Origin of the sequence: Prevotella sp. S7 MS 2 (assembly GCF_000762865.1) — a bacterium.
In the GTDB taxonomy this organism is placed as follows: Bacteria; Bacteroidota; Bacteroidia; order Bacteroidales; family Bacteroidaceae; genus Prevotella.
The window spans coordinates 1-57,671 of the sequence record NZ_JRPT01000019.1 but is presented as its reverse complement, the minus strand read 5'-3'; the positions used below and the strand labels follow the sequence as shown (position 1 = coordinate 57,671).

Here is a 57,671-nt window from a genome sequence, read left to right as displayed (position 1 = left end):
TAGTGAGGTGCGATTGGCTTTGTCGAAAGATGCTTTGAATACGATTTGAGTATTTAATGTTTTGTTGATTCTGATAATTTCTTGCGCAACGGTGTCCAAGAGTTCTTGCGACTCTATCACACATGGTCCCGCAATGAATATGGGTTGTTGTTGATTATTAGACATCTTAGATGATTGTTTTATGCAAAAGTAGTCATTTTGAGACTAATTTGCAAGTGTTTTATTCTTGTTTTAGGCTGATAGCTTCGGCTTCTTCTTTGTTGGAAGTATTCAATATACGTACTTCACGTTGTGGGAATGGAATCTCTATACCGTGAGCATTGAGTGTCTCATAGATGCATTCCATAATGATACCATCATCACCAAAATGGGTAAGTACGTTCACCCAAACCAATATTTTCAGTGTGATACAACTGTCATCGAACTGAGTCAATACTATTTTGACAGGTCGAGCAGGATCGGTAATACCTAATTTCTGAATGGCATTGATGAGAATATTCTTTGCCTCCGCAATGTTTGTGCCATATGCCACACCCACTTCCAAAACGTCAAGTTCGTATCCATGGTTCTTTGTTATGTTCTTATAGTTCTTTGTAAGGAGCTGACTGTTTTGGAAAGCAATGACACTTCCGTCGGTAGCCTCAATCATGGTAGAGGTGTAACTGATGGAACTTACCTTGCCACGGATACCATCGCACTCTATGTAATCGCCTACCTTGATACGTCCGGCCATCAATGATATACCATAATATATATTCTCCAGAATGTCTTTAGAGGCAAAACCGACACCGGTAGAAAGACCACCTGTGATGACAACCAACCATGTGTTGCTAACGTGGAAGATGCTCAAACTGATGAGCAACCATGTTCCCCACACGACAACTTGGATGACATTCTTGGCCATAACCATGCGACTGGCGGCTGTAGAAGGGTCACTCTGTTCGAAATGATGGTACAGAAAGCCTTGCGATGTATGGTTGATATACGCAAAAAGGAAGTATAAGATGATGACCAGTGCCACCGTTGAGATGCTGGCCATGAAGTTTGTGGTATGTATAAAGTCTTGTGTGAGGATGCGTTTAGTAGTATCGCTCAGATTGAAGACGTCTGCAGCCCAATAGATAGCGATCATGACTGAGAGTACACCTAGCGTTGGTAGCAAGACTGAATAGACGAGCCTAAAGAACCATGTCTTTGTAATAGGCTGCTGCATGATACCTTTTCTACGTGAATATTCTCTGAGCCATCCTGACAAACAGGTGATGGTAAGGACGCAAGTGAGCTGCATCATCCACCAAATCAATATTTGTACGCTGAACAATACATAACCTATCCATGAACTGATTACTGATAGTGAGAAGACGAGGAGCGAACAATAGGTGTAGAATACATCGCTTTTGGGAATATTGTTATTGTGTTTTCTGATGACGTACCATTGCCATAAAGTACATAAAAGCTGGATAAGTGGCAAGCTCAAGTTTACTACATCGTTCGGCATCAAAGTAATTCGGAAAGCTATCACGATAAAGCTAATAAGCATAATAGGGGAATAAATCTGGAATCCGCTTTTGATTTGATTGCCGTCGAGTCGTAAGAGTAGGGAGATAAGAATAACACCTAGCAACCACATATATTCTACCATGAGACCGCTAGCCATATAGATAAAGTTTTGGTCGACCGTAAATCGCACGACACCTAGTATGATAGCAAGTGAGATAACACTCGTTGATAGCATCACACAATTGCGCTTTTCGAGGAAAGAAGGCGTGCACAGGCGTTTCGGTATGAGGAATCTAATGACCAATATGTTGAGAGCCAAGGCGATAGCTCCATAGAAAAGGATACTGATAAACAGTCCTATCATGAACTTGGGGGCCCATTGTGAAATTGTCTTCGACTTGACAAAATACTTGGTTTCAACCGTCTCTTTGGTTTCTATCCAATTCTTTTTGAGCCTTGACAATACTTCCAAATAGTTGGTACCCGAATTGCTGAAGATACTGTTTTGTATGTCTGAATACCGTTTGTTGGCGTAGTGGTCCAGATTGCGAAGATGTTCCTCCGTCATTTTGTAATACTTAATGTATTCCGTAAACTGTTCGGAATTGTCTTTTAGGGTATGTCTGATGTTGACAGCAAGCGTCAAACATACATTACGGTCTATTTTAGAACGTTCCGAGAGGTTGACGGTGTACATGCTACTAAGACTTGTTATCAAGCTGTCGTAGCGCGAAATCTCTTGGTTTGTCTTCTTCAAGAACAATCTGAAAGGCATGACGGATTCCTTAAACGTACGGTATTGCTTGGTAGCTTCGTGGCATGCGTAAGTCAAATCGAATACATATTCAGGCTTTTGCGAATAGAGCATCAGTGCATTTTGGTTACTTTTGCCCCATGCCGTCATGATGTTGTCGCGCACTTGCTGTTGTTGTTCCTTCTGCAGGCCGGCTCTTTTTTCAAGCTCGGAGTGGTAGTTGGTCAACTCGGTGCGCAATATAGATAGCGTGTTGGCTAAATCTTTCTCTTTAAGAACAGCATGTCCATTGAGTCCAAAACACATGAAGACAGCGAGTGTCAGTACTATTTTCTTATACATAAGTTCTTGGTCATTTGATGACAAAAGTACGAATAAATTGTGGCAGTGGCTCTTTCGACAACAATTTTTTTGTGTATTTTACTTCAAACTGGGTTACTTGAGAACTTGTTTTTATGGATTTGCTATTTTGTATAGTCAATATCTCACTAAAAAAGTCCTCATCTCTGACTTAAAAGTTGAAAGACTTCATTTGCTGCAAAGGCTTGTCAACAGTACTGCCTAGTCCATTCAGCAATGCTGCAAAGCCTATACAGCATTGTTGCCATGGCTTTGCATTCTGATAGTTGACAAGTTTATAAATAGACGAGTTGGCTAGTTTGTGAGTTTATAGAGGCTTTGTATAGGTTTGAAAGAGAGTATAGAGAGTCTTTCTTTAGCTATGTGGGGTAACAAAGTATTATTGTTTGATAAAATAGTATCATTAACTGTGCTGATAGTCTAGCCTTTGGTGGATAGAGTCTTTGAATGGGTTGAATGCATAGCATCTGCTGTTATGAGGCGTAGAATCGTGTATGTAGGGAACCTGTGTTTGCAGAATAGGGAAGAGGATGATAAAGAAGTTGTTACTTGATAGTCTTTTTGGTGCTATTTAGATGATAAATTCATTTTGCAAAAATTGCAAAACATCGGGCAAGAAAGTGTCAGTTTTTTGAATTTGTTTGTTTTATCTTTGCAAATAGAAAAAAGCGAGTTGTAGAATCAACTTATAACCTAAACAAATCGTAAGTATCTAACTTGGAAAATAGAAATGAAGACCAAACTGTTTTATTTGTTGTTACTTTTGACCATCGTTCTTCCGTCTTGTGCCCAAAAGTGGGAACATTTGGCTGATACACCACAGATGGGCTGGAGCACGTGGAATAAGTTTCAGGGAAATATCAATGAAGATATTATCATGGGTATTGCCGATGTGATGGTGTCTTCCGGACTGAAAGATGCCGGTTATACCTATATTAATATAGACGACTGTTGGCATGGAAAGCGCGATGCTAATGGCTTTATACAGGTTGACTCGGCGAAATTCCCTCATGGAATGAAGTATTTGGCCGACTATGTACATTCAAAAGGCTTGAAACTTGGTATTTATTCGGATGCCGGAACAGAAACTTGTGGTGGTATGCCCGGCAGTTTGGGACATGAATATCAGGATGCTTTGCAATATGCCCGATGGGGTATCGACTATTTGAAGTATGATTGGTGTAATACTACGAATATTGATCCGCGTGGCGCTTATCAGTTGATGAGTGATGCTTTGCGGGCTGCTGGTCGTCCCATTTTGTTGAGTATGTGCGAGTGGGGAAGCAGTCGGCCTTGGAAATGGGCACGAGAAGTGGGGCATTCTTGGCGTACGACACCTGATATTTGGTGCGATTTTGATAGCTTGCGTGTATTTCCTACCTATACTCAATTTGGTGTTATGCAGTGTGTTAACTATAATGATACCTTGAGGGCTTACGCCGGTAAGGGGCATTGGAACGACCCTGATATGTTGGAAGTGGGCAATGGTATGACCGTGAATGAGGATAGGGCACATTTCACTATGTGGTGTATGATGGCTTCTCCACTAATTATCGGTAACGATATCCGGTATATGTCCGCTGACACAAAGGGCATTTTAGAGAATAAGGAATTGATAACTATAGACCAAGATAGCCTGTGTGTGCAGGGATATCACTTCAAAGACGAACAAGGAGTAGCCTTTTGGCTCAAACCATTGGCTAATGGAGATTGGGCTTTCACACTTCTGAATGTTTCTAAAAGAGCTACTAAAGTACAGTTGAATTGGTGCCGGTTGAGCGGTGTGAAAGATGATGTTTCGGGACGAACGACGGATTTTGCTGATAATATATATAAGGTACGAGACCTATGGAAACACAAGATTGTTGGCAAGACGAGCAAAAAGGATCAAGTAAGTATGGTCGTAGATGTTCCTGCAAGAGATGTGATAGCCTTTAGATTGATGAAATGAAAATGACAAGCTACTACAAAATAATAAGTCTTCTTACACTGTGTTTGCTAGGTTTTGTGCCTATGCAGGCACAGATTAGAGGCAACAATATCGTTGTGATGGTACAACCTGACCATCAAGATTGGAACTATCGTGTTGGCGAAAAAGCGGTATTTACTGTACAAGTATTGAAATCTAGTACCTTGATGGATGATGTGAAAGTTGATTTGGAAGAGGGACCTGACATGTATCCGACGGTGAAACGGACTGTAACCTTGAAGAACGGAACAACTCGTGTGAGCGGAACGATGACGCAGCCCGGTTTCTATCGTGTGAAGGCCATGGCTACGATAGCCGGTAAACAATACACTGGACTGTGCACGGCAGCCTTTTCGCCTGAGCAGGTGAAGCCTTATGCGCAATGTCCTGTAGACTTTGATAAGTTCTGGAGCAATGCTTTGGCCGATGTTAGGAAGAACGATTTGAATCCTACAAAAGTGTTGCTGCCTGAGCGGTGTACCAAAGATATGAATGTATACGAGGTGAGCTTTACCAATAATTCTTCTCGAAGTAGAATGTATGGTATCCTATCTGTGCCGGTAGCCGATGGTAAATATCCTGCTCTGTTGCGCGTACCAGGAGCCGGTGTCCGTCCTTATGGTGGTGACACCTATACAGCTCCGGGTAAATGTATTGTGCTGGAAATCGGTGTACATGGTATTCCTGTGACAATGAAACAAGAAGTTTACGACCGTCTTTTGCAAGGAGCTTTGAATAATTATTGGTCTGTAAACTTGGACGAACCGAATCAAAATTACTATAAGCGAGTGGTAACGGGGGCTGTCAGAGCTGTAGATTATATTGCTTCGTTGGCAGCTTGGGATGGTAAGACACTTGGAGTAACGGGGGCAAGTCAAGGTGGTTTCCTGTCGTTGGCGGTGGCTGCGCTGGATAAGCGTGTTACTTTCTTGGCTGCGGTACACGATGCTATGTGCGATTATGAGGCCGAACTGCACGGTGTGGCAGGCGGTTGGCCACATTACTTCTATCATAATAAAGGTGTAGATAAGAAGAAATTGGAGGGTGCAAGATATTATGATGGTGTGAACTTTGCCCGTCGTATTCAGGTTCCGGGATGGTATTCGTTCGGTTACAACGACGAGGTTGTTCCGCCGACATCATCTTATGGTCTTTATAACACCATTCACGCAGAAAAGGAATTGAGCGTATATCAACAGACTGGTCACTTTTGGTACCAAGAGCAATGGGACGAATGGCAGACTTGGTTGATTGCACATTTATTGAAAAAATAACTTGTTAGTATGAAATTTATCCATCTATCACTGTTTTGGGGCATGATGTTTATGAGTACAATAGCCTTAGGGAGCAATACTCCGGCAGAGAAATTAATCCTTCGATTGAAGAAGATTCAGAAGAAAGGGATTATGATTGGACATCAAGACGACCCTGTATATGGACGTACATGGAAGTGGGATACAGGACGTTCTGATGTGAAAGATGTCTGTGGAGACTATCCGGCTGTGATGGGATTCGACTTAGGTAAATTGGAATTAGGGCGAAAAGAAAACTTGGATGGAGTGTCTTTCGACCGGATGAGAGAGGAAATCATAGCCCAACATGCCAGAGGTGGTATTGTAACATTGAGTTGGCATCCCGATAATCCTGTGACCGAAAAGACGGCATGGGATCCTAGTGGCGATGCGGTGAAAGCTTCTTTGCCTCATGGTACACATCGTGCTAAGATGAGGGAGTGGGTTGATAAGGTTGGTAATTTTATCCTATCACTGAAAGATAAGGGAGGAAATTTAGTCCCGGTAATATTCCGTCCGTTCCATGAAATGTCGGGTGGATGGTTTTGGTGGGGCAGTAATAGCTGCACACCGGAGGAATATCAGCAGCTTTATCGAGTGCTTTACAGGCGGTTGGTAAGCATGGGATGTGACAATCTCGTATGGGCTTATTCTCCAAATGTAGGTTACGATGATTTCATGAAATATTATCCCGGTGATCAATATGTGGATTTGCTGGGTATTGATATCTATGAATTTGATAAAGACAACGCCAAGTATCAGCTGTCGGTGAAGCAATGTCTAGATGAATTGGCAGCCCTTGGGAAGCAAGAGAATAAGCTTATTGCATTCACAGAGACAGGTTGTCAAGGGCTACTTTACGCTGATTGGTTTTCCCAAACATTGTGGCCGGCTATCAAAGATTATCCTATTAGCTATGTACTTTTTTGGCGTAATGCGTGGGATAATGCCAAAGAGTGCTATATGACTAGCCCCGGCCATGCCACAGAGAAGGATTTTAAGGCCTTTTATAAGCTGAAGAAGACCTTGTTTGTAAACGATATTAAATAAAAACACATACGTAATGAAGAATTTTAAGGAGAAAGTAGAGCTTTTGAAACAGCATCATCAAGAACTTTTGAAGCGCCCGAATGTGCCGGAAGAGTGGGGGAATGGCATTTATACAAGATATAAATATCCAGTCTTGACAGCTGAACATACTCCTTTGGAGTGGCGATATGATTTCGACGAACAGACCAATCCTTATTTGATGCAACGCATTATGATGAATGCAACCATGAACAGTGGTGCTATTAAATGGAATGGAAAATACGTGTTGATGGTTCGCGTTGAGGGTGCAGACCGTAAGAGCTTCTTCGCTATTGCAGAGAGTCCGAACGGTATAGACAACTTTAAGTTTTGGCCAACTCCTGTTACGATGCCCGATGATTTGGTTCCGGCGACGAACATATACGACATGAGACTCACACAACATGAGGATGGTTGGGTGTATGGAGTGTTTTGTGCTGAACGGCACGACGATACTTGTCCGAACGATTTGAGTGCTGCTACCGCTACAGCAGCGATTGGTCGAACCAAAGATCTCATCCATTGGGAACGCTTGCCTGATTTGAAAACAAAGAGTCAACAGCGTAATGTGGTGCTTCATCCGGAATTTGTTGATGGCAAATATGCTTTTTATACACGTCCGCAAGATGGTTTTATAGATGCCGGTTCAGGCGGTGGTATCGGTTGGGCATTGGTAGATGACATTACTCATGCGGAAATCAAAGAAGAGAAAATCATCAATTTGAGACACTATCACACCATCATGGAGGTGAAGAATGGAGAAGGACCGCATCCTATAAAGACCCCACAAGGATGGTTGCATTTGGCTCATGGCGTGCGTGGATGTGCTAGTGGACTTCGCTATGTGCTCTATATGTACATGACAGCATTGGATGAACCAACACGTGTTATCGCACAACCGGGTGGTTATTTCCTTGTTCCGCAAGGTGAGGAATATATTGGTGATGTGATGAATGTGGTGTTCTCAAATGGTTGGATAGCCGACCCTGATGGCACGGTCTATATCTATTATGCCTCTTCAGATACTCGTATGCATGTGGCAGTGTCTACTATCGACAAGTTGATAGATTATTGTATGCACACGCCAGAGGATGGTTTTACCACTACACATAGCGTAGAGACCATTAAAAAGTTGATAGAAAAGAATCAAAACTTGGGTACATCGAAGTAAAAGTAGTACTTTTGGATGAACTTTAGATAATATTTGATACAATGGCAAAGAGCAAGTTGATAGAGAAGGTTGGTTATGGTTTTGGAGATATGTCTTCCAGTATGTTTTGGAAGATATTCTCCTATTATCTCCCGTTTTTTTATAGTAATATCTTCGGATTGCGTTTGGCAGATGCTGCAACCTTGATGTTGGTCACTCGAATATGGGATGCTGTCTCCGATCCTATGATGGGAATTATCGCCGACCGCACCAATACGCGATGGGGAAAGTACCGTCCTTATCTGTTATGGGTAGCCCCACTGTTCTCTATATCGGGCATCTTGCTGTTCACTACTCCAGATTGGGACTATGCTGCAAAGCTTATTTGGGCTTACGTTACCTATATTTTGATGATGACAGTCTATACTGCAATCAATGTTCCTTATGGCGCTATGTTGGGCGTATTGACTGATGATTCAAACGAGAAAACGGTGTTTTCCAGCTTCAGAATGTTCTTTGCTTATGGCGGTTCTTTTATTGCTTTGTTTGCATGGGAGCCTCTGACACGCCTCTTCGGTGGCTATGATAGCACGCAAGGATGGTTCTGGGCTATGGTTTCGATTGCCGTTGCATGTTTTATTTTGTTCTTGCTTTGCTTTGCAATCACGCGTGAACATTTGAAGACGGTGTCTAATGTGAGTATTGGTTCGGATATAAAATCGTTGCTACACAATAAGCCTTGGTGGCTGTTGATAGGTGCTGCGCTCTGCTTTAACCTGTTTAATACGGTGCGTGGGTCTACGGTTGCCTACTTCTTTAAGGATATTATAGGTGATCAAGCTGTCTTGTTGTTCTTCACTATACAGTTGGCTTTTTATGGAGGATTGTTCCTTGGAGTGGGCGAAGTGTCTAATATGCTGGGGGTATCTATTACTGTTCCTATTGCTAATTGTATCGGGAAGAAGACTACTTTCATCTTGGTAGATATGCTATTGATAGTTTTGAGCATCACCTTTTTCTTTATTCCTTGTAGTCCGACAGGTTATTGGTGGATGCTGATATTCCAAGTATTGATTTCTATTCTTACCGGCGTGATGAGTCCATTAGTATGGAGTATGTATGCCGATGTAAGTGATTATGCTGAGTTGAAGTTCAAAACAGCTTCGACAGGACTTATCTTTAGTAGTAGCTCTATGGCTCAAAAGCTTGGTGGAGCCATCGGTGGTTCGGCTGCATTATGCCTATTGGGTGGCTTTGGATATGTCACAGATCCGGCTATTCTAGCCCAAGGTAGCGTGACACAACCTGAAGTTGCGCTCAACTGTCTGCGTTATTTGATGAGTTTTATCCCTGCCGGCGTGGCATTGGTATCACTCGTTGTGGTTTACTTCTACCCTTTGACGACGGAGAAGATTGAAGATATTAATACACGATTGAAGGCTGTGCGCCGTATAGAAGACTAGAGCTATGAATGGATTTAAGCAAATCATGCAAGAAGTATTGGAGCATAATATTCTCCAATATTGGCTTGATAAGGCTGTCGATCAAGAACGTGGAGGTTTTTATGGCAGAATAGATGGGCACGATGTTTTGCATGCCGATGCCGATAAGGGAGCTGTTTTGCATGCTCGAATCTTATGGGCTTTCAGTGCAGCTTACCGTGTCTTGCAGAAGCCGGAATACTTAAAGGCTGCCATGCATGCTAAGGATTACTTGCTAGAGCACTTCGTAGATAAAGAATACGGAGGCGTATATTGGTGTGTGGATTGCAATGGTGAACCGGTAGATACAAAGAAACAGACTTACGCTATAGGCTTTGCCATCTATGGATTGAGCGAATATGCACGTGCTACCGGCGATCGACAGGCACTTGATATGGCTATTCTGTTGTATCATGACATAGAAAATCATGCTTTCGATAGCAAGAATAATGGTTATATCGAGGCTTTGACGCGTGAATGGGAACCCATTGCCGATATGCGATTGAGTGATAAAGACGAGAATGGAAGTCGTACGATGAACACGCATCTCCACATCATAGAACCTTATACGAATCTCTATCGGGTATGGAAAGATGCCGGATTGGAGCAGCGTATTCGCAATTTGCTGACCATATTTACAGGCAGAATACTCAATCATAAGACTTGGCATCTTGACTTGTTTTTTAATGATGAGTGGGAGAGCGAGCGCAATATTCAAAGCTTTGGTCATGACATTGAGGCTTCATGGTTACTTCATGAGTCTGCACTTGTTTTGGGAGATAAAGCTTTGTTGCGCACTATTGGCCCCTTGGTTCGTCGTATTGCCGATGCAGCCGATGAAGGTTTGCAGGCCGATGGTAGTATGTTGTACGAACGTTGGCTAGATTCCGGCCGTGAAGACAGGCAACGCCAATGGTGGGTTCAGTGCGAAAACATCGTCGGTCATGTGAATCTATACCAACATTTTGGTGATGAAGAGGCGCTAGGTGTGGCTGTGAGATGTTGGGCATACGTTCAAAAGAACCTCATAGACTGGAAGATTGGCGAATGGCATTGGGCGATGCTAGATGATGGAACTTTGAATTTAGAGGATGACAAGATAGGGTTATGGAAGTGTCCATACCACAATAGTCGCATGTGCTTGGAATTAATGGAGCGCATGTAGATAGTAACTCATGGTAAATATTAGATTGCTTATTTCTTGAATCCGGGAGGATGAAGGAACTACTAGAAACAAATTAACAGTAATAGAGTTGGCTAGTGGTCGCCTATATAGCTAGTTGGAGGCGACCTACTGGCAACTCTTGAAAGATTAAATGACAGATTTCTAAAAACAAAACTACACACGACTCTCACCAAAAGTGAGAGTTTTTTGTTTGAAGCCTTTGCCATTACCTTTGTTTTGGCTAATTTTGCAGTCATGAAGAGGGTTATCTTGACATTGTCTTTACTATTGTTAGTTACCATTATGGTAAAGGCTGAAATCGAGCATACGAAAACAAGCGACTTAACCACTATACCTGCACTTCAAGAATTGGGACATCAACTCTTGGAAGGGAAGCAAGGAAGCATTGTAGCTATTCGTCCTGAAACAGGAGAAATCTTGGCATTGGTTAGTAATTCTTTGGATTCCAGTAAGATCAACCGCGCCATCACGGGCATATATTCACCGGGGTCGACTATCAAGACTGCCCAAGCACTGACGCTATTGTCGGAAGAAGAGGTGACTCCTCAAACTACTTATCCTTGCAAGAAAGGCTTTTGGAAGCAGGGGACACACGTAGGTTGCCATCCTCATAGTCCTTCACTCAATCTTGTAGATGCTTTGTCTCATTCTTGTAACACATGGTTTTGCGAATCGTTTATGGATATGGTGGCTGATACGATACGCTATGAGACTTATGGACGAGCCGTGGATGTATGGAATGATTACATGCAAAGCTATGGGTTGGGGCATACATTAGGAGTCGATGTACATGGAGAAGCCGGTGGGTTGATACCTAATGCCGAATTCTTAACGAAACGCTATGGCAAGAAATGGAACGAACGTCAAGTGCTATATTTCGGTATGGGGCAGGGACTTATACTTGTTACACCTCTCCAACTTTGCAATTTGGCGGTGACTATAGCTAATCGAGGCCATTATTTCACGCCTTACCTACATCGCAGTTCGGTGAAGGCTGACCCTGTAAAATATTATACTCCACATGTAACCATGGCTACACAGGCAGCTTATCGGACTGTGATTACGGGTATGAGAATGGCCGTGATGCATGGTACCTGTAAAAGTATGAACACCAAAGCGTATGCCATTTGCGGTAAGACGGGGACGGTAGAGAATGCTGGTGAAGACCATTCGGTATTCATAGGCTTTGCTCCTGCGACTCAGCCTAAGATTGCAATCTGTGTGTTTATAGAGCATGGAGGGATGGGAGCAGACGTCGCTGTGCCCATAGCTTCAGCCATGATCAAGAAGTATATGGGCAAATAATTGTGTTTAGTATTTCTATATTATCTCCCATCTTTGCCCACTTGTCTACTCGTTTACTTGTTAACTTCTAGATGTTCTTGTCTACTTGTCAACCTGTTTACTTGTTAACTAAATTACTGCACCGGTTTCGCAGCATTGCTGTATAGGCTTTTCAGCATTACTGCATGGGCTAGACAGTAATGTTGCCTAGGCTTTGCAGTTTGATGATAAACGTGCAAACAAGTTGGTAAGGAGTCTAGATTTGGGGCTGAAATGGAAGCTATGAAGCGCTCGACGTGTTCATTAAGACTAGGTATCTAACCCCTCTTTTTTGCTATCTCGACATGACTTTTTGTTTGAATTTATGATTTTTTGTGTTAATATAGCGTAATTGTAGGCTAAAACTTAGTACCTTTGGGCTCGCTTTGGAAGCATCATATAATAACGTTATAAATTCTTTATGTATTTTACTTTATTTGTTACCGTTTTGATAACGGCTGTAGTTTTGGTGGTGGCAGCATACGTCATAGCCAAGCTTATCGGTCCGCGTTCGTACAATCCGGTCAAAGGTGAAGCATTTGAGTGTGGTATTCCGACCCGTGGGTCGTCGTGGTTGCCAAACCATATTGGGTACTATCTCTTTGCAATCCTTTTCTTGGTGTTCGACATTGAGACCGTGTTCCTATATCCTTGGGCAGTTGTTGTAAAACAGTTTGGACCGATGGCTCTTGTTAGCATCGGCTTCTTCCTTGTAGTACTAGTGTTTGGCTTGGCTTATGCTTGGCGGAAAGGAGCGTTGGAATGGAAGTAAGAAAAAGAGCATCTATCAAGAGTTTTCCTTACGATGACTTTAAGGACAATGACTCACTAGAGCGTATTGCTGAAGAACTGAACGAAGGTGGAGCCAACGTAGTGTTGGGTTCGCTCGACGCAGCCATCAACTGGGGACGCTCAAACTCACCTTGGTCGTTAACCTTTGGTACCTCTTGCTGTGGTATCGAGTTCATGTCTATCGGTTGTTCTCGTTACGATATGGCTCGTTTCGGATGGGAGGTTACACGTAACTCGCCCCGTCAAGCCGACCTAATCATGTGTGCCGGAACGATTACCAACAAGATGGCTCCGGTGTTCAAGCGTCTTTATGACGAGATGGCAGAACCTAAGTATGTGGTAGCTGTGGGGGGATGTACCATCAGTGGTGGTCCGTTTAAGAAGAGCTATAGTGTGGTTCGCGGTATAGACGAGCTGGTGCCAGTGGATGTATACATCCCCGGTTGCCCTCCACGTCCCGAAGCTATCATCTATGGCATGATGCAGTTGCAGCGTAAGATTAAAGTAGAGAAATTCTTTGGTGGTGCTAACCACAAGATGAACAGCGAAGAGAAAGCTGAGAGTTTGAAGCTTGGTGGACTTCGTGGTTTGAGTAATGAGAATTTCAGTGCCGACAAGTTGGGCAACAATCGTCCTATCATTGTGACGGAAACGCCTGCTCAGGAGAAAATAGAAGAATTAGGCAAGGAACTTGATACATTGGAGCAGAATGCTGTAAAGGCAGAAAATACCCCTGTAACTCCTGCTACTCCCGCAGCTCCTGCAACTGAGTCGCCTTCTACTGAAACTAATAATAAATAAGGTAAGCGAGCAATATGAAATTAGAAAATAAAGAAATTGGCTTCGATAGTTTCCTTGCGGAGATGACGAAACTGAAAGATGAAAAACATTTCGATTACCTCGTTACAATCATAGGTGAAGATTTTGGAGGCGAAGGAGGACTTGGCTGTATCTATATTTTGGAGAATACAGAGAGTCATGAACGCATCAGTGTAAAGCAGTTGGCAAAGCAAGTGGGTGAGGAGTATGTCATTCCTTCGCTCTATCATGTATGGGCCAGCAGCGATTTGTTGGAGCGTGAGGTCTTCGATTTCCTTGGTATCAAGTTCTTGGGACATCCGGATATGCGTCGCCTTTTCTTGCGCAACGATTTCCAAGGGTATCCTCTCCGTAAGGATTTTGATATGAGTCCGGATGCTAACCAGTTCCCTATGACCGACGAGCCTGAATCTGACTGGACTTCAGAATGGAATTTAAATGCCAATGGTGAATTGGTTGAGACCAAGCATCGTCTTTTTGATGAGAACGATTTCGTGATGAACTTTGGTCCTAACCACCCTTCTACGCATGGTGTGCTTCGTTTGCAGACGGTCGTAGATGGTGAGACTATCAAGCATGTTTATCCACATTTGGGATATATCCATCGTGGTATTGAGAAGATGATGGAGGATATGACCTATCCACAAACACTTGCATTAACCGATCGTCTTAACTATCTGTGTGCTATGCATCATCGTCATGCCTTGGTTGGCGTGATAGAAGAAGCTATGGGTATAGAATTGAGCGACCGTATACTGTACATCCGTACCATCATGGACGAGTTGCAGCGTATCGATAACCACTTGTTGTTCCTCGGTACATGTGCACAAGACTTGAGTGCGTTGACAGCATTCCTTTATTGTATGCGCGACCGTGAACAGGTGCTTAATGTGATGGAAGAGACCACTGGTGGACGCCTGATACAGAACTATTATAGAATAGGTGGATTACAAGCCGATATCGATCCGAACTTCGTTGAGAATACGAAGAAGTTGTGTAAGTATCTCCGTCCGATGATTCAAGAGTATCTTGACGTATTCGGGGATAATGTGATTACACATCAACGTTTGGAAGGTGTGGGCGTTATGGATATGCCTAATTGTATTAATTATGGTGTGACGGGTCCTGCCGGTAGAGCTTCGGGCTGGCACAACGATGTGCGTAAGAACCATCCATATGCTTTGTATGACAAGGTGAAGTGGAACGATATCGTTGCTACTAATGGCGACTCTATGGATCGATATATGATTCATATTCAAGAACTCTATCAGAGTTTGGACATCATCGAACAGTTGATAGACAACATACCTGAGGGAGAATACTATATCAAACAAAAGCCGGTAATCAAGGTTCCGGAAGGTCAATGGTTCTTCTCTGTTGAAGGTGGAGCCGGCGAATTCGGTGTTTATCTTGATAGCCGTGGCGATAAAAGTCCGTATAGAGTGAAGATGCGTCCGATGGGATTGAATATTGTAGGCGCTTTCGACAAGATGTTGAAGGGGCAGAAGATAGCCGATCTCGTGGCAACGGGTGCTGCTGTCGACTTCGTTATTCCCGATTTGGACAGATAATACTAATTTCAAAGAATGATAGAATAAAAACAACGAATAATTATGTTTGATTTTAGTATAGTTACAACATGGTTTGACAATCTTCTCCGCCAGACTCTTGGTCTAGGAGATTTCTTGTCTATATTGATAGAATGTGTGATCGTCGGTGTATTGATATTGACAGCATATGCCGTCATTGCCATTATACTTATATTTATGGAACGCAAGGTTTGTGCATACTTCCAATGCCGTATCGGGCCGGTTCGTGTAGGTCCGTGGGGTATATTCCAAGTATTTGCTGACGTTGTGAAGATGTTGATAAAGGAAATTTTCATCATTGATAAGGCTGATAAGCTTCTTTATTGCATAGCTCCGTTCCTCGTTATTATTGCTTCGGTGACGACTTTCTCGTTCCTCCCTTGGAATAATGGTGCAGTCATTCTTGACTTCAATGTCGGCATATTCTTGCTTACCGCCGTTTCTTCAATAGGCGTGTTGGGTATCTTTATAGCCGGTTGGGGTAGTAATAATAAGTACTCTGTAGTCTCTGCTATGCGTGGAGCTGTTCAGATGATTTCCTATGAAATATCGTTAGGACTATGCTTGATAGCAGCAGTTGCACTTACCGGAACGATGCAAATCAGCGGTATTGTGGCAGAACAGACTGGTCCTTGGAACTGGCTTATCATCAAAGGACATATCCCAGCCATCATTGCTTTCTTGGTATTCTTGATTGCCGGCAATGCGGAAGCAAACCGTGGCCCGTTCGACTTGGCTGAGGCTGAGAGCGAGTTGACTGCCGGTTATCATACTGAGTATTCAGGTATGGGATTTGGTTTCTACTATTTGGCAGAATATTTGAATCTGTTTGTTATCTCAGGTGTTGCTGCAACAGTCTTCTTAGGCGGTTGGGCACCCCTGAATATCGGCATTGAAGGTTTCGATAATTTGATGAATTTGATTCCCGGATTCGTGTGGTTCTTCGGTAAGACATTCGTAGTCGTATGGCTATTGATGTGGATTCGTTGGACATTCCCACGTCTGCGTGTCGACCAAATATTGAAGCTTGAATGGAAATATCTCATGCCATTGTCATTGCTCAATCTCGTATTAATGACTTTATGTGTAGCATTTGGCTTGGTAGGTTAAATAAATAAGGTATAGAAATGGCAAATAATGAAAAATCATATTTCTGGGGTATTGCCGATGGATTAAAGACTTTGGTTACCGGTTTGAGGGTAACTTTGAAAGAATACTTTATTCCTAAGACGACAGAGCAGTATCCTGAGAACCGCAAGACGACACTGCACGTGAGCCCACGCCATCGTGGTCGCTTGGTGTTTAAGCGCGATGAGAATCAAGCTTATAAGTGTGTTGCTTGCTTGATGTGTGAGAAAGCTTGTCCGAATGATACTATTAAGATCACTTCTGAAATGGTGACCAATGAGGAAACCGGTAGAAAGAAGCGTCAATTGATAGACTATCAGTACGATCTTGGAGACTGTATGTTCTGCGAGCTTTGCGTCAATGCTTGTAATTTTGATGCTATCGAGTTTACCAATGACTTTGAAAACAGTGTTTTCGACCGTGATAAACTCGTGTTGCATCTAGATAAAGAAGTATATAAGGGTGGCAGTCTGCCTCAATTGATTGATGGTGGTGCTCCATTCGAAATAGGTAAGTTCAATACTAAAACAAAATAGGTAAGTAACGAATATGGCAAATTTAGTTGTATTTTGCATCCTAGCTGTAGTCATCATTTGCTCAGCTGTGATGTGTGTAATGACAAAAAGAATTATGCGAGTTGCTACTTTCCTGTTGTTCGTGTTGTTCGGTGTTGCAGGCATATATTTCCTGCTTGACTATACATTCTTGGGTGCTGCGCAGATTTCTATCTATGCCGGTGGTATCACGATGATGTATATCTTCGCTATCCAGTTGGTATCGAAGCAGGCCCTGCAAGGTTTGGTAGAACGTTTTAAAGGTAGCCGTGTGCTGAGTGGAGTATTGGTTTCGCTCATCGGTTTGGCTACTGTAGCAGTGATTCTTCTCAAGAATGAGTTTATTAATGCAGCTACTCAAGTAGCAGATACTGAAGTTCCAATGGCACAGATTGGTAATAGTTTGCTTGGAGCAGATAAGTTCCAATATGTATTACCATTTGAGTTTATCTCTGTGTTCTTGCTGGCTTGTATTATTGGTGGAATTATGATAGCACGAAAGGAGGAAAACAAATGATACCCGTATCGGCTTATTTTATCTTGAGCACATTGTTGTTCTTCATTGGAGTATTTGGTTTTGTTACCCGTCGCAACTTGGTTGCTATGCTCATTTCCGTCGAGTTGGTACTGAATGCGGTGGATATTAACTTCGCAGTATTCAATCGTATCTTGTTCCCCGGACAGTTGGAAGGCTTTTTCTTTACGCTGTTTTCCATCGGTGTGAGTGCTGCTGAGTCAGCCGTTGCTTTGGCAATAATCATCAATGTTTACCGTAATTACAAGAGTGATCAGGTGAACAGTATTGAAAATATGAAATTCTAAAAAGACAATGGAATATAGTTATTCATTTTTAATACTTCTTCTCCCATTCCTAAGCTTCTTGCTTCTTGGACTTGCGGGAATGAAGATGAAAGAGAAGGTTGCCGGTTTGATAGGTACCTGTATGATGGGCTTGGTGTTTGCTATGTCTTGTTTTACGGCATACGAATACTTCTTCGCGGTAGGTCGCGAGGCTGCTACAGGTCTTTATCCTACTGTAACCGTCTTTAATTTGACTTGGTTGAAGTTTACAGAACTATTGACTTTTAACATTGGTTTCCGCTTGTCGCCAATCAGTGTGATGATGTTGATAGTGATTACTACAGTCAGTTTTATGGTTCATATCTACTCTTTCGGCTACATGGCAGAAAGAGATGAGCATTACGAAAAGGAAGGTTACGAGAAAGGTTTCCAACGTTTCTATGCCTATTTGAGCCTCTTTACCATGTCTATGTTGGGGTTGGTAGTAGCTACAAACATCTTCCAGATGTATATGTTCTGGGAGTTGGTGGGTGTATGTTCTTACCTTTTGATTGGTTTCTACTATCCCAAACACGAGGCAGTGCACGCTAGTAAGAAGGCATTTATTGTAACACGTTTTGCCGATTTGTTCTTCCTTATCGGTATCTTGTTCTTCAGTTACTATGTTGGAACATTCAATTACGACCTTCATGCTAATCCCGAATTAGGTTCAAAGTTATCTCAGGTAGCCGTAGAGTATAGTTGGGTATTGCCTTGGGCTTTGTTCTTGATGTTTATCGGTGGTGCCGGTAAGAGTGCCATGTTCCCATTACATATTTGGCTTCCGGATGCTATGGAGGGTCCAACTCCTGTATCTGCGTTGATTCATGCAGCTACCATGGTGGTTGCCGGTGTCTATCAAGTTGCAAGTATGTTCCCCATTTACGTTCAGTTTGGGGCTATAGAGCAACTTCATTGGATAGCATATATCGCAGCTTTTACAGCATTCTATGCTGCAGCTGTTGCATGTTGCCAACGGGATATTAAGCGTGGTTTGGCTTTCTCTACGATTTCCCAGATTGCTTATATGCTTGTAGCTTTAGGTGTTTGTACAGCTTTGGACAACCATGAAGGTGGCTTGGGTTATATGGCCGGTATGTTCCACTTGTTTACTCATGCCATGTTTAAGGCGTTACTCTTCCTTTGTTCAGGTGCTATCATTGTGATTATTGGCAGCAACTTCAAAGAGTATATGGGAGGTTTGCACAAGTATATGCCTATTACAAATGCTTGTTTCTTGATCGGATGCTTGGCTATCAGCGGTATTCCACCATTTGCCGGCTTCTTCTCTAAGGATGAAATCATTACGGCTTGTATGCAATTCAGTCCTTGGATGGGCTACTTTATGACGTTGGTAGCCGGTATGACTGCGTTCTATATGTTCCGTTTATACTATGTTATATTCTGGGGACAGAGCTATTATGAACTAGATCCCGAGCATCGTCGCCGTCCTCAGGAGGTTCCGGCGGTTATGTGGATTCCATTGGTATTCCTTGCAGTGGTTTCATGTGTAGCCGGCTTGATTCCATTTGGGCATTTCGTGTCAGCTACAGGAGAGAGTTATGACATCCATATCAATATGCAGGTGGCAGCTACAAGCATTGTTGTTGCATTGCTAGGAATTGGTTTGGCTACTTATATGTATGCTCCTAAGAAGCAACCTTTGGCAGATATGCTGGCTAAGAAGTTGCCTACACTCCATAAGGCAGCTCTCAACCGTTTCTATATAGATGATGCTTGGCAGTTTGTTACCCATAAAGTCATCTTCAACTGTATCTCTAAACCTATTGCTTGGTTCGACCGTCAAGTCATTGATGGTACATTCAACTTCATGGCTTGGGGTGCTCAAGAGGCTGGAGAGACTATTCGTCCGTGGCAGAGTGGCGATGTACGCCAGTATGCTATTTGGTTCTTGACGGGTAGTGTAGCGCTTACGTTGATCTTACTTTGCATTCTTTAATTTGAAAAGATAGAAAGATGAGTATATTAACTTTATTCGTAGTTATTCCCGTACTGATGTTGTTGGGTCTTTGGATTGCCCGCAATGATAATCAAGTACGTGGTGTGATGGTAGCAGGTGCGTCAGCTATTCTTGTATTAGCGGTTTGGCTTACTGTTACTTTTGTTCAGATGCGTCATGCAGGCAATACCGATGCAATGCTCTTTACGGCTAGTATCCCTTGGTTTAAGCCTTTGAATATAGCTTATAGTGTGGGTGTTGATGGAATCTCCGTAGTGATGATACTCTTGAGTGCCATCATTGTTTGGACCGGAACATTTGCTTCTTGGCGTATGCAACCCATGATGAAAGAGTATTTCTTGTGGTTTACTCTGTTGAGTATCGGTGTGTTTGGCTTCTTCATCTCTACCGATATGTTCACCATGTTCATGTTCTATGAGGTGGCCTTGATTCCTATGTACCTCTTGATTGGTGTGTGGGGAACAGGTCCAAAGGAGTATGCTGCCATGAAGCTTACTCTGATGTTGATGGGTGGTTCGGCTTTGTTGATTATCGGTATCCTCGGTATTTATTACTTTAGTGGTGCAACAACCATGGAGGTAACGCAGATAGCAGCTCTGCACAATATCCCTGTTGAGGTTCAGAAAGTATTCTTCCCATTCATTTTTATCGGCTTTGGAGTGCTTGGAGCCATGTTCCCATTCCACACATGGAGCCCCGACGGTCACGCCAGTGCGCCTTCAGCTGTATCTATGTTGCACGCCGGTGTGTTGATGAAACTTGGTGGTTACGGATGTTTCCGTATTGCTATGTACTTGCTACCTGAGGCTGCTCAGGAGTTATCATGGATATTCTTGATTCTCACAACCTGCTCTGTTGTCTATGGTGCGCTCTCTGCTTGTGTACAGACCGACTTGAAGTATATCAACGCATATTCTTCTGTGTCTCACTGTGGACTTGTATTATTCGCTCTATTGATGATGACTCAGACTGCTTGTACAGGTGCTATTCTCCAAATGTTATCCCACGGTTTGATGACAGCATTGTTCTTTGCCGTTATCGGTATGATTTACCACCGTGCCGGAACACGTGATGTACGTTACCTAGGTGGTTTGATGAAAGTTATCCCATTCCTTTCAGTGGCTTATGTCATTGCCGGTTTGGCCAACTTAGGTCTGCCCGGTTTCTCTGGATTCGTTGCCGAAATGACCATCTTTGTAGGCTCTTTCCAGAATGCTGACATGTTCCGTCGCGTATGCACCATCATTGCTTGTACGTCTATTGTGATTACAGCAGTCTACATTCTGCGTGTTGTTGGTAAGATTCTTTATCAGAAAGTGCCCAACCCAGAGTTCGAGAAATTGCACGATGCCTCTTGGGATGAGCGTGTAGCTGTTATTGGTTTGATTGCCTGTGTTGCAGGATTAGGTATGTTCCCACTTTGGGTCGGCAATACCATTTCAGATGCAGTGGGTACAATTCTTCAGAACATTATCGGATAATCTAGAATTAATAAAGAGATGAATTATAGTCAATTTTTAAATATGATTCCAGAGGTTACGTTGACAGTAGCCTTGGTTATTACTTTTATTGCCGATTTCTGGAGTGCAAGTTCCACAGACCGTAAGTGGTTCAATCCGTTGGTATGTGTACTGTTGTTGGCTCATTTGTTATTCAATATCGGTCCTACAGAAGCTACGACAGCTTTTGGTGGCATGTATTACACGAATACTTCTATCGGCATTATCAAGACTATTTTGGCCTTTGGTACATTGATTGTACTTATTCAGTCAAAGGAATGGATGAGCCGTCCTGACACATCTTTCAAAGAAGGCGAGTTCTATGTATTGGTGCTTTCAACATTGTTGGGTATGAATATGATGGTAAGTGCCAACCATTTCCTTTTGTTCTTCCTTGGATTAGAGATGGCTTCAGTGCCTATGGCTTGTCTTGTTGCACTTGATAAATATCGCCACGACTCTGCCGAAGCAGGTGCTAAGTTCATTCTGACAGCAACTTTCTCCAGTGGTGTGATGTTGTATGGTATCTCATTCCTCTATGGTGCTGTCGGTACATTGTACTTTGACGATGTAGCAACAAGAATTACAGCTACTCCGTTGACCATTATGGGATTAGTATTCTTCTTCAGTGGACTTGGTTTTAAGATTAGTCTTGTGCCTTTCCACTTTTGGACTGCCGACACTTATCAGGGTGCGCCAACCACCGTTACAGGCTATCTTTCTGTCGTAAGTAAAGGTGCTGCTGCGTTTACATTGTGCGCTATCTTGATGAAAGTGTTTGCTCCTATGGCGGAATATTGGCAGTATTTGCTCTATATAGTTGTGGTATTGTCTATTACCATCGCCAACTTGTTTGCACTTCGTCAGAGCAATTTGAAGCGTTTCATGGCGTTTAGCTCTATCTCACAGGCCGGTTATATCGTGCTGGCCATCGTGGGTAACTCTGCATTGAGCGTGGCTACACTCAGCTTCTATGTTTTGATTTACGTGGTAGCTAATATGAGTGTATTCACTATTATCAGCACTATCGAAGAGCATAACAACGGAACTGTAGAGATGGATAGCTACAATGGTCTTTACAAGACCAACCCCAAGTTGGCTTTCTTGATGACTTTGGCTTTGTTCTCGCTTGGTGGTATTCCTCCATTTGCGGGTATGTTCAGTAAGTTCTTTGTCTTTATGGCAGCCGTTAAGGGTATGAGTATTGACACTACTGTTGGTACTTGGGCTTACATTGTATTGTTCATAGCTTTGATTAATACCGTAGTGTCGTTGTACTACTATCTGCTTATTGTCAAGGCCATGTTCATTCGTCACAACGATACACCGTTGCCAACATTCCAAAGCAATCTCAATACCAAGTTGGCATTGGCTCTTTGTACGCTTGGTATTGTTGCTTTCGGCGTTTGCTCATTTGTCTTCGATTGGATTGATATGGCATCTAAAGCCATGTAAAATTCCTTCTTCATATTTAAAAAGCGTTTAGGTCGTCTGACTTAAACGCTTTTTTATTTGCTATGTATACTACTCGTAATGGGCAAAAACCTTATTTCTAACTCCTAGCTTGTTTGTTTGTCAATTTATCAATAGGCCAATTTGCAGCCTGCAAAGCCGTAACAGTGCTGTTGGCTGGCCCTTGCAGTAATGCTGTTTGGGCTTGGCAGTAAGATTGCCGAAATGTTGCAGTCTCTAGTAAATAAGTTAACGACTTCACCAGTAGATAAGTTTGAGCTGTTGGTATTGGTGTTTTAAGTGTAAATTAGTACCTTTGTACAAATATCACAACCCTGAATCATGAAAAGAAATTATTTATTATTGTTTGTTTGTCTTTGGCTTGTAGGTGGTCTACATGCCGAAGAGAAGTTGTCTAAAGAACAGGCTATTGCTGTCAAGCAAGAGTTGGTGGAACAATGGAAAGCTGATGTTCGTGCGCGTTATCGGCAAACATGGAATGACAAGTGTGTACGTATTGACACATTGAAAATGCCGTTTTGGGTGAAAATATATGGTGAGAAGCCGAAAGACGGTTATAGTCTGTATATCTCATTGCATGGTGGCGGTACGGCACCGGCAGCTGTCAATGATCAGCAGTATGAGAATCAGAAACGCCTCTATGCACCTAAGAACAGTGTGTATTTAGTACCTCGTGCTCCTTATAATTTGTGGAATATGTGGTGTCGACCTATGTTAGATCAATTCTATGAGGCTCTTATTCAAATGGGAATAGTCTTTGAAGACGTAAATCCCGATAAGGTTTACATTATGGGATATTCGGCAGGAGGAGATGGAGTGTGGCGCATGGCACCGCGTATGGCCGATACTTGGGCTGCAGCTTCGATGATGGCTGGTCATCCCGGTGATGTTTCATTGTTGAATTTGCGTAATACTCCATTTATGATATGGTGTGGAGCAGATGACGCTGCTTATGATCGTAACAAGTTAGATGAGCAGCGTGGTGTGCAGATGGACTCATTACAGCAGGCTGATCCTGAAGGTTATATCCACGAAACACATATCGTAAAAGGGATGGGACACTGGATGCAACGTGTAGATACCGTTGCCGTTGATTGGATGGCACAGTATCAGCGTAATCCTTATCCAAAGAAAATCGTGTGGCAGCAAGAAGAGGTGCGCCGGCCATCGTTCTATTGGATAACAATTCCCAAGCGCGAGATGTTGCGTGGTAAAACTATCCGCTTGTCGGTAGAAGGAAATGTTATCAATATCACAGAGTGTAATTATAAACAGCTAACATTGAGTTTGAACGATGAACTGGTCAACTTGGATGAGAAGGTGACGGTGTTGTATCGTGGTAAGAAAGTGTTTAAAGGAAAGTTGAAGCGTTCGCGTGCGACGCTCGAAGCAACACTGAAAGAGCGCAATGATCCTCGATTCGCTTTTCCGGCACAAGTGAGATTGGATTTGCGATAATTGAAGTTATCACTTCTATAATTATCCTTTTGGCACACGAATTGCTATTATAAAAAGAAAAATGTATGGGTAGAACTAAATTCTCACAACAAGAAATTAAGCAAATAGCTCGTCTGCTGCATCTCAAGAATGAAAGTAATCGGTTTAAGCAAAAGATGATTCGACACGATCTGAGAGTGGAATTCGAGTTTAATATCTCTGACTTCAATGAGCCCGGTAAAGCTTTTGGAGAGGAAGAATTGCAGGATGCTATTCGGCGTGGTACAATAGAGATATTAGACGATAAGACCATTGCCGACATGAAAGAGAAGCGTGCTCGTGATAAGGCACGTGACGAAGCTGCTCGTATCAAGCAGGCTGTAGAGCTGGGCGAGGCTACAGATTGGCAGGAAGCTATGAAAGAATGGCAGGAATGGGAAAGCAGTCAACCCAATAAATAATCAACAATTAAACAATAGAATTATGGCACATGGACACGATGTCCTCCACATGATGGAGGGTAATAGTTATGATAGTAAGGAAAGTTTGGTGAAGGCTATCATCGAGAAGTTTGGTACGGAAGAACGTTTTCATACTTGTTCGGTAGATGGAATGGATGCTGAAGAATTGGTAGACTTCTTGGAAGAGCGTGGTAAGTTTATGCCTTCTAAGCAGGAAGGGTTTACTGTAGATGCATCTAAGATTTGTAATCATTGAATTTCAAGGACCAGTATATGATTAAGATATATGGTATGAAATCGTGTCCGGACTGTGTAGCGGTCTATGAACAGATAGAAGGGGATAGCCGTTATCAGACAGTTGATATAGGGGCACATGTGAGTTACCTGAAAGAATTCCTACGCTTGCGTGACAATAATCCTGTTTTCGACGATGCTCGTAAGTATGGTTATGCCGGAATTCCCTGCTTCGTGTTGGAAGATGGTAGGGTGACGCTTTCACCCGAAGAGGCTGGTATTACACTAGGAGCAAGTCATGGTGCCTCATGCAATATTGATGGGACAGGGTGTTGAAGATACTATTGTGGCTTATATAAGTTCTATGGTTAAGGTGTTTTAGAGTATTCTTAACCATAGAACTTTTTTAATTTCATTCTTCGATGAGCACGTAAGTGATACCAATAGATTATCGTTGCAACTTAAAAAATACCAAAATATTGAAAAAACTCAAACTTTCTGTATCTAATTCTAAAAACTAAACTATCTTTGCATAAGACAGATTACGGTCAGAAAATATGAGAACGAACTCTCGTTTTGCTCGCTTGTACCGTCTTCTTAATAATAGGAAGGGATGTAGGGGAAACAAAATATGGAGTCGCTGCATCATTTAAAACCTTCAAGAACAATCTAGCCACCTTAGACATGAAAAAACAATTATTAGTGATATGTGCACTTTTTTGCTTGGTGATGGTTTGTCAAGCGCAGGCTAGTGGTATCATGTGCGGTGATGAACAAACAGAATCCTACTTTCCACTGTTGAAGAATAAACGGGTAGCCCTTTTCTCCAATCATACCGGTTTGGTTAAAGGACGCCATCTAATAGATGTATTGTTGGCTCATCATTTTAATGTAGTAGGCGTATTCTCACCCGAACATGGATTTCGTGGTAAGGCCGATGCTGGAGAAACGGTTGGTAACTCGATAGATGAAGAGACTGGTGTGCAGATCTATTCGCTTTATAAGGGAGAAGGGGGAAAGCCCGATGAAGCGTTATTAAACAAAACCGATATTTTATTAGTGGATATTCAAGATGTAGGACTACGTTTCTACACCTATTATATATCTATGTATAAGTTGATGGATGTATGTGCTGAGCGACGTATACCGGTTGTGATACTGGATAGACCTAATCCCAATGGCTTTTATGTAGATGGCCCGTTGCTTGACATGAAGTATAAGTCGGGGGTAGGCGCATTGCCTATTCCTGTGGTACATGGTATGACTTTAGCCGAATTGGCATTGATGATTAATGGCGAAGGATGGCTCAGTAAAGGCCGGAAGTGTCCTTTACAGGTGGTAGCTTGTAAGAATTATACTCATCAGTCGCATTATGATTTACCTGTTCCACCATCACCCAATTTACCTAATATGAAGTCAATATATCTGTATCCTTCTACTTGTTACTTTGAAGGGACGGTTGCTAGCTTGGGTCGTGGTACCGATAAGCCATTTCAAATTTATGGTCATCCTTTGTTGAAAGGTGGAACATACGACTTTATACCGCGTAGTATATCCGGAGCTAAGAACCCTCCATTGCTGAATGAACAGTGTCATGGAGTGAATTTAACAATGATTCCAAATGAGGATATATGGAAGAATGGCCTTGATTTGTCTTATGTGATAGATGCTTATCGGAAGATAGGTATCGGTGATAAGTTCTTCACTCCATTTTTTGAAAAGCTCATCGGTGTAGGCTATGTACGCAAAATGATAGAGAGTGGGCACAACGCAAAGTCTATCAAAGCACGTTGGAAGAATGATGTGAAGAAATTTAAGATACAGCGTAAACCTTATTTACTCTATCCGGAATAACCCCCTAGAACCTTAAGCCTATGTCTCCAATTACAATTATCTTCATCGTTGCGGCCTATTTCGCAGTACTTTTGGCCATATCATGGTATGCCAAACGCAATGTAGACAATGCCGGTTTCTTCACAGGCAACCGCCAGTCGAATTGGTATATGGTAGCATTCTCTATGATTGGTGCCAGTATTTCGGGCGTCACCTACGTGTCTGTACCCGGTATGGTAGGGAAAAGTAGTTTTGGATACTTGCAGTTGGTGATGGGATTTATCGTAGGACAACTGTTGATAGCCTTTGTGTTGACACCACTATTTTATAAAATGAAGTTGACATCGGTGTATGAATATTTAAGCAATCGATTTGGTCTGTCTTCTTATCATACGGGAGCTTGGTTCTTTTTTATTTCAAAGATGCTTGGTGCAGCGGTACGTTTGTTCTTGGTATGCTTTACGCTTCAACTGTTGGCTTTTGACCCCTTAGGTATTCCTTTTGGCGTGAATGTAGCCATCTCAATATCTTTTGTTTGGCTTTATACAGCGCAGGGGGGGGTGAAGTCGGTTATTTGGGCTGACTTGATTAAGACTTCGTGCCTGATTATTTCAGTCGGATTGTGTATCTACTTCATTACCCGTCAAATGAATATGGTTGGTGGACAGATGTGGCAAGCGGTGCAAGAAAGCAGCATGAGTCGTATATTTTTCTTCGATGATGTAAATAATAAGCAGTATTTCTTCAAACAATTCCTAGCAGGAATTTTTACGATGGTAGCCATGAATGGTCTAGACCAAGACATGATGCAGCGTAACTTGAGCTGCCGAAATAGTAAAGAGTCGCAACTGAATATGATTATAAGTATCTTGTTACAGTTTGTTGTGGTATGGGCTTTTCTGATGCTGGGTGCATTACTCTATCTGTTTGCAGATATGAATGGCCTACAACAAGAGGGTGATAAGATATTTCCGATGATAGCAACAGGAGGTTATTTGCCGGTTATTGTGGGAGTATTGTTCATCATTGGCCTGGTATCTTCGGCTTATAATGCTGCAGGCTCAGCCCTTACAGCCTTGACAACATCGTTTACAGTAGATATTTTGGGTATCAAGCATCGTAGCGAAGAGGAAATCAGCCGGATTCGCAAGCGCGTTCACCTAGGTATGGCTATCGTGATGGGAGTGACGATTATGGTATTTAATTTCCTGAATAATACAAGTGTAGTAGATGCTGTATATACCTTGGCAAGCTATACTTACGGTCCTATCTTGGGTATGTTTGCTTTTGGTATTATCATGAAGCAATCGGTACGTGATAAGTATATACCATTGGTAGCCATTGTCTCGCCAGTTATCTGCTTTATTTTGGATAAGAATTCTGAGCATTGGTTTGGCGGTTATCATTTCAGTTATGAATTGTTAATCTTCAATGCATTCTTTACATTTATAGGTCTTTGTTTGTTGAGCAAGCGTGTAAAGGTTAACTAGAAAAGTGTTGTCATGGATGAGAAGAAACTTTCAATGAGCATTTTACTTGCTGCGATGAGTCTGAATATAGCAGCACAAGGAGTTTTTGCGCCCAAAGCTAATGAGCCATTGGTAACAGAGTTGACAGCTTTGCAGACTCCTACCAAAGGGCTAGTGGGGCGACATATTGCCATGTGGCAAAGCCATGGACGATATTATGAGAATAAGCTAGATCGTTGGGAATGGCAACGTGCTCGCTTGATGATGACAGTGGAAGATCTTTATACGCAAAGTTATGTGTTGCCATTTTTAGTACCTATGCTTGAAAATGCAGGCGCAAATGTGTTACTACCTCGCGAAAGAGACTGGAATACAGAGGAAATCGTGGTAGACAATGATGGAGCTTTCGGCAATCGTTCTTCCCAATATATAGAGCGAGTTGGGGCTCAGGCGTGGATTACAGGAGAAGGGAATGGGTTTGCACAGACACAAGATGTATATGTGGATATGCAAAATCCGTTTACGGCAGGGACGTTCCGTTGTGCTTCTTCTATCAAAAAAGGAAATGAAAGTACGGTAAGATGGGTTCCGGCTGTGAAGAATGGGGGGCGCTATGCGGTCTATGTTTCTTATCATACGTTGCCACAAAGCACTTCGTCGGCTATTTATACGGTAAAGCATCAAGGCGGAGTGAGCCGTTTTAGTGTGAACCAACAGATGGGTGGAGGCACGTGGATATATCTTGGAACATTCTCATTTGAAAAGAATGCAAGTGGTAGTCAATATGTGGAATTAACGAATGCTACCGGTTCAAAAGGCGAAATAGTAACTGCAGATGCTGTAAAGTTTGGTGGCGGAATGGGAAATATAGGGCGTCCCGATGCTAGTGGCTATCCGCGTTTTACAGAAGCTGCTCGCTATTGGTTGCAATGGGCAGGTGCTCCTGATTCGGTTTATACTCCTTCGAAAGGGACAAATGACTATGCTGATGATTATAAATGTCGTGGATTGTGGGTCAACTGGCTTGCTAGTGGTTCGGAAGTGAATCCACAAGAAGTGGGATTGAATATCCCCGTAGACCTATCTTTTGCTTTCCATTCTGATGCCGGGACGACCTTGAATGATTCCATCATTGGCACGTTGGGCATCTATATGACTGATTGTTATGATGGCGTGTTTGCCAATGGAGCATCAAGACAATTGTGTAAAGAGCTGACAGATAGTATTCAAAATAGTATTTTGCACGATATACGACTGCAATTTGAGCCCAATTGGACAAGTCGTGGGAGCAGGGATGAATCGTATTTTGAAGCGCGTGTGCCACGTGTCCCGACCATGTTATTGGAACTCTTGTCGCATCAAAACTTTGCAGATATGCGCTATGGGCTTGATCCTCGATTTCGTTTCGCGGTCAGTAGGGCTATCTATAAGGGTATGTTGAGATTCTTGAGCAGGCAAAGAGGACAGAAATTTGAGGTTCAACCACTGCCGATAGAACATTTTGCAGCACACTTAAATGAGAAAAAAGAAGTGGAATTGACATGGTCTCCTGTACTTGATTCACTTGAAGAATCTGCTCGTCCTGACCGTTATATTGTTTATAAACGAATAGGGGAGGGCGAGTTTGATAAGGGGACGATTGTGAAGAAGCCTCGTTATACGACACGAATTCCATCGGATGTAGTTTGTAGTTTCAAAGTTGTAGCATATAATAAAGGTGGTAAGAGTTTCCCATCTGAAACTCTTGCAGTGGGTATTTCGTCTAAGAATCCGATTAAAAAAGCCTTGATAGTGAATGGATTTAATCGCATAAGTGCCCCGGCCGATTTTGTTGCGCCCGGTGATGGCAGTTGTAAGATGGCTGGATTTCTTGACGATGTAGACCATGGGGTACCATACTTGCAAGATATTAGTTACATCGGTAAGATGAAAAACTTTGACCGTATGCAACCTTGGTTGGATGATGATTCAGGCGGGTATGGCGATAGTTATGGCGATCAAGAAACAAAAGTAATTGCAGGAAATACGTTTGATTATCCTTCAATGCATGGTGTGGCTATCTTAAAAGCTGGTTATTCGTTCGAATCATGTAGTAGAAAGGCTTTTACAAAGGTTGAGGATGGTGTATCGTTTGTAGATGTTATTCTTGGCAAACAATGCCAGACAAAGATGGGGCGAGGCGGTTTGAAGCCTTTAGAGTTTAAGGCTTTTGATGATAACATGCAACAAATGCTGACCGAGTATGCTCATCAAGGCGTAAACATCATGGTTACCGGCGCTTATGTAGGAACGGATATTTGGAATAATCCGTTGGCAGTTACAAGTAAAAAAGATCAAGATTTCGCAACAGGGGTGCTAAGATACAAATGGCGTAATAGTCGTGCTGCGATTACAGGACGTGTTAAAGGAGTACGTTCTCCATTGGATTTAAAGATAGGAGAGGTGAATTATTGGAATCAACTAAACGAAAAGTCGTATGTAGTTGAATCTCCCGATGGTATAGAACCAGCAGATAGTGCGTCGTTTACGGTGATGCGTTATCCTGAAAGCAACTTGAGTGCGGGCGTCGCTTATAGTGGTCATGATTATAAGACATTTATTATGGGAGTTCCTTTTGAATCTATCATCGATTCCATACAACGTGAAAGTTTGATGGATGCCGTGATTCGCTTCTTTGAAAAGGAATAAAAATGGAGGGTATAATTATAATAGTACAAACTAAAAAGATAAATAAGATATGAAAAAGATTAGTTGTTTTGTGCCATATATTAGTGAACAACAGGCTTCTGAAACAATAGAAGCTTTGCGTTCTGAAGCTGAAGTTAGTGATGTGAATAAAGTAGATGAAAGTCTATTTAAAACTTCTACGTTGAGAGCTATTGCCGCAAGAACAACGGCAGAGTATACATTGATTTACACCAAACAAACTATTCTGCGCTTCGGGTATTTGGCTCTGAGACGCTTGATGAATATTGCCGAGGACACAGATGCGGGGATGGTTTATGCCGATCATTATAAAGTAATGAACGGAGAAGAAGTGAAAGCTCCCGTTATTGATTATCAGTTTGGTTCTTTGCGTGATGATTTTGATTTCGGGTCTGTGCTTTTCTTCAAAACTTCGGTGCTGAAACAAGCTGTTCAGCAGATGACAGCTGATTACCAATTTGCAGGTCTTTATGACTTAAGATTGAAGTTGAGCCAGTGTGCTAGTCTTGTTCATGTGAACGAATATCTATATAGTGAGATTGAAAATGATACACGAAAGAGCGGTGAAAAGCAGTTCGATTATGTGGATCCTCGTAACCGTGACCGCCAAATAGAGATGGAGAAAGCATGTACAGAACATCTGAAAGAGATAGGTGGATACTTGAAACCAGAGTTTGATACAATCAATCTTGCAGAAGGAACTTTTGAATATGAGGCTTCTGTTATCATTCCGGTTCGTAATCGTGTCACTACAATTAAGGCAGCTATCGAATCTGTTCTGAAGCAGGAAACGTCGTTTAAATACAATGTAATCGTTATTGATAACCATTCAAATGATGGAACCAGTGAGGCTATTGAAACATTTGCCGATGATGAGCGCGTCGTTCATTTAATACCTGAACGTACAGATTTGGGTATTGGAGGATGTTGGAATCTTGGTGTTCAGTCTGAGTTGTGTGGTCGATTTGCTGTTCAATTAGATAGTGATGACCTATATAAAGATGCTCATACATTACAAATAATTGTTGATGCATTCTATGCTCAGCAGTGTGGAATGGTCATTGGAACCTATATGATGACCGATTTTGACCTGAATACATTACCCCCCGGCATTATTGATCATAAGGAATGGACTCCAGATAATGGACGTAATAATGCCTTGCGTATCAATGGCTTAGGTGCGCCTCGTGCTTTCTTTACTCCTTTGGTAAGGCAGTTGGGACTGCCAAATACCAGTTACGGCGAGGATTATGCTATGGGATTGAATATTTCTCGTCACTATCAGATAGGTCGAATCTATGATGTTCTTTATCTTTGCCGGCGTTGGGGAGGCAATTCGGATGCGGCATTGAGTATAGAAAAGGTGAACGCTAATAATCTATATAAGGATAGAATCCGTACTTGGGAACTTCAGGCGCGTATAGCAATGAATCGTCAATAACAATTAACTTTCTTGTTTGAATGAAGAATATCACTCGAAATATCAGTCCATGGTTGTGGATACCAACCCTCTATTTTGCTGAGGGAATCCCTTATTTCATCGTCAATAACATCTCCGTAACGATGTTTACGCGTATGGGAGTGCCTAATGGTGAGATGGCATTGTTTACCAGTTTGCTTTATTTGCCATGGACAATCAAACCATTATGGAGTCCGTTTGTTGACATCATTCGTACCAAGCGATGGTGGATTTTGATGATGCAATTGCTGATAAGCGCATGTTTTGTGCTGCTTACATTATCAATTCCGCATCCTGATTTGTCATTGATTCAGTCCATGCAGACCCCTGTGAGTATGTTTACATTCGTGCTAATACTCTTTATTATTACGGCGTTTGCTTCTGCAACCCATGATATTGCAGCTGATGGATTCTATATGTTGGCACTTAATCATTCCGAACAATCACTTTTTGTTGGTATTCGTAGCACCTTCTATCGCCTTTCTTCCATCTTTGGACAAGGTGTTTTGGTATTTATTGCGGGGTTGTTAGAATCGAAGACTAATAATATACCAATGGCTTGGACCATTACGATGGTAATCACGGCCATTATGTTTGCTTTGGTAACATTCTATCATACATTCTTCATTCCAAGGCCCAAAGAAGATGCATCACGCCTTGGTGACACAAAAGGACAGGCTAAAGAGATTATCTTTGAGTTTGGTCGTACCTTTGTTACGTACTTCAAAAAGCCCGGTGTATTGATTGCTATTGTTTTCATGTTGCTTTATCGTTTGCCCGAAGCATTTCTTTTGAAGATGGTCAATCCTTTCTTGTTAGATACTCGCGAGCATGGAGGATTGCAGCTAGCAACCGAGAATGTGGGCATCGTCTATGGTACAATAGGTGTCTTCTTCCTTACTATTGGTGGAATCATCGGTGGTATTGCTGCATCTAAATGGGGCTTGAAGAAGTCTTTGTGGCCTATGGCTGCTTGTATGACCCTGCCTTGTTTCACGTTCGTATACTTGAGTATGTTCGTGCCATCCAACCTTGTTGTTATCAGTATTTGCGTAGCTATAGAGCAATTTGGTTATGGTTTTGGTTTTACAGCGTACATGTTGTATATGATGTACTTCTCTGAGGGCGAGTTCAAGACAGCACATTATGCTATCTGTACGGCTTTCATGGCTTTGAGTATGATGATTCCGGGCATGTTTGCCGGTTATCTACAAGAATGGTTAGGCTATGAACACTTCTTTTGGATGGTCATCTTATGCTGTTTAGCTACTATAGCCGTAACATTATTAGTAAAGGTTGACCCTATGTATGGGAAGAAAGAAGAGCAAGAAAATGAAGACGTATAAAGGTATAATAGCATTACTTATTGGTGTGCTTGCATGCTCTCCGTTAGTCATGGAGGCTCGTAGCCATCGCGTTGAGGTGGGTATCGAAGTTTTACGTGACCAACAATTCAAATGCTTAGAAGGGAAACGGGTTGGTTTGATAACCAATCCTACCGGTGTTGATAGCAATTTGAAGTCTACGATAGATATTTTGTATGAAGCTCCTAATGTGAATCTTGTGGCTCTTTTTGGCCCGGAGCATGGGGTACGTGGTGATGTAAAAGCCGGTGATAAGGTCGAAGATATCAAAGATGTAACTACAGGATTACCAGTATATTCGCTCTATGGAAAGACACGCAAACCCGCTCAAGATATGTTGAAAGATATTGACGTATTGGTATACGATATTCAAGACATTGGTTGTCGATCGTTTACGTTTATCAGTACAATGGGGCTTGCAATGGAAGCTGCCGCAGAATGCGGTAAGGAGTTTGTGGTATTAGACCGTCCTAATCCTATTGGTGGATTGAAAATTGAAGGGAATTTAGTAGAGCCCGATTGTGTTTCGTTTGTCAGTCAGTTTAAAATACCTTATATATACGGACTTACATGTGGAGAGTTGGCGCAGCTGCTGAATGACGAACACATGTTAAAAAAGGGGGTACAATGTAAACTTACAGTCGTAAAGATGAAAGGTTGGAAGCGCCATATGAACTATGGTGATACTGGATTGCAATGGATTGCTTCCTCACCCCATATCCCTCAAGCCCTTACTTCTTATTACTATCCCGTCAGTGGTATCTTAGGAGAATTAGGATACATGTCTATTGGAGTGGGCTATACGATTCCTTTCCAGATGTTTGCAGCTTCTTGGGTGAATGCCAATCAACTAGCTTCGGCCATGAACGCTCACCATTTGCCCGGTGTAACGTTCCGTCCTATCTACGTACGCCCTTACTATAGCGTTGGAGTAGGAAAGCAGTTGCAAGGTGTGCAAGTGCATTTGACTAATTATAAAGAGGCGACTCTTACCGACATACAGTTTATCTTGATGCAAGAGATAGCCAGGCTTTATCCGGAATATTCAATTCTTGAGCATGCAGATAAGGGCAGATTCTCTATGTTTGATAAAGTCTGTGGCTCCAAACAGATTCGCCGACTTATGATGAAGCGCAACCAATGGAGCGATGCTCGTGGTTATTGGTATAAAGATGTAGACGCTTTCCGTAGTCTTTCTAAAAAGTATTATCTTTATCATTAAACTTACTGATATTATGACAGAGCATATCAAAAAGAGCAATAGGATATTAGCTATCGACATTCTACGCGGTATCACGATAGCCGGTATGATACTTGTGAATAATCCCGGAAGTTGGTCTCACATCCTTACTCCGTTAGGACATGCTGAATGGAATGGAATGACACCTACCGATTTGGTCTTTCCTTTCTTTATGTTTATTATGGGTGTATGTATATTCATATCTCTATTGACGTTTGATTTCAAGTGCGATAGGTCTACAGTTACCAAGATTATCCGCCGTATAATCCTTATTTATTTGGTTGGGGTAGCCATTGGTTGGTTTGCAAGATTTTGTTATCGTTGGAATAACCCTTTGGAAAATGCAGGCTTGTTGGACCAAATATGGTATATGGTTTGGTCGTTTGAAAAGATGCGTATATCGGGTGTACTGGCTCGTTTAGCCATTTGTTATGGCGTAGCATCGCTTGTGGCTATCACCGTTCGTCATCGTTATATTCCTTATATTGTTGTTACGTTGTTGGTAGGTTATTGTGTGATATTGTTTGTCGGTAATGGTTTTGCTTACGATGAGACCAATATTCTTTCTATAGTAGACCGTGCTATCCTTACCGATGCCCACATGTATCATGACAATGGTATTGACCCCGAAGGCTTGCTTAGTACAATTCCTGCCGTAGCTCATACCCTTCTAGGGTTTCTTGTCGGCCGATTGCTTTTTAGCAAACGTACTCATGTCGTATCAACGGATACAAAAACCGATTTGCTGATTACCAAAATTATTCCTTTATTTGTTGTTGGGACAACCTTGACTTTTAGTGGTTTCTTGTTGAGCTATGGCTGTCCACTCAACAAAAAGGTCTGGTCTCCAACCTATGTCTTTGTTGCTTGTGGACTAGCCGCCACACTTTTGGCTCTGCTTATTTACATTATAGATGTTAAGGAACACCGTCGTTGGTGCCGATTCTTTGAGGTTTTTGGTGTCAATCCTTTGTTTCTATACGTATTAAGTGATTTCTTTGCTATAGTGTTTGGAGCATTCTCGTTTAAGTTTGGTGGCGAGGACACCACAATCATAGGCTTCTTCTACAATGAATTGTTGCAACCTGTATTTGGTGATAATGGCGGTTCGTTGGCCTATGCATTGCTGTTTGTGCTATTGAATTGGTGTGTAGGATACCAATTATACAAGCGTCGTATTTACATAAAGCTATAATGATATGAGTCAATTACTATTAATTGCTGATAGCGGATCTACTAAAACCGATTGGTGTTTAGTAGAAGATGGAAAAGCAATTCGTCGAATCCCGACTAAGGGAATGAATCCTTTTTTTCAGAGTTCTGACGAGATGGCTGCCGAAATTCGTGAAAACTTGCTTCCCCAATTGCCTGTTGAACGCCTAGACTCCGTCTATTTTTATGGTGCTGGATGTACTCCTCAGAAGAGTCCTGAAGTAGAAGTTACGATACGACGTAGCTTGCCAGTTGATGGAATAGTAGAGGCTCAGTCCGATTTATTGGCTGCAGCTCGCAGTTTATGTGGACATGCACCGGGTATTGCCAGTATCTTAGGGACAGGTTCTAATTCCTGTTTCTTTGATGGTAAGGAGATTGTTAAGAATACACCTGCGCTTGGTTTCATCCTTGGCGATGAAGGAAGTGGGGCAAATCTTGGTAAGCGTTTGGTCGGTGATATATTGAAAGATCAGATGTCCCCGGCATTGAAAGATCAGTTCTTTCAACAATTTGGTTTGTCACAAGCGGATATTATAGAGCGTGTTTATCGCCAACCTTTCCCCAGTCGATTCCTTGCCAGCTTGAATATCTTCCTTGAACAGCACCGTGACGATGCTACTGTCCATCGGTTATTGATAGAAGCTTTCACTGCCTTTGTGAAGCGTAATATCTTGCATTATGATTATCGTACGTATCCACTTAACTGTATTGGAACGATAGCATTGGTGTATCGGCAGGAGCTTACCGAGGCGGCTGAGACTTTGGGCGTACGCATTGGAACTATCAGTAAGACACCGATGGAAGGTTTGATAGAGTATCATAGATTAAATTCAAAGGAGAATTGAGTATGAGTTTTACTAAGATTACAGAGCAGTCTTCCCTCTACAATGATTTAGAGAATAAGTCTGTACGTGAATTATTGGAAGATATTAATCGAGAAGATCAAAAAGTGGCTTCGGCAGTACAGCAGGCTATTCCACAAATAGAGAAGCTTGTAGAACAGATTGTACCTAGAATGCGTCAAGGAGGTCGTATTTTTTATATGGGTGCAGGTACGAGTGGGCGTCTTGGAGTGCTCGACGCTTCTGAACTTCCCCCTACGTTTGGTGTCCCCAAAACATTGGTCATCGGGTTGATAGCCGGTGGTGATACCGCCTTGCGCAATGCTGTGGAGAAAGCAGAAGATAGCGTAGAGGATGGTTGGAATGAATTGGTAGAAAATAATATCAATGCCAATGATACTGTCATTGGCATCGCTGCTTCCGGTGCAACTCCCTATGTTGTGGGGGCGTTGCACGAAGCTCGCGAGCATGGTATCTTGACAGCGTGCATCACAAGCAATCCCGATTCACCAATGTCTAAAGAGTCTGACGTGGCTATAGAAATGATTGTTGGGCCTGAGTATGTGACAGGAAGTTCGCGAATGAAGTCGGGAACCGGTCAGAAAATGATACTGAACATGATAAGTACCTCTGTAATGATTCAGCTAGGGCGAGTTAAAGGCAATCGAATGGTGAATATGCAGCTCACCAATCAGAAATTGGTTGACCGCGGAACTCGTATGCTCGTCGACATGTTAGGGCTCGATTATGGTAAGGCCAAGAGATTGTTGCTACTTCATGGATCTGTGGAAAAGACGCTCGAAGCCTATGATAAGTAGTGCTTGTGAGTATTATTAAACGAAAGAAATGAATGGAAACATAACTCAAAAATAGTAAAAATATGAAAATTAGATTTTCGGTTATAGGATTATTATTGTGTTGTCACGTAGCATGGGCTGGCAATTTACCTAGGGTGACACCTGAAAGTGTGGGTATGAGTAGCGAGCGATTGAAAAATGCCGACGCAGCTATTGAACAGGCAATTAAAGAAGGTCGTACGCCGGGAGCTGTGTTAGCGGTGGTGCGGCATGGCAAGATGGCTTATCTAAAAGCTTATGGTAATCGCCAAGTATATCCCGAAAAGAAACCGATGACTGTGCAGACCGTGTTTGATTTGGCCTCATGTAGCAAGCCTATGTCAACGGCTACATGTGCCATGATTCTTATGGAACGTGGACAGTTGCGCACGTTGGATGCCGTAAATACAATTATTCCAAACTTTCGCAGTTGGAGTGTGGAAGGTAAGGATTCTGCAACAATTCGGGTGGTCAATCTTTTTACGCACACATCAGGGTTACCTTCGTATGCTCCTGTAGCCGAATTGAAGGCTAAATATGGTAGTCCTAATCCTGCGGCTACAATGGATTATATTGCTACATGCAAGCGAGATTTTAAACCGGGAACCGGCTCTCAATACAGTTGTTTGAACTATATTACGCTACAAAACATTGTAGAGAAGCTTGCCGGGAAGAGTTTGCGTGACTTTGCTACCGAGCAAATATTCAAACCACTGGGAATGGAACACACAGATTATTTGCCTTGTAAGCAAAATAAGAAAGGCTTATGGGTCAACACCGATAGTCCCCGATGGCTGAAAGAGGGAACGAAAGCTGATGGCGAAAATTATCCCATAGCCCCGACAGAACGGCAAGATGATGGTAGCGTATTGTTGGGTCAAGTACACGATCCATTGGCTCGTGTTATGAATGGTGGCGTTTCTGGTAATGCCGGTCTGTTTTCCACAGCTGATGATATTGCCGTGTTCTGCGCTATGTTACAAAACGGTGGAGAGTGGAATGGACAACGCGTGTTGAGTCCACTTGCCGTGAAAGCCATGCGAACGATACCCCACGATCTCATGAAATTTGGCCGTACGCTGGGTTGGGTCATTTATTCGCCTTATGCATCTAATGCCGGCGACTTGTTGAGTCAAGAAACTTATGGCCATACAGGCTACAGTGGTACCTCTATATTGATAGATCCTGTCAACGATATTTCTATCATCTTACTGACTAATTGCGTTCATCCGGTCGATAAGTCTAATGTTATTCGTCTCCGCGCACTGGTGTCCAATGCCGTTGCCGGAAGTGTCATAAAGTAATTTTTTCTCTCACAAGAATTGGAAGGAATGAATAAACGCTTAATCTTTACTTTTGTAGGAGCAGTCGTAAGTAGTGGCTGTAAGTGTGTGATGGCTGCTAATCAAGACGGGCAAAAGCGTATGAATGTCTTGTTGGTGATGTGTGATGACCTTCGGCCGGAACTGGGATGCTATGGTGTGGAGGCCATACGCACGCCAAATATAGACCGATTCGCTGCTCAATCACTGGTGTTTGACAATGCTTATTGTAATATTCCGGTGAGTGGGGCGTCGCGTGCCAGTCTGTTTACGGGCATGTACCCCAAGTTTCCACATCGGTTTGTCAATTACACAAGCCGTATAAGCCATGACGCGCCCAATGCGATAGCCTTGTCACAGTGGTTTACTTCGCATGGATATCATACTATTTCTAATGGAAAGGTGATTCATCATGTGGAGGATAAGGCCGATACATGGAGTGAAGCACCGTGGAGATTACATCCGAAAGGATATGATGTCTATTGGGCGGAATACAACAAGTGGGAACTTTGGTTGAACAGTGAATCGGGCAAGCATATGAATCCAAAAACGATGCGTGGCCCCTTTTCAGAGATGGCCGATGTGCCCGATACGGCTTATGATGATGGACATGTGATGCTGAAAACCATCTCCGACCTACGTAGACTCAAGAGTCGGAACGAGCCTTTCTTCTTGGCTTGCGGATTTTGGAAGCCCCATTTGCCATTCTGTGCACCCAAAAAGTACTGGGATTTATACGATAGGGCCAGCATCCCGATGGCTTCGAATCGCTATAGACCGAAAGATTTGCCAGATGAAGTGAAAAATTCTAATGAGATAAATGCGTATGCACGGGTATCAACTCCTACTGATGAGGCTTTCTTGCGCGAGGTGAAACATGGTTATTATGCTTGTGTGAGCTATGTAGATGCACTTTTTGGACGCGTTATGGAAGAACTTAATACATTGGGACTTGCCGACAATACCATCGTCGTATTGCTGGGTGACCATGGTTGGAATTTGGGTGAACACGGTTTCGTGGGCAAACATAACTTGATGGATTGTGCCACTCGAATACCTCTTATCGTTCATGTACCCGGCATGGAACAGGGAAAGTCCGCCTCAATGGTGGAATTGGTAGACTTATATCCGACCTTGTGCGATCTTTGTCATTTACCAAAACCAGTCGCACAATTGGAAGGAATAAGTTTCTTGCCGGTCCTAAAAGATAAGAAGACGGATACAAAGAGGAATGTATTTGTGCAATGGGAAGGTGGCGATAATTTTATAGATGGTCGATATAGTTATGCAGAATGGCCAAAATCAGGGCATCGGATGTTGTTCGACCATCAAGAAGATGCTGCGGAAAATAAGAATGTGGTGGGTGAGATTAAGTATTCTAAAGTTGTTAATCGTGCTGCCAAAACTATCCGAAAACAAAAGAATAAATATAGATTGAATGCCAAGTAATAGCTGCTTTTAGGCTTTCTAGACAAAAAAGCTTGTCTACTTGTTAACTCATTAACACTTCATCTAAACAACTGTCAGGCTTTCGCAGCATCGCTGCGGAAGTTTGGCAGTTTTGTTGAAAGGCCGATACAGCAATGCTGATAAGCCCTTGCAGCAAGTTCATAGATATTGTCAAATCTGTCAGTATGGATGTGACAGAATTGTCATAGGAACGCTTTGGCATGGTTTTGGCATAGTAGTGGGTGAATCGATAGTATGTATGACAGTCGATAGAAGATAAGTAAATCTAACAATTAAAATATTATTTTATGAACGTTAAACCATTAGCAGACAGAGTACTGGTACTTCCTGCACCAGCAGAAGAAAAAGTAGGTGGAATCATTATTCCTGATACAGCAAAAGAAAAGCCACAGCGTGGCAAGGTTGTAGCTACAGGTAAAGGAACAAAGGACGAGGAGATGCTTTTGAAAGAAGGTGATATCGTGCTTTACGGAAAGTATGCCGGAACCGAATTGGAGTTCGGTGCTGAGAAGTATCTTATGATGCGCCAAAGCGATGTTTTGGCTATCGTAGAGGAATAATCAATCATTCTAACGCTTTAAATATAAATAATCATGGCAAAGATAATTAAATATAATACAGAAGCCCGCGACCTTTTGAAGCAGGGTGTAGACCAGTTAGCAGACGCAGTAAAGGTAACATTAGGTCCTAAGGGACGCAACGTTGTTATTGAGAAGAAGTTTGGCGCTCCTCAGATTACAAAGGATGGTGTGACCGTTGCAAAGGAAATTGAGTTGGAAGACAAGTTCGAGAACACTGGTGCACAGCTTGTAAAGAGCGTAGCTAGTAAGACTGGAGATGATGCCGGAGACGGTACTACTACCGCCACAATCCTTACTCAAGCCATCGTAACCGAAGGCTTGAAGAATGTAACAGCCGGTGCTAACCCTATGGATTTGAAGCGTGGTATTGACAAAGCTGTAGATAAAGTGGTAGAATTCATTAAAGGTAGTGCAGAGGTTGTAGGCGACAACTACGATAAGATAGAGCAGGTTGCTACCGTATCTGCAAATAATGATCCTGAAATCGGTAAGCTTTTGGCCGATGCTATGCGCAAGGTTTCTAAGGATGGTGTTATTACTATTGAGGAAAGCAAGAGCCGTGATACTAACATAGGTGTAGTAGAAGGTATGCAGTTTGACCGTGGTTATCTTTCAGGTTACTTTGTTACAGACTCTGAGAAAATGGAGTGTGTGATGGATAATCCTTATATCTTGTTGTACGACAAGAAGATTAGCAATCTCAAAGACTTCTTGCCTGTATTGCAGCCTGCTGCCGAGAGCGGTCGTCCTTTGTTGGTTATAGCAGAAGATGTAGACTCAGAAGCTTTGACAACATTGGTAGTCAACCGTTTGCGTGGTGGTTTGAAGATTTGCGCAGTGAAGGCTCCCGGCTTCGGAGATCGTCGCAAAGCTATGCTTGAAGATATTGCCGTATTGACCGGTGGTGTTGTTATCAGTGAGGATAAGGGCTTGAAGTTGGAGCAGGCTACATTGGAAATGCTTGGTTCAGCAGAGAAGGTTACTGTCAGCAAGGATAATACTACTATTGTTAATGGTGGTGGACAGAAGGAAGCTATTGCCGACCGTGTTGCTCAAATCAAGAATGAGATTGAGAATACTAAGAGTTCTTATGATAAGGAAAAACTTCAGGAGCGTTTGGCAAAGTTGTCAGGTGGCGTAGCTGTTCTTTATGTTGGTGCTAACAGTGAGGTTGAGATGAAAGAGAAGAAAGATCGTGTAGACGATGCTCTTTGTGCAACTCGTGCAGCTATTGAAGAAGGTGTTGTAGCCGGTGGTGGTACTACTTACATCCGCGCTCAGGAAGTATTGAAGGACGTGAAGGGCGAAAATGCCGACGAACAGACTGGTATTAATATCGTAGTTCGTGCCATTGAAGAGCCTCTTCGCCAAATTGTAGCCAATGCAGGTGGTGAAGGATCTGTTGTAGTGAACAAGGTTCGTGAGGGCAAGGGCGACTTCGGTTACAATGCACGTAAGGATGTTTACGAAGATTTGCGACAAGTTGGTATCGTTGATCCGGCTAAGGTGGCACGCGTAGCTTTAGAGAATGCTGCTTCAATTGCAGGTCTGTTCTTGACAACAGAGTGCGTGTTGACAGACAAACCTGAGCCTCAGCCCGCTATGCCGGCAGCTCAACCGGGTATGGGTGGCATGATGTAAACAGTGCTAAATACGCAAGGAAACAATAAAAAAGAGGGATGATTCTGCTAGGAATCGTCCCTCTTATCATTTTTTTAAAATATATGAGTGATTTTAAGCGTATCTAATTTGAACATATCCAAAATATTCCTACCTTTGCAAAAAGATTTGAAATATAATGTCGGAATACTTCCGAAAGAAGATATTTTTTGATTTGTTTTAGTAGATTAGTTTTTAAGTAGTTTGTTTTTAGAAATCGGATGTCGTGATGACAACCGATTTTTTTTGTTTAATACGATACTATATTATAATCTCAATATAATTTTGTAAATTTGCAATCAATATGAGACAAGGTGTAAATTGGAAGATGATAGCGCTCTATGTGATTGTTGCTTGGGCGCTCATATTGCTGACTGGCTCGTTCTTAATGTCGGCAGGTGTCTTTGTGTTGCTTTTTGCTTTAGAGTATATTATAGAGTATTTTATCGAGCAACGCAAGAAAAATAAAGGCACAAAATAGGCTGTATCTTGATAAACCTTGAACTAACAGAAAATGCCGTTCGGCTATAATCAACATAGAAATGCAAAAACTCATCGACCTATATAAGACTTGGAAAGGTCAAGAACCTGCTCGTATGGAGAAATTACCGGGCGCAGGGAGCAATCGACAATACTTTCGCTTATGGAGCAAAGACAATCAATCGGTAATAGGAGTCATTGGAACTAGCAGAGATGAGGATCATGCCTTTGTCTACATGGCACGGCATTTTGCAAAACAAAAATTACCAGTTCCCACAGTCTTAGCGGTGAGTAGTGATGAGTTACGCTACCTGCAAAGTGACTTAGGAAGTGTTTCTCTCTTTGATGCAATCAAAGGTGGACGGGAAGCCGATGGCCGTTATAACCAGCGAGAAAAACAGTTGTTGGTGAAAGCGGTGCGTGAATTGCCCGGTTTCCAGATTGTCGGTGCACGTGGAATGGAGTGGGAGAACTGTTATCCCCAACCCGAATTCAATGAAGATGGAGTGCTCTTTGATTTGAATTATTTCAAATATTGCTTCCTTAAAGCTACGGGATTAGATTTCCATGAGTTAAAATTAGAGGCCAACTTCCATATGTTTGCCAAAGATTTGACATCAGAAAAGGTTGAAAGTTTCTTATATCGAGATTTCCAAGCACGCAATATCATGTTGGATGATAAGGGAAATCCGCATTTCATAGATTTCCAAGGAGGCCGTAAGGGACCTTATTATTATGATTTAGCATCGTTCTTGTGGCAGGCATCAGCTAAGTATTCGTTTAAGTTACGCAGGGAGTTGGTATCCGAATATTATGCATCTTTAAAGACGTATATAGAGGTTCCATCGGTTCGTCATTTCGTAGACAGACTTAGTTTGTTTGTTCTTTTCCGCACACTTCAGGTTCTTGGAGCGTATGGGTTCCGTGGGTATTTTGAGCGTAAAAAACATTTTATCGATTCTATTCCGGCCGCAATGCAGAATCTGAGAGAATTGTTGAAGTTGAATCCAAGCATATTTCCATATCCGTATATGATGGAAATGCTGAAACGTTTGACCGAGTTACCGCAGTTTGCAGAGACTGAAAAGCCTGTCGTAACGCGTGCTGATGGATATAAAATAACAGAGCATCCAATCTATGAAGCTCATCCTCAAGATGGTCCGGCAACTTTTTCGAAGTATGATGGGAAAGGTCCGTTGGTAGTACGGATATGGAGTTTCTCCTATAGAAAGGGTATACCGGAAGACCCGACAGGCAATGGGGGAGGTTATGTATTCGACTGTCGAAGTACACATAATCCCGGACGCTATGAGCCTTATAAGCAATTGACAGGTTTAGATGAACCGGTTATCCGTTTTTTAGAGGACGATGGGGAGATTCTTACATTCTTGGATAGCGTTTATAAACTAGCCGACAACCATGTCAGACGATATATACAGCGTGGTTTTACTAGCTTGATGTTCTCTTTTGGATGTACGGGTGGCCAGCATAGAAGCGTTTACAGTGCTCAGCATTTGGCTGAACATTTACATCGAAAGTTTGGAATAGAAGTTCGTATTTGCCATCGTGAGCAGAATATAGAGCAAATACTTCCGGCGGAAAGAAAATGATATTCCGCTATCGTGGAATGTAGATGTGAAACTTGTGCATTCCAAATAAAAAGACTAATTTTGCAGATATAAAACGACATAAGGACGATGATGCAAGCTATGATTTTTGCTGCAGGCTTAGGAACTCGCCTGAAACCGCTTACCGATAGCACTCCAAAGGCATTGGTAAGGGTAGGAGGGGAACCGTTGCTCAAGCATGTTGTCCTTAAATTAAAGGCTGCCGGATTTACTCGAATCGTTGTAAATGTTCATCATTTTGCCGACCAAATCATAGATTATTTGGCTGCAAATAACAACTTCGGATTGGATATTCTAATCAGTGATGAGCGTAGTGGATTACTGGAAACAGGCGGTGGTATCAAGAAAGCTAGACCCTTTTTTGATTTATCAGCTCCCATCTTAATACACAATGTAGACATTCTGAGCAATATAGACCTGCAAAAGTTCTATGAAGAAGGGTTGCATTCAGATGCGACACTGCTTGTAAGTGCCCGTAAGACGAAACGCTATTTTCTTTTTTCACAGGATGATACGCGTTTGTTAAAGGGTTGGACGAATATCGAAACACGTGAAGTGAAGAGTCCATATCAAGATTTGGAAATCACAAATTATGATATGTATGCTTTCAGTGGTATTCATGTATTCTCGCCATCTTTATTTCCTTGCATGGACGATATGCCCGATAAGTTTGGTATTGTTGATTTCTATTTGAGTCATTGTAAGGACTATCGCATCCGTGGATATGTAAAAGATAATCTTAAACTCATGGATGTAGGGAAATTAGATACTCTGCATGATGCAGAAAAGTTTTTGAAAGAAATTTAATCAAATATATATTATGCAACAGAAGATAATCATATTAGACTTCGGTTCACAGACGACTCAATTGATTGGACGTCGTGTTCGTGAACTCGATACCTTCTGCGAAATCTTGCCTTATAATAAGTTTCCGAAAGACGACCCTTCAGTTATAGGGGTCATTCTGAGCGGTTCGCCTTATTCGGTACATGATAAGGAGGCGTTCAAGTGTAATTTGGATGACTTCGTAGGTAAGTATCCTGTTTTGGGAATTTGCTACGGTGCGCAGTTCATTTCTTATTCCGGAGGCGGAAAAGTAGAGCAGGCGGGTACTCGTGAGTACGGTCGTGCCAATCTAGAAACCATCAATCTAGAGTCTAAATTGTTCCATGGATTTGATAAAGGTTCGCAAGTGTGGATGTCGCATGGTGATACTATTACTGCCATACCTGAAGGATTTGATATTATTGGTTCTACTGGTGATGTGAAGTTTGCTGCATTCTCAAATGAGCAAAAGCGCATTTGGGCTGTTCAGTTCCATCCCGAAGTATACCATTCTTTGCAAGGTAAGACGCTGCTGAAGAATTTTGTAGTTGATATTTGTGGCAGTAAACAGGAGTGGAGTGCGGCTTCTTTCGTGGAAAGTACGGTAGAAGAGTTGAAAAAGCAACTTGGTAACGACCGCGTTATTCTTGGCTTGTCGGGTGGTGTAGATTCTTCTGTATGTGCTACTTTGCTGAATAGGGCGATAGGAAAGAATCTGACCTGCATCTTTGTTGACCACGGAATGCTTCGCAAGAATGAGTTCGATAAGGTGATGGAAGCTTATTCCGGACTTGGTTTGAACGTGATTGGCGTGGATGCAAGTGAGAAATTCTTCAAAGATTTGGAGGGTGTTACCGATCCGGAGCAGAAGCGCAAGATTATTGGTCGTGATTTCGTTGAGGTGTTTAATGCCGAAGCCAAGAAGATTACTGACGCCAAATGGCTTGCTCAAGGCACGATTTATCCCGACCGGATTGAAAGTTTGAGCATTACAGGTATGACCATTAAGAGCCATCATAATGTGGGTGGATTGCCCAAAGAGATGAAACTTCAGCTTTGCGAACCGTTGCAATGGCTATTCAAAGATGAGGTTCGTCGTGTAGGTTATGAACTGGGTATGCCCGAAAGATTGATTAAGCGCCACCCATTCCCGGGACCGGGTTTGGCCGTACGTATATTGGGTGACATTACCAGAGAGAAAGTTCGTATCCTTCAAGATGCCGACGATATATACATCGAAAAGATGCACGATTATGTTTGTGAAGATGGTGAACGCCTCTACGATAAGGTTTGGCAGGCTGGAACAGTATTGCTTTCGACGATTCGTAGTGTCGGAGTGATGGGCGACGAACGCACCTATGAGCATCCTGTTGCATTGCGTGCGGTGACCAGTATGGATGCTATGACGGCCGATTGGGCACATTTGCCTTATGACTTTATGGCCGATGTGTCGAATGAAATCATTCGTAAAGTGAAAGGCGTCAACCGTGTTTGCTACGACATCTCTTCAAAACCACCTTCGACAATCGAGTGGGAATAACACTTAGTGAGCAATGACGAATGTGAGAACGCGTTTTGGTCATATCGAAGATGAGTACAAACGCGAGGAATTGTTAAGGAAGATTGTCCACTCAGTAGAACAATTGCAACAAGGAGAATTGGAAGCATTATACTATGATATGCTGACGAAAGACTATATAAGGGAGTAAGCTCAGCGCTTATTCCCTTTTTTATGATGATACAAAGTTCTCTTTTATGAATTCTTGCAGCGGTTTGGCAAAATTGCTGTTCAGCCTTAACAGCAAAACTGAATAGGCTTGGCAGCATTGTTGTTAAGCCGTTGCAATGAATTGAATGAGGTGTTATTAGCTCTATCTCTTAAACAATATCTTTACCGAAAGGAGTTAAAGCAAGTCGTGCCAGTTTGAAATGTTGTTTGCCAAAAGGTATTCCGAGGATAGTAATGTAGAGTAGACAGCCGAATAACAGATGGGTAAGACAAATCCAAATGCCACCAATGAATATCCAAATAATATTCATGATAAGGTCTAAACAGCCGCCTATGCTAGAGTTTTCTACTACCTGTGAGCCGAAAGGCCATAAGCATAGAATTCCTATTTTAATAGTCTTGATGCCGAAAGGAATTCCTACTATTGTAATCATCAAGGCTAGGCTGGAAAGAAAATATCCGATGGCTGTTTCCAAGCCACCGAATATTAACCAAATGATATTTCCTAATATTTTCATTCTCTAAACAGAAGTATTATTTGTTCTTCAACAAATCACGAATTTCACCAAGGAGTTTTTCCTCGTTACTAGGTTCTGCCGGCACTTCAGGGGCAGCGGGTGCTTCTTCCTCTTTCTTTGTGTTAAGTTTGTTAATTCCCTTAACTATCAAGAATACACAGAATGCAATGATGATGAAATTGAATAATGTCTGTAGAAAATTACCATAGTTGATAGTTGCAGGGGCAAGTTTTTCTACGCCCATATCAATTGATGGTAGTGTGATTTTAAGGTCGGTGAAGTTTACACCACCAATGAGCCAACCAATAGGGGGCATGATAATATCGTCTACAATGGAGCTAACAATTTTTCCAAAAGCACCACCAATGATTACACCGACAGCCATATCGACTGCATTTCCTTTTACTGCGAACTCTTTAAATTCGGTTAAAAGCTTTCCCATAATAATTTGTTTATGATGATAAAATGTTATTTTGCCACCTTGAGTTTGCACTCTGGAAGTCTAATTCTTTCTTGCAAGCCTTGGCCGTTGTGGCGAGTTGATTTTTAATATTTTAATACTCTAATTATCTGCAAATATAGAAATAAATTTGTATATTTGCACTCGGAAAGAAGAAAAAATGTCTCAATGGCGTTATCTTTTGATATGAGAATGATTAAAGGGGTTTCGTCAGGATAGACAGAGATACTTTTTAAAATATGATATTTAACCCTTTAATTAATAAATTTAAAGTAAAATGATTAAAATTGCAATTAACGGTTTCGGCCGTATCGGTCGTTTGGCATTCCGTCAGATGTTTGAAGCAGATGGTTATGAAGTTGTTGCTATCAACGACCTTACAAGCCCCAAGATGCTTGCTCACCTTCTTAAGTATGATACAGCACAGGGTGGCTTCGCTGGAAAGTTCGGTGAAGGCAAGCACACTGTAGACTTTAAGGATTCTGTTCTTGCTGAGGATGGTAAGACTGTTGTAACTCCGGGCTCTATCACTGTAGACGGTAAGGAAATTACTATCTATGCAAAACCAAACGCTGCTGAACTTCCTTGGGGCGAGCTTGGCGTAGACGTAGTTCTCGAATGCACCGGTTTCTATACATCAAAGGCTAAGGCTTCTGCTCATATTCAGGCAGGTGCTAAGAAGGTTGTTATCTCTGCACCAGCAGGAAACGATCTTCCTACAATCGTTTACAATGTAAACCACGAGACTCTGACAGCTAACGATACTGTTATCTCTGCAGCTTCTTGTACAACAAACTGCTTGGCTCCTATGGCTGCAGCTCTTCACAAGTATGCTCCAATCCAGAGCGGTATCATGTCAACAATCCACGCTTACACTGGTGACCAGATGATTCTTGACGGTCCTCAGCGCAAGGGTGACCTCCGTCGTTCACGTGCAGGTGCTTGCAATATCGTTCCTAACTCAACAGGTGCAGCTAAGGCTATCGGTCTTGTAATTCCTGAGTTGAACGGTAAGTTGATTGGTTCTGCACAGCGTATCCCAACTCCTACAGGTTCTACAACTATCCTTATCGCAGTTGTTAAGGGTAAGGATGTAACCAAGGAAGGTATCAATGCAGCTATGAAGGCAGCTGTTACAGAGAGCTTCGGTTACACAGAGGATGAGATCGTTTCTTCTGATATCATCGGTATGCGTTTTGGTTCTCTCTTCGATGCTACTCAGACAATGGTTAGCAAGATTGACGATGACACATATCAGGTTCAGGTAGTTTCTTGGTATGACAATGAGAACTCTTATACTTCTCAGATGGTTCGTACTATCAAGTGCCTCGCAGAGTTGAAGTAATACACTAAGATATTACAATTGAAATATAAGGTCGGCTATCTGATAGATAGTCGACTTTTTTGTTTGCTTTCTTGGATTTGTGGGCGATAAACAGTATATTTGCATTTTGAATCAGAGCTCTGTATGTTCATTAAATCCAATTCATGGAAAAGATATGCCCTACAATATGATTACCATACTTGGTCCGACGGCGAGTGGCAAGACTGACTTGGCCGCTAGGTTGGCTTATGATTTAAATGCAGAGATTATTAGTGCTGATAGTAGGCAGGTATATCGGCGTATGGATATAGGTACAGGTAAGGACTTAGACGACTATACTGTCAATGGAAGGGATATTCCTTACCATCTAATAGATATTTGTGAGCCCGGTACCAAGTATAATTTATTCCGCTATCAGGAAGATTTTAGAAAGTCATATCAAAGTATTGTGAACCGTGGACGACTACCTATTCTTTGTGGAGGAACTGGATTGTATATTGAGTCTGTATTGAAAGGTTATCAATTATCGCCGGTTCCACAGAATGAATATTTGAGAAAATCGTTGGCTGAAAAGACATTGGATGAGCTTGTTCCGATGTTAGAGCGATTGAAGAGACAGACAAGAAGTATTATGCATAATACAACTGACGTTGATTCTTGCCAACGTGCTATCCGTGCAATAGAAATAGAAACCTACAATGTACAGCATCCTATGGCTAAAAGAGAGATGCCGGGAGTGGCCTCTTTGATAGTTGGTCTTGACATTGAAAGAAATGCTCGGAGAGCAAAAATATCCCATAGACTTAAATCGCGTTTGGAAAATGGAATGGTAGATGAGGTGAAATCTATCCTTGATAGTGGGGTAGATGCAGATTCTCTTATCTATTATGGGTTGGAATATAAATATGTGACAGAATATATTATAGGAAGGTTATCCTATGATGAAATGTATCATTTGCTGGAAATTGCCATACATCAATTTGCAAAACGACAAATGACATGGTTCCGTGGTATGGAGCGACGTGGGTTACATATTCATTGGATTGACGCATTAAGCCCAATGGAAGATAAGATAAATATAATCAAGAAGTTATGGCAGTAAGTGAAAATAGATGGGGAATACTCTTTTGTCCTAAGCATGAAGGGTGGAGTACTTCTGCAAAACAATGGAAGAAGATAGAGCGAAGTTTGAATAATCACGGCGTAGAATACGATTTTATACAGAGTGAGAATGCCGGTAGCGTTGAACGACTCGTCTCTATGATGGTCAATAATGGCTATCGTACTATTGTGATTGTAGGTGGTGATTCGGCTTTGAATGATGCTGTTAACAGCTTGATGCAAGTAGAAAAGAGGGTGCGCGATACTGTTACATTGGGATTAATACCCAATGGATTGATGAACGACTTTGCTCATTTCTGGGGATTTAAGGAGTCTGATTACGACCAAACAATAGAGTGGTTGAAAGCACGACGTGTTAGAAAGATTGATTTAGGATGTATCCGATACACCAATAAACTTGGTGAGAAATGTCATCGGTATTTCTTAAATTGTGTCAATGTGGGATTGATAGCTGCTATTATGAACCTTCGAAGACAGACACATCATTTGTTTGGTTCGCGTACATTGTCGTTTATATTCTCTTTTGTGCTGATGATATTCCAACGACTTGATTATAAGATGCATCTTAAAATCAATACCGATGAAGTGAAGCGAAAAGTGATGACTGTGTGTGTGGGTAATTCAACGGGGTATGGACAGACTCCCAATGCAGTCCCTTATAATGGCCTGTTAGATATATCTGTAGTCTATCATCCAGAGATGACACAATTATTAGAGGGCTTTTATCTCTTTGTTAAAGGTAAGTTCTTAAATCACAAAAGCGTGCATCCTTATCGTGCAAGGGAAATAGAAGTTCTAGAAGCACAGCATGCGATGGTAGGGATAGATGGGAGATTGATGAAAACGCCTGTCGGCCCCTTTAGAATCAATGTAGAACAGGAAGTTATTAATTTCCTAATACCGTCTTAACCCATCTTTGAAATTTTGACAAGCTCATCGTAATTGATGAGTTTTATCTTCTTGCCATCAATGGCAACGAGCTTTTCATCGGCAAAGGTTGAAAGTGTTCGAATGGCATTGCTTGTTGTCATATTAGAGATATTGGCCAAATCTTCTCGGCTCATATAGATGCTAAGAGTAAATCCATCCTCTTCCAACCCATAACTTTCTTGCAGGAATATCAATGCTTCGGCAAGTCTACCTCGAATATGTTTTTGGGTGAGATTGACGGTACGGTCGTCTGAGCAACCTAACTCCACGGCAAGTTTTTGAATAAAGAAAAAACTGATGTGATGATTGTCTTGCATCAGCTTGATGATTACATCCATGGGAAAGAAAGCTACTGTGGTGGTCTCAAAAGCCATTGCAGCCGTCTTGTATTCTTCTTTGGCAAAGTAAGCTCGGTAACCAAAGAACTCCATAGGCTTAAAAACGCGTAGAATTTGGTTGCGTCCACCGATGCCAACCTTATATACCTTGACTTTCCCATGTATCAGACACATTATTTGTGTAGGTCCATCTTGGTCTTTATATATTAATTCGTTTTTCTTAAACTTACGGATTTCAATGTTGTCAGACAGTATGATGCGTTGTTTGTCTGTCAATTCTTTCCATAAATTAGAAATCGCTTTGACAACTTCTTCTTTGTTGATCTCACCTTTCAAAGCCATAGTTTACCTTCCTCTTTTTATTAATTGGGTATGGTAGGATGTTTTTAAATAGTTCCAACTATGTGCAAAATTAACAAAAATGTTTGAAAATAAGTTTCCTTGTAGGAAAAATATAAGTGTCTACTTGAAATGATTTCAAATTTCAATAAAAACGCTTCTTTTATTTTGTATTACCGCAAGAAATGTTTAACTTTGAAGTCATGACAAGTGCTTTATGTCGTAACGGGAGGCTCTTGTTGTTGAAAATAATTATCGAAATATTTAAAACCTTAATACGGAACTATGAGTTATTTACGATTTGAAAAGGCATTGATGACTAATTTGGAAGAATCTTTGCCACGAGAATTACTCCGTACGAATCGTTCAGGAGCTTATTCCTGCTCTACGATAGTGGATTGTAATACTCGAAAATATCATGGCTTACTTGTTATTCCGGTTCCAGAGTTGGATGATGAAAATCATGTTCTACTTTCTTCGATGGATGTGACGGTTATCCAACATGGTGCAGAATTTAATCTTGGACTGCATAAGTATCAAGGCAATAATTATAGTCCATTGGGTCATAAGTACATCCGTGAGTTTGATTGTGGTAAGGTTCCCACCATAATATATAGGGTTGGAGGAGTCATTCTGAAAAAAGAAGTGGTTTTCCAGCACTATGAGAACCGAATATTAATACGTTACACGCTGGTAGATGCACATTCTGCTACAACGTTAAGATTCCGTCCTTTCTTGGCATTCCGCAGTGTTCGACAGTTTACTCATGAGAACTCAAATGTGAATAGAGATTACCAACAGGTAGAAGATGGAATCAAAACATGCATGTATGCGGGCTATCCCGATTTGTATATGCAGTTTAGTAAAAAGAATGAATTTATCTTCCAACCCGATTGGTACCGTGGTGTTGAATATCCAAAGGAGCAAGAACGTGGATATGCTTCAAATGAAGACCTCTATGTTCCCGGTTATTTTGAGATGAATATCAAGAAAGGGGAGAGTGTCGTCTTTGCTGCATCTACTTCTGAATCGAAGACAAAAACGTTGAAGAAGCTCTTTGAGACAGAGGTGGAAGAGCGCAGTCCGCGAGATAATTTCTTCCATTGTTTAGTCAATGCTGCCCATCAATTTCATATTCGTAAGCCCAATGACGACCGCTATATTCTTGCCGGTTATCCTTGGTTTAAATGCCGTGCTCGTGATACATTTATTTCATTACCGGGTCTGACGCTCTCTATCGAAGAGCAAGACTACTTTGAGTTGGTTATGAAAACTGCGGAAAAGGGATTGAGAGAGTTTATGGTTGGTAAACCGCTTACAGTAAATATCTATGAAATGGAGCAACCTGACGTACCTCTGTGGGCCGTTTGGTGCATACAACAGTATGCTAAGGAAGTAGGTAATGAGGCATGTCTTCGTCGTTATGGTTCCTTCCTAAAGGCTATCATCCAGTTTATTGAAGGTAACAAACATCCCAATTTGCATCTTGATGAGAATGGACTGCTTCGTACGGATGGTAAAGAAAAGCCGGTCACTTGGATGAATTCAGTGGCTAATGGGCGTCCCGTTGTACCTCGTACAGGCTATATAGTAGAGTTTAATGCGTTATGGTATAATGCTTTATGTTTCGCAGCTTCCTTGGCTGAACTAGATAATAATGCCAAGTCGGTAGCTCGTCTTCAGGCTTTGGCAGAGCGTTGTAAAGAGTCGTTTGTTAACGTATTCTACAATGAATATGGCTATCTGTTCGACTATGTAGATGATAATACTGTAGATTGGAGTGTCCGTCCCAATATGATTTTTGCCGTAGCTCTAGATTATTCACCGCTTGATTTGGTTCAGAAGAAGAGCGTTTTGGATATTTGTACACGTGAACTTTTAACGCCGAAGGGCTTGCGTTCGCTCTCTCCCAAGAGCGGAGGATACAACCCAATGTACGTAGGACCGCAGAGTCAGCGTGACTATGCATATCATCAAGGCACTGCATGGCCATGGTTGGTAGGCTTTTATATGGAGGCATGTCTTCGCCTTTATAAGCGCACTCGCCTTAGTTTTATTGAACGTCAGATGGTGGGGTACGAGGATGAGATGCTTTATCACTGCCTTGGTACAATCCCTGAACTCTTCGATGGTAATCCTCCGTTCCATGGACGTGGTGCTATTTCGTTTGCCATGAACGTGGCTGAGATTCTGCGAACATTGGAATTGTTGGAAAAATATAACTTTAAATAAGAATAGGAGGAGAATGCTATGAAAGTATTAATGTTTGGATGGGAGTATCCTCCTCACGTTTATGGTGGATTGGCAACGGCCAACTTCGGTATTTCCGAAGGACTCCATGCGCAAGGAGATATAGAGACCACACTCTGTTTACCGAAGCCTTGGGGTGATGAAGACCATACTTATGCGAATATTGTAGCCATGAACTGTGTACCGGTAGCATGGCGCGACGTGGATTATGATTATGTAAAGAGTCGGGTAGGGAATGTGATGAACCCTGATATGTATTTCAAAATGCGCGACCATCTCTATGCCGATTTCAACTATTTATATCTCAATGATTTAGGATGTATAGAGTTTGCAGGTGGGTATCCGGCTAATCTTCATGATGAGATTAATAACTACTCCATCATAGCGGGGGTTGTAGCTCGTACCGTTGAGTTTGATATTATACACGCTCATGACTGGCTTACTTATCCGGCGGGAATTCATGCGAAGAAAGTAAGTGGCAAACCTCTGTGCATACATGTGCATGCTACCGACTTCGACCGTAGCCGTGGAAAAGTTAATCCGACTGTCTATGGAATCGAGAAAGACGGAATGGACAATGCTGATTGCATCATGTGCGTGTCTGAATTAACTCGTCAAACAGTCATACACCAGTATCATCAAGATCCACGTAAGGTATTTACAGTACATAATGCCGTTTATCCTTTGAGTCCGGAGAATGATGCCATCCCTCGTCCTGACCATAAAGGAGGCGAGAAAGTGGTCACTTTCTTAGGCCGATTAACCATGCAAAAAGGGCCGGAATACTTCGTTGAGGCTGCTAATATGGTGCTTCATCGTAGTCGGAAGATTCGTTTCTGTATGGCCGGTTCGGGTGATATGATGGATCAGATGATTTATTTGGCAGCAGAGCGAGGGATCTCTGACCGTTTTCATTTCCCCGGATTTATGCGCGGAAAGCAGGTTTACGAGTGTCTTAAGAATAGCGATGTATATGTCATGCCGTCTGTCAGTGAGCCTTTTGGTATCTCTCCTTTGGAGGCAATGCAGTGTGGAACACCTACTATCATCTCTAAACAGAGCGGTTGTGCCGAGATATTGACCAACTGTATCAAGGTCGATTATTGGGATATCCATGCACTTGCCGACTCTATTTACAGCATATGTACGAATGAAAGTCTGTTCAATTATCTGAAAGAAGAAGGCAAACGAGAAGTTGACCAAATCACATGGGAGCGTGTAGGAGCTTGGATTCGCGAACTCTATATGCGTACTTTGGGGTGGAAATAGCGTCTGTCAATTTATATAGTTAAATATTTAAACGACCATAGATCATGAAAACAATATGTTTATATTTTGAAATACATCAGATTATTCATCTGAAACGTTATCGTTTTTTCGATATAGGAACAGATCATTATTACTATGATGATTTCGAGAACGAGCGTACCATCAATGATTTTACTGAGCGTTGTTATATGCCGGCATTGGATACTTTGCTCAGTATGATAAAGGAGAATGAAGGCAATTTTAAAGTGACGTTCTCGCTATCCGGTGTTGGAATGGAGCAATTGGAGATGCATGCCCCACAAGTTTTGGCCAAATTGCAAGAACTGAATGAGACCGGTTGTGTGGAGTTTTTGGCCGAACCTTATTCTCATGGGCTTTCTTCTCTAGTCAACGAAGAGTGTTTTGCCACCGACGTAAAGCGCCAATGCGAAAAAATCAAGGAATATTTTGGAAAGTATCCTACCGTCCTTCGTAACTCTTCTTTGATTTATAGTGATGATATTGGAGTCCAAGCTGCCGGTATGGGCTTTAAAGGTATGATTACGGAAGGAGCTAAACATGTGCTGGGTTGGAAATCTCCGCACTATGTATATAACTGTGCTTTGAATCGTAACTTGAAGTTGTTGCTTCGTGATTATCAACTCAGCGATGATATCGCATTGCGGTTTAGTGATACCGGTTGGGATGGTTATCCTCTCTTTGCAGATGTGTATATGAACAAGATTGCTGCTCTTCCGGCTGAAGAACAGAATGTTAACATCTTCATGGAGCTCTCTGCCCTTGGTATTTCACAGCCGCTTTCCAGCAATATTCTTGAATTCTTTAAGGCTTTACCAGCTTGTGCTAAGGAACGGAATATAACATTCTCTACTCCGAGTGAAGTATTCAAACAGACGAAGAGTGTTGGTGCGCTTGATGTTCCCGATACATTGAGTTGGGTAGATGAGGAACGTGACGTCAGTCCATGGCTTGGTAATCCCATGCAGCGTGAGGCTTTCAACAAACTTTATAGTGTTGCCGACCGTGTACGCATAGCCAACGACCCGCGTATAAATCAAGATTGGGATTATCTACAGGCTAGCAATAACTTCCGCTTTATGACCACCAAGCCAAGCAATGTGGGACTAGATCGCGGTATTTATACCAGTCCGTTCGATGCGTTTACGAACTATATGAACATCCTCGGCGACTTTATCAGCCGTGTTAATAGGCTTTATCCCGAAGAAATAGACAATGATGAGTTGAATAGTCTGCTTACGGCAATCAACAATCAGGGCGAAGAAATCGAGATGAAAGAAAAGGAAATCATCCGTCTGCAAGCCAAGGTTGAGAAGATGGAGAAAGCCGAAGCTGCTCGTCGTGAGAAACAATCAGCTTCTAAAAAGAAGACGACCACTACTCGAAAGAAGGCTGTCAAGGCTGCTCCTACAAAGAAAGAGGAGGCTAAGTAACTTTATCTAGTATATCTAAGGCATTTGTTTGGTATACCATTAGTGGTTTTATTATATTATTGCAAAGAGGGTGTGTCAAAATTGATACCCCCTCTTTTTTATCCCCCTTTATTTCGTCTGTC

49 protein-coding genes and 1 pseudogene (1 of these 50 running past the window's edge) are annotated in these 57,671 nt (G+C 42.1%); 45 read left to right on the top strand and 5 right to left on the bottom strand.

Annotated elements, in window-relative coordinates; genetic code table 11:
* Together kdsA and HMPREF0671_RS04525 are read right to left on the bottom strand one after the other, a co-directional pair.
* Window positions 1–165, bottom strand: partial view of a 3-deoxy-8-phosphooctulonate synthase gene (kdsA, locus tag HMPREF0671_RS04530; protein WP_036897185.1) — the beginning only. Its footprint begins 603 nt before the window's first position; the window shows 165 of its 768 coding nt (coding positions 1–165); it begins with the start codon at window positions 163–165; its stop codon lies off the left edge, out of view.
* Window positions 166–220: 55 nt separating this feature from the next.
* Entirely contained in the window at window positions 221–2,596 is a 2,376-nt protein-coding gene (locus HMPREF0671_RS04525; protein WP_036897182.1) for a mechanosensitive ion channel family protein, read from the bottom strand.
* Between the two features lie 748 nt (window positions 2,597–3,344).
* Between HMPREF0671_RS04525 and HMPREF0671_RS04520 the strand changes: the two genes are divergently transcribed.
* The 39 genes and pseudogenes from HMPREF0671_RS04520 to HMPREF0671_RS12375 all read left to right on the top strand — a co-directional run bounded on the left by HMPREF0671_RS04520 (window position 3,345) and on the right by HMPREF0671_RS12375 (window position 47,528).
* Window positions 3,345–4,565: a glycoside hydrolase family 27 protein gene (locus tag HMPREF0671_RS04520; protein WP_036897179.1), complete on the top strand. Its 1,221-nt coding sequence runs from the start codon at window positions 3,345–3,347 to the stop codon at window positions 4,563–4,565.
* Between the two features lie 2 nt (window positions 4,566–4,567).
* Window positions 4,568–5,857 (top strand): acetylxylan esterase, encoded by a 1,290-nt coding sequence (locus tag HMPREF0671_RS04515; protein WP_052052839.1) that lies wholly within the window; start codon window positions 4,568–4,570, stop codon window positions 5,855–5,857.
* A 9-nt stretch (window positions 5,858–5,866) separates the two neighbouring features.
* Entirely contained in the window at window positions 5,867–6,925 is a 1,059-nt protein-coding gene (locus HMPREF0671_RS04510) for a glycoside hydrolase family 26 protein (protein ID WP_036897176.1), read from the top strand.
* A 13-nt stretch (window positions 6,926–6,938) separates the two neighbouring features.
* On the top strand, window positions 6,939–8,114 hold the full coding sequence (locus HMPREF0671_RS04505) for a glycosidase (protein ID WP_036897173.1): 1,176 nt from the start codon (window positions 6,939–6,941) through the stop codon (window positions 8,112–8,114).
* A gap of 41 nt (window positions 8,115–8,155) precedes the next feature.
* A complete protein-coding gene (locus HMPREF0671_RS04500) occupies window positions 8,156–9,556 on the top strand; it encodes an MFS transporter (protein ID WP_036897170.1) in 1,401 nt (466 codons plus the stop codon).
* Window positions 9,557–9,560: 4 nt separating this feature from the next.
* Window positions 9,561–10,739, top strand: a complete 1,179-nt coding sequence (locus HMPREF0671_RS04495; protein WP_036897167.1) for an AGE family epimerase/isomerase — start codon at window positions 9,561–9,563, stop codon at window positions 10,737–10,739.
* Between the two features lie 255 nt (window positions 10,740–10,994).
* Entirely contained in the window at window positions 10,995–12,065 is a 1,071-nt protein-coding gene (locus tag HMPREF0671_RS04490; protein WP_052052834.1) for a penicillin-binding transpeptidase domain-containing protein, read from the top strand.
* A gap of 439 nt (window positions 12,066–12,504) precedes the next feature.
* Complete coding sequence (locus HMPREF0671_RS04485; RefSeq protein ID WP_036897165.1) at window positions 12,505–12,855, top strand: NADH-quinone oxidoreductase subunit A; 351 nt, start codon at window positions 12,505–12,507, stop codon at window positions 12,853–12,855.
* Window positions 12,846–13,676: an NADH-quinone oxidoreductase subunit B gene (locus HMPREF0671_RS04480; RefSeq protein WP_036897163.1), complete on the top strand. Its 831-nt coding sequence runs from the start codon at window positions 12,846–12,848 to the stop codon at window positions 13,674–13,676. The genes HMPREF0671_RS04485 and HMPREF0671_RS04480 overlap by 10 nt, the downstream gene beginning before the upstream one ends.
* A gap of 14 nt (window positions 13,677–13,690) precedes the next feature.
* On the top strand, window positions 13,691–15,265 hold the full coding sequence (locus tag HMPREF0671_RS04475; RefSeq protein WP_036897161.1) for an NADH-quinone oxidoreductase subunit D: 1,575 nt from the start codon (window positions 13,691–13,693) through the stop codon (window positions 15,263–15,265).
* Window positions 15,266–15,307: 42 nt separating this feature from the next.
* The gene (nuoH, locus tag HMPREF0671_RS04470) at window positions 15,308–16,393 is read left to right on the top strand and encodes an NADH-quinone oxidoreductase subunit NuoH (RefSeq protein WP_036897158.1); all 1,086 of its coding nucleotides are present in this window, start codon (window positions 15,308–15,310) and stop codon (window positions 16,391–16,393) included.
* 17 nt (window positions 16,394–16,410) lie between these two features.
* Window positions 16,411–16,947, top strand: coding sequence for an NADH-quinone oxidoreductase subunit I (locus HMPREF0671_RS04465; RefSeq protein ID WP_036897156.1), 537 nt, complete (start codon window positions 16,411–16,413; stop codon window positions 16,945–16,947).
* Between the two features lie 13 nt (window positions 16,948–16,960).
* On the top strand, window positions 16,961–17,482 hold the full coding sequence (locus HMPREF0671_RS04460; RefSeq protein ID WP_036897154.1) for an NADH-quinone oxidoreductase subunit J: 522 nt from the start codon (window positions 16,961–16,963) through the stop codon (window positions 17,480–17,482).
* Window positions 17,479–17,787, top strand: coding sequence for an NADH-quinone oxidoreductase subunit NuoK (gene nuoK, locus HMPREF0671_RS04455; protein ID WP_036897151.1), 309 nt, complete (start codon window positions 17,479–17,481; stop codon window positions 17,785–17,787). The genes HMPREF0671_RS04460 and nuoK overlap by 4 nt, the downstream gene beginning before the upstream one ends.
* Window positions 17,788–17,794: 7 nt before the next feature.
* The gene (nuoL, locus tag HMPREF0671_RS04450) at window positions 17,795–19,765 is read left to right on the top strand and encodes an NADH-quinone oxidoreductase subunit L (RefSeq protein WP_036897148.1); all 1,971 of its coding nucleotides are present in this window, start codon (window positions 17,795–17,797) and stop codon (window positions 19,763–19,765) included.
* Window positions 19,766–19,782: 17 nt separating this feature from the next.
* Entirely contained in the window at window positions 19,783–21,267 is a 1,485-nt protein-coding gene (locus HMPREF0671_RS04445) for a NuoM family protein (protein ID WP_036897147.1), read from the top strand.
* Between the two features lie 18 nt (window positions 21,268–21,285).
* The gene (locus tag HMPREF0671_RS04440) at window positions 21,286–22,740 is read left to right on the top strand and encodes an NADH-quinone oxidoreductase subunit N (protein WP_036897144.1); all 1,455 of its coding nucleotides are present in this window, start codon (window positions 21,286–21,288) and stop codon (window positions 22,738–22,740) included.
* A gap of 339 nt (window positions 22,741–23,079) precedes the next feature.
* Window positions 23,080–24,216, top strand: coding sequence for an alpha/beta hydrolase (locus HMPREF0671_RS04435; RefSeq protein WP_052052832.1), 1,137 nt, complete (start codon window positions 23,080–23,082; stop codon window positions 24,214–24,216).
* 65 nt (window positions 24,217–24,281) lie between these two features.
* Window positions 24,282–24,656, top strand: coding sequence for a hypothetical protein (locus HMPREF0671_RS04430; protein ID WP_036897142.1), 375 nt, complete (start codon window positions 24,282–24,284; stop codon window positions 24,654–24,656).
* A 22-nt stretch (window positions 24,657–24,678) separates the two neighbouring features.
* Window positions 24,679–24,912, top strand: coding sequence for a YecH family metal-binding protein (locus HMPREF0671_RS04425; protein WP_036897139.1), 234 nt, complete (start codon window positions 24,679–24,681; stop codon window positions 24,910–24,912).
* Window positions 24,913–24,929: 17 nt separating this feature from the next.
* Window positions 24,930–25,226, top strand: coding sequence for a glutaredoxin (locus HMPREF0671_RS04420; RefSeq protein WP_036897226.1), 297 nt, complete (start codon window positions 24,930–24,932; stop codon window positions 25,224–25,226).
* Window positions 25,227–25,574: 348 nt separating this feature from the next.
* Entirely contained in the window at window positions 25,575–26,744 is a 1,170-nt protein-coding gene (locus HMPREF0671_RS04415) for an exo-beta-N-acetylmuramidase NamZ domain-containing protein (RefSeq protein ID WP_036897135.1), read from the top strand.
* 20 nt (window positions 26,745–26,764) lie between these two features.
* Window positions 26,765–28,213 (top strand): sodium:solute symporter, encoded by a 1,449-nt coding sequence (locus HMPREF0671_RS04410; RefSeq protein ID WP_036897131.1) that lies wholly within the window; start codon window positions 26,765–26,767, stop codon window positions 28,211–28,213.
* A 12-nt stretch (window positions 28,214–28,225) separates the two neighbouring features.
* Window positions 28,226–30,880, top strand: coding sequence for a xanthan lyase (locus HMPREF0671_RS04405; protein ID WP_036897128.1), 2,655 nt, complete (start codon window positions 28,226–28,228; stop codon window positions 30,878–30,880).
* Between the two features lie 49 nt (window positions 30,881–30,929).
* A complete protein-coding gene (locus tag HMPREF0671_RS04400; RefSeq protein ID WP_036897126.1) occupies window positions 30,930–32,339 on the top strand; it encodes a glycosyltransferase family A protein in 1,410 nt (469 codons plus the stop codon).
* A 20-nt stretch (window positions 32,340–32,359) separates the two neighbouring features.
* Window positions 32,360–33,703 (top strand): MFS transporter, encoded by a 1,344-nt coding sequence (locus tag HMPREF0671_RS04395; RefSeq protein ID WP_036897122.1) that lies wholly within the window; start codon window positions 32,360–32,362, stop codon window positions 33,701–33,703.
* A 49-nt stretch (window positions 33,704–33,752) separates the two neighbouring features.
* Window positions 33,753–34,943, top strand: a complete 1,191-nt coding sequence (locus tag HMPREF0671_RS04390; protein WP_036897223.1) for an exo-beta-N-acetylmuramidase NamZ domain-containing protein — start codon at window positions 33,753–33,755, stop codon at window positions 34,941–34,943.
* Window positions 34,944–34,956: 13 nt separating this feature from the next.
* Window positions 34,957–36,156: an acyltransferase family protein gene (locus HMPREF0671_RS04385; protein WP_036897119.1), complete on the top strand. Its 1,200-nt coding sequence runs from the start codon at window positions 34,957–34,959 to the stop codon at window positions 36,154–36,156.
* Window positions 36,157–36,160: 4 nt separating this feature from the next.
* Entirely contained in the window at window positions 36,161–37,021 is an 861-nt protein-coding gene (locus HMPREF0671_RS04380; protein WP_036897117.1) for an ATPase, read from the top strand.
* 2 nt (window positions 37,022–37,023) lie between these two features.
* The gene (gene murQ, locus HMPREF0671_RS04375; protein ID WP_036897114.1) at window positions 37,024–37,836 is read left to right on the top strand and encodes an N-acetylmuramic acid 6-phosphate etherase; all 813 of its coding nucleotides are present in this window, start codon (window positions 37,024–37,026) and stop codon (window positions 37,834–37,836) included.
* 62 nt (window positions 37,837–37,898) lie between these two features.
* Window positions 37,899–39,149: pseudogene (locus HMPREF0671_RS04370) on the top strand (serine hydrolase domain-containing protein); the annotation flags it as partial.
* A gap of 99 nt (window positions 39,150–39,248) precedes the next feature.
* Entirely contained in the window at window positions 39,249–40,625 is a 1,377-nt protein-coding gene (locus HMPREF0671_RS04365; RefSeq protein ID WP_231725589.1) for a sulfatase, read from the top strand.
* Between the two features lie 308 nt (window positions 40,626–40,933).
* Window positions 40,934–41,206 carry a co-chaperone GroES gene (locus HMPREF0671_RS04360; RefSeq protein WP_036897099.1) on the top strand — a complete coding sequence of 91 codons (273 nt, stop codon included), beginning with the start codon at window positions 40,934–40,936 and terminating at the stop codon, window positions 41,204–41,206.
* A gap of 33 nt (window positions 41,207–41,239) precedes the next feature.
* The gene (groL, locus tag HMPREF0671_RS04355) at window positions 41,240–42,868 is read left to right on the top strand and encodes a chaperonin GroEL (protein ID WP_036897097.1); all 1,629 of its coding nucleotides are present in this window, start codon (window positions 41,240–41,242) and stop codon (window positions 42,866–42,868) included.
* 322 nt (window positions 42,869–43,190) lie between these two features.
* Window positions 43,191–43,367, top strand: a complete 177-nt coding sequence (locus HMPREF0671_RS12195; protein ID WP_156431079.1) for a hypothetical protein — start codon at window positions 43,191–43,193, stop codon at window positions 43,365–43,367.
* A gap of 61 nt (window positions 43,368–43,428) precedes the next feature.
* Window positions 43,429–44,976 carry an RNase adapter RapZ gene (locus tag HMPREF0671_RS04350; RefSeq protein ID WP_036897095.1) on the top strand — a complete coding sequence of 516 codons (1,548 nt, stop codon included), beginning with the start codon at window positions 43,429–43,431 and terminating at the stop codon, window positions 44,974–44,976.
* An 87-nt stretch (window positions 44,977–45,063) separates the two neighbouring features.
* Window positions 45,064–45,801 carry a nucleotidyltransferase family protein gene (locus HMPREF0671_RS04345; RefSeq protein WP_036897093.1) on the top strand — a complete coding sequence of 246 codons (738 nt, stop codon included), beginning with the start codon at window positions 45,064–45,066 and terminating at the stop codon, window positions 45,799–45,801.
* A gap of 13 nt (window positions 45,802–45,814) precedes the next feature.
* On the top strand, window positions 45,815–47,359 hold the full coding sequence (gene guaA / locus HMPREF0671_RS04340; RefSeq protein ID WP_036897091.1) for a glutamine-hydrolyzing GMP synthase: 1,545 nt from the start codon (window positions 45,815–45,817) through the stop codon (window positions 47,357–47,359).
* A 13-nt stretch (window positions 47,360–47,372) separates the two neighbouring features.
* The gene (locus HMPREF0671_RS12375) at window positions 47,373–47,528 is read left to right on the top strand and encodes a hypothetical protein (RefSeq protein WP_036897090.1); all 156 of its coding nucleotides are present in this window, start codon (window positions 47,373–47,375) and stop codon (window positions 47,526–47,528) included.
* A 169-nt stretch (window positions 47,529–47,697) separates the two neighbouring features.
* Here the strand turns inward: HMPREF0671_RS12375 and HMPREF0671_RS04330 are convergent, their stop codons facing one another.
* Both HMPREF0671_RS04330 and mscL read right to left on the bottom strand, forming a co-directional pair.
* Window positions 47,698–48,066, bottom strand: a complete 369-nt coding sequence (locus tag HMPREF0671_RS04330; RefSeq protein ID WP_036897087.1) for a YccF domain-containing protein — start codon at window positions 48,064–48,066, stop codon at window positions 47,698–47,700.
* 16 nt (window positions 48,067–48,082) lie between these two features.
* Window positions 48,083–48,508 carry a large-conductance mechanosensitive channel protein MscL gene (gene mscL / locus HMPREF0671_RS04325; protein ID WP_036897085.1) on the bottom strand — a complete coding sequence of 142 codons (426 nt, stop codon included), beginning with the start codon at window positions 48,506–48,508 and terminating at the stop codon, window positions 48,083–48,085.
* Window positions 48,509–48,803: 295 nt separating this feature from the next.
* Between mscL and gap the strand changes: the two genes are divergently transcribed.
* The 3 genes from gap (at window position 48,804) to HMPREF0671_RS04310 (ending at window position 51,881) form a co-directional block, all read left to right on the top strand.
* On the top strand, window positions 48,804–49,871 hold the full coding sequence (gene gap, locus HMPREF0671_RS04320) for a type I glyceraldehyde-3-phosphate dehydrogenase (RefSeq protein ID WP_036897082.1): 1,068 nt from the start codon (window positions 48,804–48,806) through the stop codon (window positions 49,869–49,871).
* A gap of 154 nt (window positions 49,872–50,025) precedes the next feature.
* Window positions 50,026–50,952, top strand: a complete 927-nt coding sequence (miaA, locus tag HMPREF0671_RS04315; protein ID WP_232223165.1) for a tRNA (adenosine(37)-N6)-dimethylallyltransferase MiaA — start codon at window positions 50,026–50,028, stop codon at window positions 50,950–50,952.
* On the top strand, window positions 50,943–51,881 hold the full coding sequence (locus tag HMPREF0671_RS04310; protein ID WP_036897080.1) for a diacylglycerol kinase family protein: 939 nt from the start codon (window positions 50,943–50,945) through the stop codon (window positions 51,879–51,881). Before miaA ends, HMPREF0671_RS04310 begins: the two co-directional genes overlap by 10 nt.
* Here HMPREF0671_RS04310 and HMPREF0671_RS04305 read toward each other — a convergent pair.
* The gene (locus HMPREF0671_RS04305; protein WP_036897078.1) at window positions 51,878–52,582 is read right to left on the bottom strand and encodes a Crp/Fnr family transcriptional regulator; all 705 of its coding nucleotides are present in this window, start codon (window positions 52,580–52,582) and stop codon (window positions 51,878–51,880) included. The two genes, HMPREF0671_RS04310 and HMPREF0671_RS04305, sit on opposite strands and share 4 nt — an antisense overlap.
* 282 nt (window positions 52,583–52,864) lie before the next feature.
* On the opposite strand from HMPREF0671_RS04305, the gene HMPREF0671_RS04300 reads away from it, so the two are divergent.
* The 3 genes from HMPREF0671_RS04300 to HMPREF0671_RS04290 are packed head-to-tail and all read left to right on the top strand — an operon-like array spanning window position 52,865 to window position 57,549.
* Window positions 52,865–54,811, top strand: coding sequence for a glycogen debranching enzyme N-terminal domain-containing protein (locus HMPREF0671_RS04300; RefSeq protein WP_198025881.1), 1,947 nt, complete (start codon window positions 52,865–52,867; stop codon window positions 54,809–54,811).
* Between the two features lie 18 nt (window positions 54,812–54,829).
* On the top strand, window positions 54,830–56,098 hold the full coding sequence (locus tag HMPREF0671_RS04295; RefSeq protein WP_036897073.1) for a glycosyltransferase family 4 protein: 1,269 nt from the start codon (window positions 54,830–54,832) through the stop codon (window positions 56,096–56,098).
* A 44-nt stretch (window positions 56,099–56,142) separates the two neighbouring features.
* Entirely contained in the window at window positions 56,143–57,549 is a 1,407-nt protein-coding gene (locus HMPREF0671_RS04290; RefSeq protein WP_036897071.1) for a glycoside hydrolase family 57 protein, read from the top strand.
* Window positions 57,550–57,671: the final 122 nt, after the last annotated feature.

What these genes read in the sequence shown, in the direction of transcription:
- HMPREF0671_RS04510 (WP_036897176.1), top strand. Translation starts at nt 5,867, where the DNA reads ATGAAATTTATCCATCTATCACTGTTTTGGGGCATGATGTTTATGAGT.
- mscL (WP_036897085.1), bottom strand. Translation starts at nt 48,508, where the DNA reads ATGGGAAAGCTTTTAACCGAATTTAAAGAGTTCGCAGTAAAAGGAAAT.
- nuoK (WP_036897151.1), top strand. Translation starts at nt 17,479, where the DNA reads ATGATACCCGTATCGGCTTATTTTATCTTGAGCACATTGTTGTTCTTC.
- HMPREF0671_RS04495 (WP_036897167.1), top strand. Translation starts at nt 9,561, where the DNA reads ATGAATGGATTTAAGCAAATCATGCAAGAAGTATTGGAGCATAATATT.
- HMPREF0671_RS04515 (WP_052052839.1), top strand. Translation starts at nt 4,568, where the DNA reads ATGACAAGCTACTACAAAATAATAAGTCTTCTTACACTGTGTTTGCTA.
- groL (WP_036897097.1), top strand. Translation starts at nt 41,240, where the DNA reads ATGGCAAAGATAATTAAATATAATACAGAAGCCCGCGACCTTTTGAAG.
- HMPREF0671_RS04395 (WP_036897122.1), top strand. Translation starts at nt 32,360, where the DNA reads ATGAAGAATATCACTCGAAATATCAGTCCATGGTTGTGGATACCAACC.
- HMPREF0671_RS04445 (WP_036897147.1), top strand. Translation starts at nt 19,783, where the DNA reads ATGAGTATATTAACTTTATTCGTAGTTATTCCCGTACTGATGTTGTTG.
- HMPREF0671_RS04290 (WP_036897071.1), top strand. Translation starts at nt 56,143, where the DNA reads ATGAAAACAATATGTTTATATTTTGAAATACATCAGATTATTCATCTG.
- HMPREF0671_RS04305 (WP_036897078.1), bottom strand. Translation starts at nt 52,582, where the DNA reads ATGGCTTTGAAAGGTGAGATCAACAAAGAAGAAGTTGTCAAAGCGATT.
- HMPREF0671_RS12195 (WP_156431079.1), top strand. Translation starts at nt 43,191, where the DNA reads ATGAGACAAGGTGTAAATTGGAAGATGATAGCGCTCTATGTGATTGTT.
- HMPREF0671_RS04505 (WP_036897173.1), top strand. Translation starts at nt 6,939, where the DNA reads ATGAAGAATTTTAAGGAGAAAGTAGAGCTTTTGAAACAGCATCATCAA.
- HMPREF0671_RS04360 (WP_036897099.1), top strand. Translation starts at nt 40,934, where the DNA reads ATGAACGTTAAACCATTAGCAGACAGAGTACTGGTACTTCCTGCACCA.
- HMPREF0671_RS04345 (WP_036897093.1), top strand. Translation starts at nt 45,064, where the DNA reads ATGATGCAAGCTATGATTTTTGCTGCAGGCTTAGGAACTCGCCTGAAA.
- HMPREF0671_RS04385 (WP_036897119.1), top strand. Translation starts at nt 34,957, where the DNA reads ATGACAGAGCATATCAAAAAGAGCAATAGGATATTAGCTATCGACATT.
- HMPREF0671_RS04410 (WP_036897131.1), top strand. Translation starts at nt 26,765, where the DNA reads ATGTCTCCAATTACAATTATCTTCATCGTTGCGGCCTATTTCGCAGTA.
- HMPREF0671_RS04440 (WP_036897144.1), top strand. Translation starts at nt 21,286, where the DNA reads ATGAATTATAGTCAATTTTTAAATATGATTCCAGAGGTTACGTTGACA.
- HMPREF0671_RS04380 (WP_036897117.1), top strand. Translation starts at nt 36,161, where the DNA reads ATGAGTCAATTACTATTAATTGCTGATAGCGGATCTACTAAAACCGAT.
- HMPREF0671_RS04300 (WP_198025881.1), top strand. Translation starts at nt 52,865, where the DNA reads ATGAGTTATTTACGATTTGAAAAGGCATTGATGACTAATTTGGAAGAA.
- HMPREF0671_RS04500 (WP_036897170.1), top strand. Translation starts at nt 8,156, where the DNA reads ATGGCAAAGAGCAAGTTGATAGAGAAGGTTGGTTATGGTTTTGGAGAT.
- HMPREF0671_RS04415 (WP_036897135.1), top strand. Translation starts at nt 25,575, where the DNA reads ATGAAAAAACAATTATTAGTGATATGTGCACTTTTTTGCTTGGTGATG.
- HMPREF0671_RS04405 (WP_036897128.1), top strand. Translation starts at nt 28,226, where the DNA reads ATGGATGAGAAGAAACTTTCAATGAGCATTTTACTTGCTGCGATGAGT.
- gap (WP_036897082.1), top strand. Translation starts at nt 48,804, where the DNA reads ATGATTAAAATTGCAATTAACGGTTTCGGCCGTATCGGTCGTTTGGCA.
- HMPREF0671_RS04365 (WP_231725589.1), top strand. Translation starts at nt 39,249, where the DNA reads ATGGCTGCTAATCAAGACGGGCAAAAGCGTATGAATGTCTTGTTGGTG.
- HMPREF0671_RS04390 (WP_036897223.1), top strand. Translation starts at nt 33,753, where the DNA reads ATGGAGGCTCGTAGCCATCGCGTTGAGGTGGGTATCGAAGTTTTACGT.
- HMPREF0671_RS04310 (WP_036897080.1), top strand. Translation starts at nt 50,943, where the DNA reads ATGGCAGTAAGTGAAAATAGATGGGGAATACTCTTTTGTCCTAAGCAT.
- HMPREF0671_RS04420 (WP_036897226.1), top strand. Translation starts at nt 24,930, where the DNA reads ATGATTAAGATATATGGTATGAAATCGTGTCCGGACTGTGTAGCGGTC.
- murQ (WP_036897114.1), top strand. Translation starts at nt 37,024, where the DNA reads ATGAGTTTTACTAAGATTACAGAGCAGTCTTCCCTCTACAATGATTTA.
- nuoL (WP_036897148.1), top strand. Translation starts at nt 17,795, where the DNA reads ATGGAATATAGTTATTCATTTTTAATACTTCTTCTCCCATTCCTAAGC.
- HMPREF0671_RS04350 (WP_036897095.1), top strand. Translation starts at nt 43,429, where the DNA reads ATGCAAAAACTCATCGACCTATATAAGACTTGGAAAGGTCAAGAACCT.
- HMPREF0671_RS04460 (WP_036897154.1), top strand. Translation starts at nt 16,961, where the DNA reads ATGGCAAATTTAGTTGTATTTTGCATCCTAGCTGTAGTCATCATTTGC.
- guaA (WP_036897091.1), top strand. Translation starts at nt 45,815, where the DNA reads ATGCAACAGAAGATAATCATATTAGACTTCGGTTCACAGACGACTCAA.
- HMPREF0671_RS04475 (WP_036897161.1), top strand. Translation starts at nt 13,691, where the DNA reads ATGAAATTAGAAAATAAAGAAATTGGCTTCGATAGTTTCCTTGCGGAG.
- HMPREF0671_RS04425 (WP_036897139.1), top strand. Translation starts at nt 24,679, where the DNA reads ATGGCACATGGACACGATGTCCTCCACATGATGGAGGGTAATAGTTAT.
- HMPREF0671_RS04400 (WP_036897126.1), top strand. Translation starts at nt 30,930, where the DNA reads ATGAAAAAGATTAGTTGTTTTGTGCCATATATTAGTGAACAACAGGCT.
- HMPREF0671_RS04485 (WP_036897165.1), top strand. Translation starts at nt 12,505, where the DNA reads ATGTATTTTACTTTATTTGTTACCGTTTTGATAACGGCTGTAGTTTTG.
- HMPREF0671_RS04480 (WP_036897163.1), top strand. Translation starts at nt 12,846, where the DNA reads ATGGAAGTAAGAAAAAGAGCATCTATCAAGAGTTTTCCTTACGATGAC.
- nuoH (WP_036897158.1), top strand. Translation starts at nt 15,308, where the DNA reads ATGTTTGATTTTAGTATAGTTACAACATGGTTTGACAATCTTCTCCGC.
- miaA (WP_232223165.1), top strand. Translation starts at nt 50,026, where the DNA reads ATGCCCTACAATATGATTACCATACTTGGTCCGACGGCGAGTGGCAAG.
- HMPREF0671_RS04525 (WP_036897182.1), bottom strand. Translation starts at nt 2,596, where the DNA reads ATGTATAAGAAAATAGTACTGACACTCGCTGTCTTCATGTGTTTTGGA.
- HMPREF0671_RS12375 (WP_036897090.1), top strand. Translation starts at nt 47,373, where the DNA reads ATGACGAATGTGAGAACGCGTTTTGGTCATATCGAAGATGAGTACAAA.
- HMPREF0671_RS04430 (WP_036897142.1), top strand. Translation starts at nt 24,282, where the DNA reads ATGGGTAGAACTAAATTCTCACAACAAGAAATTAAGCAAATAGCTCGT.
- HMPREF0671_RS04490 (WP_052052834.1), top strand. Translation starts at nt 10,995, where the DNA reads ATGAAGAGGGTTATCTTGACATTGTCTTTACTATTGTTAGTTACCATT.
- HMPREF0671_RS04295 (WP_036897073.1), top strand. Translation starts at nt 54,830, where the DNA reads ATGAAAGTATTAATGTTTGGATGGGAGTATCCTCCTCACGTTTATGGT.
- HMPREF0671_RS04330 (WP_036897087.1), bottom strand. Translation starts at nt 48,066, where the DNA reads ATGAAAATATTAGGAAATATCATTTGGTTAATATTCGGTGGCTTGGAA.
- HMPREF0671_RS04520 (WP_036897179.1), top strand. Translation starts at nt 3,345, where the DNA reads ATGAAGACCAAACTGTTTTATTTGTTGTTACTTTTGACCATCGTTCTT.
- HMPREF0671_RS04465 (WP_036897156.1), top strand. Translation starts at nt 16,411, where the DNA reads ATGGCAAATAATGAAAAATCATATTTCTGGGGTATTGCCGATGGATTA.
- HMPREF0671_RS04435 (WP_052052832.1), top strand. Translation starts at nt 23,080, where the DNA reads ATGAAAAGAAATTATTTATTATTGTTTGTTTGTCTTTGGCTTGTAGGT.